Origin of the sequence: Pseudomonas sp. B21-035 (assembly GCF_024748945.1) — a bacterium.
Taxonomy (GTDB): domain Bacteria; phylum Pseudomonadota; class Gammaproteobacteria; order Pseudomonadales; family Pseudomonadaceae; genus Aquipseudomonas.
On the sequence record NZ_CP087179.1, the window covers coordinates 1,477,698 to 1,532,951 of the forward strand.

Below are 55,254 nucleotides of genomic sequence, written 5' to 3' on the forward strand. Positions count from 1 at the left end.
GTTGGGGGTGAGGTTGATGTCGGCACCGACCCGCAAAAACGCCTTGGACTGTTCGAAAACCGTGACCTGGTGACCGGCCTGGCGCAGGGCGATGGCGGCGGTAAGGCCGCCGATGCCGGCACCGTTGATGGCGATGTTCAACGAAGACATGGACAACTCCTGCTCAGGGTTTGGGTTTGTCGGTAAGGAACTTGCCTTGCGGCGCCTCGACATGCTGCTGGCGCCGGGTATTGCCATCGATGCCGCCGGCAATCGCCCATTCGGCAAACACCGTCGGGCCCGGCTCGAACTCGCGCGGCTGCCATTCGCCGGTCAGCTGGTCTTCGTCGGCGTAGTACTCGACCAGGGCGCCGGCCGGGTTCTTGAAGTACCAGAAGAACGCCGACGACACCGGGTGGCGGCCCGGGCCGATCTCGGTGGCCCAGCCACTGCGCGAGATGTGCATGCCGCCGCCGAACACTTCGTGCAGGTCGCGCACGGTGAAGGCGACGTGGTTCAGACCGGCGCGGGGGGCCGGCAGCTGGAGCATGAACAAATCGTGGTGGCCGCCTTCCTCGGCGGTGCGCAGGAACGCGCCGCGGTTGGGGTAGCGGTCCGAGGCCTGGAAGCCGAAGCGCTCGTGGTAGAAGGCTTCGCAGGCATTCACATCCTTGACGAAGAACACCACGTGGCCGACTTCGATCGGCGTGGCGCGCTCATACACCGGCGCCGGCTTGTTGATCCGGCCCTTGGTCTGCCAGGTGTTGTGGCCGCTGCACTCGATGTCCAGTGCGCGCTTGCGGGTCACCTGCAGGCGGATCGCCAGGCCGTTGGGGTCGGTGCAGCCGATGCGCCCGTTGCCTTCGACAAAGCCCGGGTCGTTGGCGATGCGCTGGCTGTACAGGGCGAGGTCCGCTTCGCTTTCCACGCCCCAGACCACTTCACGCACGGTCGAGCCCGGCTCGATCGCCGCTGGCAGGCCGGGCTTGTTGATGTCGGCCAGTACCACCCGGCAGCCGTTGAGGGTTTCGAAGACCACCTCGTCGGCCTGTTCGCTGACCTTGTCCAGGCCCCAGTCGCTGAAGAAGCGCACGCAGGTGTCGAGGTCTTCGACGCCGTAGGTGACTTCATCGATGCCCAATACGCTCATGGCCTTGCCTCCACACCGGCCCAGGCCAGTGGTTGTTCGTTCATGCCCCAGTAGAGGCTTTTCTGTTCCATGTACTGCAGGATCCCCAGGCGGCCTTTTTCACGACCCAGGCCGCTGTCACGCCAGCCGCCGAACGGGGTGGCGATGGAGAACTGCTTGTAGGTGTTGATCCACACCGTGCCGGCCTGGATCTTGCGGCCCAGGGCCCAGGCGCGCTTGTAGTCGCGGCTCCAGATGCCGGCGGCGAGGGCGTAGAGGCTGTCGTTGGCCTGCTCGATCAGCTCTGCCTCGCTGTCGAACGGCAGCGCCACCAGCACCGGGCCGAAGATTTCTTCCTGGCAGGTCTGCTGGCTGTTGCGCAGGCCTTCGAGGATGGTTGGCGGGTAGAAGTAGCCCTGATCAAACAGGCCGCCAGTCGGGCGTTGGCCGCCGAGCAGCAGGCGGCCACCTTCGGCCAGGCCCAGGGCCACGTAGCGCTCCACCGACTCGCGGTGCGCGGCGCTGATCAGCGGGCCCATTTGCGTGGTTTCGTCCGCCGGGTCGCCCAGGCGCAAACGCGCAGCGCCTGCGACCAGGCGCTGCATGAACGGCTCGTACAGGGCGCGGGCAACGAACAGCCGCGAACCGGCAATGCAGGCCTCCCCCGAGGAGCTGAAAATGCCATACAGCACCCCGGCCACGGCGTGATCGAGGTCGGCGTCATCGAGGACGATGGTCGGCGACTTGCCGCCCAGTTCCAGCGACACCGGCATCATCTTGTCGGCGGCGATGTGGGCGATGTGCTTGCCGGTCTTGGTCCCGCCGGTGAACGACACACGCTTGATCAGCGGGTGCTGCGTCAGCGCATCACCGAGCAATGAGCCCTTGCCCGGCAACACGCTGACCAGGCCCTTGGGCAAGCCTGCGTCCTCGCAGATCTGCGCCAGTTGCAGGGCCAGCAGCGGGGTGATTTCTGCCGGCTTGATTACCACCGCATTGCCGGCGGCCAGGGCCGGGGCGACCTTTTGCGCTTCGCTGGCAATCGGCGAGTTCCACGGGGTGATAGCCGCGACCACGCCCATGGGTTCGTAGACGCTCATGCTGACGAAGTCGCCGCGCGACGGGGTGATGGTCTCTTCCAGGGTTTCGCAGGCGGCGGCGAAAAACTGGAAAGTACCGGCGGCGCTGGCCACCAGGGCGCGGGTTTCGTTGATCGGCTTGCCGTTGTCCTGGCGTTGCAATTGCGCCAGTTCTTCGCTGCGCTGGCGGATCAGTTCGCCGATGCGGTACAGCACGGCGGCGCGTTCGTGCGGCTTGCGCTGGGCCCAGCCGCTGTTGAGGAAGGCCTGGTGGGCGCCTTGCACGGCGTCTTCGACATCCTCGAGGCTGGCGGCGTTGAGCCAGGCCACCGGCTCGCCGGTGGCCGGGTAGCGCGTGGCGTAGCGCTCACCGCCGCCCAGGCGCCAGGTGCCGGCAATGCAGATAGGTAGAGTCTGTTCCAGCGTCATCGACGTTCCCCTAGATGGAAATGGCATGGGCGTGGTTGCCCAGGGCACGGACCACGCTGTAGACGGTCAGCGCCGAGGTTTTCGGGTTGGCCTGCAGCGGCTTGCCGCGCAGGCTCATCTCGAAACCGCCGAAGGCACCACGGGCTTCGAAGTGGTGGACGTTCTCTTCGCTGAGCGGGTCGGCAATCAGTGTCACTCGCGTGCGGTCCAGGCCCAGCCCTGCCAGCGACAAGGTGGCGGCGACGTTGGCGTTCTTCGGGTACAGGCGCGCAGCTTCGCGGGCGCTGCCTTCGAAGATCACCGTGGCCTGGTCGATGGCGTCCAGGTTGCAAACCTCTTCGGCCGGGGTGTTCTTCCAGGCCCTGGCCGGTTTGCGCCCGGTGTAGTCGACCGAATCCAGGCCGCCGACCTTGGCCGCCGACAGCGCATCGATGCCGCCGATGGCGCCGGGCAGCAGCTCGATGCGGGTGTTGCCACGGGCGGCGGCGGCCTCCAGGCGCTCGACCAGGCCCAGCTCCGACAGCGCACCGACCGAGACGATCAGGCAGGCGATGCCGCGCTCCAGTGCCGGCAGCACGTGCTCCTCGATTGCCTTGTGCCCGGCGCATTCCACCAGCAAATCCGGGCGGGCGTCGGCGGGCAGGGCGGTGAGCACCTGCGGCGGGCGCTTGAAGCTGGCCAGGCGCTGTTGCACCAGGGCTTCGGAGCCGGCCGAGGCGATCACATGCTCGACGCGCAGCTGCGCATCGTTCTCCAGCAGTTCCAGCACCGCGACGCCAATGGCGCCGCAGCCGATCATGGTGATATTGAGCATGCGCAAGTCCTCAGGCCGTGGCTTTCTGGGCTTTGGTTTCGCTGTTGGGCGGCCCTGCGAACTGGGTGGCAAAGCCGCCAACGCTGAGCATGTCGACTTCCAGCAAAAACGGCCCGCCCTGGCTCAGGGCGTTGTTCAGCACCGCGCCGAAGTCCTTCAGGTCGCTGACCAGGCCATGGCGCAGGCCGATCGATTCGGCCAGCTTGGTGTAGTCCGGGGTGTGCAGTTCGACATAGGCGTGGCGGGCGCCGTAGATGGCGTCCTGGATGTTGCGGATCACCCCGTAGCGCTGGTCGTTCATCAGCAGGATCACCACATTGGCTTTCTCTTGCACCAGGGTCGCCAGCTCACCGAGGTTGAGGATGAAACCGCCGTCGCCAGCCAGGGCGAAGACCTTGCGCTGCGGGTCGGTTTCCGCCGCTGCCACCGCCGCGCCAATGCCCATGGCCAACCCTTGGCCGATGCCGCCACCGAGGGCATGCACGCCGGCCAGCGGGTGGTAGAGGTTGAGCAGGCGGTTGCCCCAGATGCTGTTGGACAGGGTCACGTCGCGCACCCAGGAGAAATTGCGCCCGGTCAGCCCCTGCAGTTGTTCGACCATCGCCGAGTACGGGCCGAGGTCGGCCACCAGCTGCGCGCGCGATTGCGTGCGGACGGCCTTGAGCTCGCCGATGAAGTTCGGGTCGATGTTCAGGCGGCCTTCAAGGCGGTCGGCCAGGCCGTCGAGGGCCAGGGCCGAGTCGCCGCAGATGAACAGCTCGCTGGAGTAGCTGCGCCCTTCGATGGCCGGGTTGGCATCGATGCGCAGGGTGGTGCGCGGCAGCTTCAGGGCGTACTTGAAGGTCTCGTTGCTGCGCAGGCGCGAACCGGCCACCACCAGCGCATCGCAGCTTTGCAGGAAACCTTCGACCAGCTTGTTCTGCGAGAAGGCGCCGAGGCAACGCTCGTCGTCTTCGTTGACTACGCCGCGACCCTGGGTCGAGGTGATCACGCCAACGCCCATGTCCAGCAGACGCTTGACCTGCGCGCCGGCGTGGCGGGCACCGCCGCCGAGCCACAGTAGCGGGCGGGTGGCGCTGGCCAGGCGTTCGGCGACCAGGTCGAGGGCTTCCGGCGCTGGCACCGCAACCGGGATCGGCAGCGGCGAGAGGTCGCTCGGCATGGGGATGAAGGTCGACTGGATATCGATCGGGATCTCGACGCTGACCGGGCCGGTGGGCGCGGTCAGGGCGGTCTGCACGGCGAGCTTGAGGGTGCTCAGCGCGGTCTCGACACTGCGCACGCGAAAGGCCGCCTTGGACACCGCCTTGAGCATGGTCAACTGGTCGCGGGCTTCGTGGATGTAGGCGAAGTCCTGATCCAGGTACGGCGTTTCGATCTGCCCGGTGATGTGCAGCAGCGGCGTGCCGGCGGTCAGTGCTTCGACCAGCGCCCCGGCGGCGTTGCCGGCAGCGGTGCCGGTGGACGTCAGGCACACGCCCAGGCCACCGGTGGTGCGGGCGTAGGCATCGGCCATGTTGGTCGCGCCGGCTTCGCCACGGGCCATGACGAAGCGGATGTTGCCGCGTACGGCGAAGGCATCGAGGATCGGCATGTTGTGGATCGAGATCACGCCGAAGGCGGCCTTGACCTCGCATTGTTCGAGGAACGCGGTGATGGCAGCGCCAACGGTGACAGTGTTTTCATTACGCATGGCGGGACAGGCCTCCAGAAACATCGATATGGCTGCCAGTGGTGTAGGCCGACAGGGGCGAAGCCAGGAACAGGATCGCTTGGGCTGCTTCTTTGGGCAGGCCCAGGCGCCCCAGGGGAATGTGTTTGCGTTGCGCCAGCTGCGCGGTCCATTGCGACCAGTCCAGATCGCGCGCTTCGCGGGCCTCGAAGCGCCGGCGCCACTGGCCGGATTCGACCAGGCCGATAAGGATGCCGTTGACCCGGATGCCCTGTTCGGCGAACTCGGTGGCCATCGAGCGCACCAGGTTCTTAAGGCCCGCACGTGCTGCCGAGGTGGCGACCATGTGCGGCTCCGGCTGGCTGGCCAGCAGCGAGTTGACGCAGACGATCGAAGCGCCGGCCTGGCCTTGCAGTTGGGGGAGGAAGGCGCGCACCGGGTAGATCACCGAGAAGAATTTCAGCTGCAGCTCTTCGCTCCAGGCTTCATCAGTGGTGTCGGCGAAGGTCGAGACCCGGCCTTGACCGGCGTTGTTGATCAGCACCTGGGCTGGGCCGAGGGCGGCCAGGCTGGCGGCAGCGAATGCGTTGACTGACGCGGCATCCAGCACATCACAGGCTTGAGCCAACAGACGCGCTTGGGGAAAACGTTCGCGCAGGCGGGCTTCGGCGCTGTTCAAGCGGTCCTGATCGCGACCACAAAAGGCCACTGCCGCACCGGCTTCAAGCAGTTGCTCGACACAGGCCAGGCCAATCCCGGAAGAGCCGCCAGTGACGATGGCGGTGCGCCCGTGCAGTTGATAGAGGTTGCTCATGTCAGTCCCTCATCAGCGCGGTGACGCGGCCGGAGCCAGCGTTTGGCGTGTAGTTGAGCAGGCGCGACAGCTCATCGGCGCTGCCCCGCACATGGCCAAGCAGGCCGTCGAAATTGATGTGCGCAACCTGCACGGTAGGGATGGTCACGCCCATGGCGGCAACCACCCGGCCACTGTGATCGCGCACCGGCGCAGCGATGGTCGAGATCGATGATTCGAAAAAACCTTCGCCGCTGACATAGCCGCGCTGACGGTCGCTCTGCACCAGGTCGAACAGCTCCAGTACGGTTTTCGGTGTGCACGGCGAGTGCTGTTCCAGGTGCTCCTCCGGGTACAGCTCACGCAGCTCGGCCAGGCTCAGGTCTTCAAGGAGGATGCGCCCCAGCACCGTGGCGTGGGCCGGCAGGCGGGTGCCGACGTTGACCGCGCTGGAGAACACCGACGGCGGCGAAACCTTGGCCACGTAGACGATCGAGCGACCGTCACGCACCACCAGGTTGCTCGGGTAATTAAGGTGATCGCACAGCCGCGCCAGCAGCGGTTGACCGAGCTCGGTCAGCTCCAGCGATGCCAGGTACTCGAAGCCCAGGCGCAGTACTGACATGCCCAGGCGGTACTCGTTGCCGCTGCGGGTGACGAAGCCCATGGTTTCCAGGGTGGTCAACAGGCGGAAGATGGTCGAGCGCGGCAGCTCCAGGCGCCGCGCCAGTTCCGGCGCGGTGAGGGTGCGGTTTTGCCGGCTGAATTCACAGAGCAGCAACAGGCCGCGCTCAAGGCCGGGGACGATGTACTTGTCCTGGTTGTCTTTCAACAGATCCGAATCATTCATAGCGCAGTACCTGTCAGGGATTCTTCGAGGGCCCGGGCAAGCAGCGTTGCCACGGCCTCGGGTTGTTCGATCGGGCTGGCGTGGCCGGCCTCGGCAATCAACGCGAACGCTGCCCCCAGGGCCTTGGCCAGGGCCTGGCAGTCCTCGGGGCGGGTGATGCTGTCAGCGGCGCCGCAATGCACTTCGCACGGCACGGCCAGGGCGGCGTAGCGCAGCAGGTCATCGCCACACAGCAACTCGATGGCCTGGCGATAGCCCTGGGGCAGCAGCCGCGCCATGTTCCATTGCACCCAGGCGCGGGCTTCGCTGCTGGCCGCTGGCGAGAGCATGTGTGCGCTGCGCTGGTTGGCCATCTGGGCGATGCCCAGTTGCTCAAGGTTGTGCAGGCGCTGGTTGCGCACCTGTTGCGCCTGCTCGGCACGGGCCGGGTCGCCATAGCCGCGAGCCGGGCTGATCAGCACCAGGCGCCGCACCCGTTGCGGCTGCTGCTGGGCCAGGGCCGCGGCGCTGAGGGCACCGAGGGAATGGCCGACCAGCAGGCAGTCGTCAATCTGCAGCGCATCGAGCAAATGCCGCAGGCGCCGGGCATAGTCCACCGCCTGCGGCGCAGGCTTGGCCAGCGGGCTTGAGTCGCCGTAGCCCGGTGCATCCCAGGCAATCACCCGGGCGTGCTGGCTCAGTTGCAGCGCCACCTGCAGCCAGGACGCGGCGCCCGAGCCAATGCCATGCAACAGCACGATGGCCGGCCCGTGCCCGGCTTCGCGGATCGCCTGGGCGCCGCTTGCCAGTTGCACCAGGCGCTGGGGGAAGCGCTGCTGCAACTGGGCCGCAAGGCCGGCGAGCGAGTGGTCGGTGGCGTGCAACATCGGCTTAACCGCGCTTGATCGAGGCCAGCGGGTGCGCTGGCGGGTAGGTCGGGGTCACCGGCTTTTTCGCGCCGAGCATCACGCACATCAGCGCGTCTTCATCGCCGATGTTGATCTCTTCGCGGTACACGCCCGGCGGTACCGAAATCAGGTCGCGGTCGGTGAGCACAGTTTCGAAGCGCTCGCCGTCTTTCTCGATGATCACCTTGAGCTTGCCGCGCAACACGAAGAACACTTCCTCGACGTCGGTATGGATATGCGGCGGGCCTTCATGACCGGCGGGGATGACCATGGTCGAGAAGGTGAAGTGCTCCGAGGGGATGGTGTTCATGTCGCTGTTGACCCCGGTGCCGCCGGTGCCGACGTAGCGCATTTGCGCGCGGCGGAACTTGGGGTCAAAGTCGGCCTGGAACTTCAGCGCGTCCCAGTCGTACTTGCGGGTTTGGTAGCGGGCGATGCGGGTCTGCATCCAGCCAGCGAGGTCCGAGCCTGCGGGTTGTTCCCAGGTTTTCGCGGTGGCGTTTTGTACGGATAGGTCGGTCATGGGTTTCTCCTTGCTCAAGGCATGACGAACCCGCCGTTGACCGGCAGGGTTTGTCCAGTGATGAAACGCGACAGGTCGGACAGGGCAAACAGCACGGCGCCACTGACGTCTTCTGGCAGTTGCGGGCGCTGAAGCGCCCGTTGTTCGGTGTACAGGCGGTGGCGCGCCTCGGGCACATAGGCGGTGGCCTCGACCAGCACCAGGCCGGGGGCGATGGCATTGACGGTGATGTTGTCAGTGCCAAGTTCACGGGCCAGGCTGCGGGTCATGGCGATGATCGCGCCCTTGCTGGCGACATACGCCAGCAGGTTCGGTGCGCCCCACAGCGGGGTGTCGGAGGCCAGGTTGATCACCGCGCCCTTGGCGCTGGCGCGCAGGGCCGGCAGGCAGGCGCGGGTCATCAGCCAGGTGCCGCGCACGTTTACCTGCATGACCTGGTCCCAGGTGTCGATGTCCAGTTGCTCGCAGGTCTTGCCGCCGGAGTTGGTGATCGAGGCGTTGTTGACCAGGCCGTCGAGGCCGCCGAGCTCGGCAACTGTCTCGGCGACGCAGGCAGTGATCGACTCCGGGTTGCCCAGGTCGAGGGTCACGCCGGTCACCTGCAAGCCTTGCTCGCGCAGCTCGCAGGCGGCCTGCAGCACGCGCTCCTGGAGAATATCGGCGATCACCACGCGGGCACCGGCCTGGCCGATGGCCTGGGCGAAGGCATAGCCCAGGCCACGGGCGCCACCGGTGACCAGCACGCGGCGGCCTTCAAGCATGGTTTTGAATGGGTTCATCATTGGGTACTCAGCATGGCTTTGGGCAGGTAGTGCAGGACGCGTTTCTCGGCCCAGACCACCGCGCCGTAGGCCAGCACGCCGATCAGGGTGAGCATGACGATGGCGACGAAGACCCCGGCGGTGTTGCCCTGGCCTTCAGCGTCGACCAACAGGAAGCCCAGGCCCTGGTTGCCGCCGACCAGTTCGCCGACGGTGACGCCGATCACCGCCAGGGTCGAGGCGATGCGCAGGCCCGAGAACAGCGCGGCCATGGCCGAGGGGAACTCCACCAGGCGGAAGATCTGCCAGCGGCTGGCGTTCATGGTGCGCACCAGGTTGATCATGTCCGGGTCAACGGTACGGATTGCCGAGAGCACGTTGATCATCACCGGGAAGAACACGATGAGGATGGCGATGAGGATCTTCGGGTAGATGGTGTAGCCCAGCCACATCACGAACAGCGGCGCGAAGGCGACTTTCGGGGCGATCTGCAGGGCCAGGATGTACGGCGAGAGCATGGCCTCGGCCGACGGCGACAGGCCCAGCGACACGCCGATGGCCACGCCCAGCAGGGCGCCGAGGCCAAAGCCGACGATGATCTCGAAGGCGGTGATCAGGGTGTGCTGCAGCAGGCCGCTGGACTGCCACATCACCAGGCTTTCCTGGGCCACGCGGCTCAGTTGCGGCATGACGAACTCGGGCATGCCGAGCAGGCCGGGGCCCCACTGCCAGAGCAGCAGGAACAGGATCAGCAGGGCGACGCTGCCGAGCACGGAGGTGTTGAGGTTTCTCATCGGGCTAATACCTTGTTATGCATCCAGGCTTATTGCGCGGCCGTGGTGGTTTCGATGAACTGGTTGCTGTAGAGCTCGTCGAGCTTGGGTTCCTTGGCGACGATGCCTTCGCTGACGTAGAACTTGCGCACTGCGTCCAGGCGCGCCGGGTCGATGCGCCCGAGCACGGTCTGGTTGGCGTAGACGTGCTCGACATACAGGCGCAAGGTTTTCTCCAGCGCCGCTTCCTTGCCGGCGTAGGCCGGCACGGCCTTGGCGAAGGTGGCGGCGGCGGCCTTCGGGTCCTGGATGATGTCGCGCATGCCCTGCAGGGTGGCCTGGACCACGCCGCCGACCACCTGCGGCTGGTTGTTGATGGCGTCGTCCGAGGCGAGGATCGCCTGGGCCATGCTCTCGAAGATTTCGCTCTGCGGAATCAGGCTGATCTTCAGCCCGGCCTCTTCGGCATTCACAACCCAGTCCGGCACCCCGGCCATGGCCTGGGCCTTGTTGGCCGAAAACAGCTGCCACACCCCCGAGGGGCCGGCGGCCTGGATATCGACGTCGGTCTTGTTCAGGCCGGCCTTGCGCAGCGAGGCGAGCAGGGCGTAGTAGGTGGTGTCGGAGTAGGACATCACGGTCAGGGTCTTGCCCTTGAGGTCCTTGATCGACTGGATGTTCTCGCCGGCGTTGGTGGCGATCATGGTCACCCCGCCGGCACCGAGCACCGCCACCGCACGCACCGGAATACCGTTGGCGCGGACCACGATCGGGGTGTCACCGATGGCGCCGCCGAGCATGGCGTTGCCGGCACCGATCTGCTTGGCGACATCGACTCCGCCCTTGGCGGCGATGAAGGTCAGGTCCAGGTCCCTGGCACGGTAGTAGCCCTTTTCCTTGGCGATGATCCACGGCGCAAAAGCCGGCGAGTTGGGCGGCGCGGGCAGCAGGTAGGTGACCTTGGTCGGCTCTGCCTGGGCGCTGAGCGCCAGGCCAAGGCCCAGGGCGATGACTGAAGCCTGTGCCAGGCGTTGCAGGGACTTGAACATGCGTACTCCTGAATCGGTTGATGGGCCGGTGGCCGTTGATCAATGCAGTTCGGTGTCTTCGCCGACTTTCAGCAGTTCCATCAGGCGCCCGGCCAGCGGGCCGATTTCCGGCAGCTTGCGGCGCTCCAGCGGGTTGTCGCGAAACGGCAGGTCGACAGTGATTTCTTCGATGATGGTGCCGGGGCGGGCGCTCATCACCAGCAGGCGGTCGGACATGGCAATCGCCTCGACCAGGTCATGGGTGATGAACAGCGCGGTTTTCTTTTCTTCGAACAGCATCCGCGCCAGGTCCTGTTGCAGGATCATCTTGGTCTGCGCATCGAGGGCCGAGAACGGCTCGTCGAGGAACAGCACCTGCGGGTCGATGGCCAGGGTCCGGGCCAGGGCGGCGCGCTGGCGCATGCCGCCCGACAGCTGGAACGGGTAGTGGTCGGCAAAGCCTTGCAGGTGGCAGCGATTGAGCAGATCTTCGGCAATCGGCTGGCGCTTGGCGGCGGGCATGCCCTGGATTTCCAGGCCCAGCTCGACGTTGCGGCGGATGCTGCGCCAGGGCATCAAAAGATCCTTCTGCAGCATGAAGGCGACCTTGCGCACCGGCCCGACCACCGCTTCGCCACCGACGAAAACTTCGCCTTCGCTGGGGCGGTAGAGGCCCGAGCCCATGTTGAGGATGGTGCTTTTGCCGCAACCGGACGGGCCGATGATCGACACCACCTCGCCGCGGCGGATCTTGAAGTTCACCTCGCGAATGGCAAAGGGCGCCTCGGCCTTGCCCTTGGCCGGGAAGCATTTACCGACATTGCGAAATTCGATTTCGGTCGGCTCCAGGTCTTCCTTGGAGTGCGGCGTATTCCATTGAGAGGGGATTGCGTACATCTCTTTCACAGCCATTGGGGAAGCTCTCTGGTCTGTTTTATAGGTGATACGCGGTTTAGTGCATGAACAATGCCAAATGTGTATTGGCCCTGTTTTATTTGAAAAGTGCTTATTTATTAGTGAGTTATTGGATTAACAGGAAAACTTGTTTGTTTTATATATGAAACAAGGTTTTCTATATGGCACGAAATTGCACAACAACTGCGCGTGGCAATGGCGGGTGCAATGAAAAGAGGCTTTTTTCGGTAACGCGAGTGAAGGGCTGGTTTCAGGGGTGAAACCAGAAACTGTGGAAGCTGGCTTGGCAGCTCCCACAGGAACAAGCATTAACCTGTCAGGCGCGAGCTGGCTTGAGCACCAGCCACAACGCCACGGCAATCAACAACCCGCCGTACAGGTGCGCCATCGACAGCGGCTCGTCCAGCAGCCAGGCGCCCCACAGCACACCGAAGGCCGGGATCATGAAGGTCACGGTGCTGGATTTGACCGGGCCGATCTCGCTGATCAGGCGGAAATACAGGATGTAGGCAAAGGCGGTGCACACCAGCCCCAGGCCCAGCAACGACGCCCACACCTGCCAGCCACCCCAGCTTGCCGGCGGCTGGGTGAGCACGCTGTAGCCAAACAGTGGTAACAGCAGCAAGGTTGCGCCCATCATGCTGCCCAGCGCCGACAGGCGGCTGTCGAGGCCGCCTTGCTGGTCGAGCCAGCGCCGGGCGAGAAAGCCGGCCAGGCCGTAGCACGCGGTCGCCGCCAGGCACGAGAGGGCGCCTTGCAACAGCTTGGCGTCGAACGCCACCGGCCCCGCGCCACTGAGAATGCCAACCCCGAACAGGCCGAGGAAGATGCCGCTGAGCTTGGCCAGGGTCATCGGTTCACGGAACAACAACGCGCCAATCAGCACGCCCATCAGCGGCGTGGTGGCATTGAAGATCGCCGAGTAGCCGGCCGGCAGCACCTGGGCGGCCACTGAATAAAGGGTGGCGGGTATCCCCGAGTTGATCATGCCCAGCACCAGGCAGGCCTTGAGCTTGCCATTGAAGTCCCAGCGCACCCGCAGCAGGGCGAGAATCACCAGCAGGCCGAGGCAGGCGATGGAGACGCGGAAAAACGCCGTCGGCAGGGTGCCGAGCACCGGCGCGATGATGCGCATGAACAGAAAGCTCGCCCCCCAGACAGCAGCAAGAATCAACAGGCGGGATATGGCGATGGGGCTCATGGGGCTCTCCGGGTCCTTTGGGGCAGGGCGCGAGTTTACGTTACATCGCAGCCTGCGCTCTCTCCCTTTCTTGCGCTTGAATTCAGCACCCGGCGAGTTTGGCCGATACAGCCGCGCCAACAGGCTTTCCCTGCCCGTGGCGACTGGCTAAGCTCAGGCTTTTACATTCCCGCAGAGGTCTGACGTATGCCCCAGCAATGGCCGGCCGCCGATATCGCCCGGATGATCCTCGATGGCTTCGACGATTACCGCGAGCATTTCCGCCAGATCACCGACGGCGCCCGCGAGCGATTCGAGCAGGCCCAGTGGCAACAGACCCAGAGCGCCTCGGCGGCGCGCATCAATCTGTATGAGGAAAAAGTCAGCGAGGTCAGCGGCTGGCTGCGCCAGGGCTTCGAGGGCGAGGTGCTGCTCGACGTCGCGCTGTGGCCGCTGGTCAAAAGTGCTTATATAGGCCTGATCGACCCGCGCCTGGACGATGAACTGTCCGAGACCTGGTACAACTCGATCTTCTGCAGCCTGTTCAGCCATGACCTGATCAGCGATGGCTGCATGTTCATCCACACCACCCGGCCCTCGCTGCGCAGCCACGAGCGGGCAGCGCAAACCCGCACCTATCGGCCACAAAGCGGCTTGAGCGCATTGCTGGCGCAGGTGTTTGCCGACTACCGCTTCGATGTGCCGTATGCGGACCTTGCCGGCGACTTGGCACGCCTCGAGGGGCAACTGCGCGAGAACCTGCCGGACTGGGTCTGCAAAGACCCGGCCCTGGCAGTCGAGCTGTTTTCCTCGGTGTTGTACCGCAACAAGGGCGCCTACCTGGTCGGGCGCCTGTACACCCAGGACGAGCAATGGCCGCTGGTGATCCCGCTGCTGCACCGCGAGGGCCACGGCATCGAGGTCGACGCGCTGATCACCGATGAAGCCGAGGTGTCGATCATCTTCTCCTTCACCCGTTCCTACTTCATGGTCGATGTACCGGTGCCGGCCGAGTTCGTCGGCTTTCTCAAGCGCATCCTGCCGGGCAAGCACATCGCCGAGCTGTACACCTCGATCGGCTTCTACAAACACGGCAAGTCGGAGTTCTACCGGGCGCTGATCAACCACCTGGCCGGCACCGATGACCGCTTCATCATGGCCCCGGGCGTGCGTGGCATGGTCATGAGCGTGTTTACCCTGCCGGGCTTCAACACCGTATTCAAGATCATCAAGGACCGCTTCTCGCCGTCGAAGAACGTCGACCGCGCCACGGTGATCGAAAAGTACCGGCTGGTAAAAAGCGTCGACCGCGTCGGGCGCATGGCCGATACCCAGGAGTTCTCCGATTTTCGTTTCCCCTTGAGCAAGTTCGAGCCCGAGTGCCTGGCCGAACTGCTGGAAGTGGCGCCGTCTACCGTTGAAGTGCACGGCGACACCGTGCTGATCCGCCACTGCTGGACCGAGCGGCGCATGACCCCGCTCAACCTCTACCTGGAAAACGCCAACGACGCCCAGGTACGCGAGGCCCTGGAAGACTACGGCCTGGCCATCAAGCAACTGGCGGCGGCGAACATCTTCCCCGGTGACATGCTGCTGAAGAACTTTGGCGTTACCCGGCACGGGCGGGTGGTGTTCTACGACTACGACGAAATCTGCTTTCTGACCGAGGTCAACTTCCGCTATATCCCGCCGCCGCGCACGCCGGAGGATGAAATGGCCTCAGAGCCCTGGTACTCGATCGGCCCGCTGGACGTGTTCCCCGAGGAGTTTCCACCGTTTCTGTTCGCCGATAGCGGCCAGCGCCGGTTGTTCAACCAGCTGCACGGCGAGTTGTACGACGCCGACTACTGGAAGAGCCTGCAGGCGGCGATCCGCGGCGGCAAAGTGATCGATGTGTTCCCGTACCGGCGCAAGTGCCGGGAAGGCTGAACAACATCGCGGGTCAAGCCCGCTCCCACAGGAATGAGGGTGAATCTGTGGGAGCGGGCTTGCCCCGCGATCGAGCGCGTAGCGGTCGTATGCCAGGCAACTCCTGGTTTGCTGGCTGTACTGGCCTCATCGCGGGTCAAGCCCGCTCCTACCGTTGAATGCGGCCGCTACCCCTTCAAGCACTTCAACTCACTGAAACTCTGGCGCACCTGCGCAAGCTTCTGCTCCAGGTGCTGGCGCTGTTGTTCGCTGCTCTGCGCCATCACATCCACCAACAAGCGCCGCGCCTCCTGCTCGGTGCGCTGGAAGGCGATCCGGTACTCCGGGGTCCACAGGCTTTCGCGCTTTTTCAGGAGGATCTCCAGGCGTGGCTCGAAGCTGTCGCTGTGGCGCTGGTCCATGGCTGCGCTGAACTGTGCCTGCCAATGGGCGCGGTTGGCGATCCACTGGCGGTTCTGCTCGCCCAGGCCCTGGGACCAGGTCATGACTCGAAGTTTTTGCTGCGGGCTGAGCTCGCCCAGCCAGGTGCTCAAGCGTTTTTCCATACGCTCGGCACGGCGTTCGATCTGCCGCGCCAGTGGGGTATTGACGTATTTGGCCTGGCGTTCGCGAATGTCGTCAGCAAAGGCTTCGCGCATTTCCCGCACTTGCTCGTCATCCATGCTGCGCAACAGTTCGGCGGCCGACGGAGTGATCTGGTCGGCGACCTTGGCAATCGCCTGCCGGGCTTCTTCAGTGCGTACCTGCAACTGCTGGTCGGTTATCGCATTGCGGGCGACCATCGCCTGAATTTCGTCGATCCAGGTCAGGTAGCCGGGCAGTTGCGTGCGGCAATGCCAGGCCAGTTGCTGTTTGAGCCGTTCATTGAGCCAGGTTTTTTGCTGGCGATTCATGCTCAGGTAGTCGTTGAGCGACCAGGGCACCAGCATGTCGAGGTTGCGGTAGGCCAGGTCGATACGGTTGCAGGCGACCACCAGCAAGGCCGATATCACCAGCAACAGAACGGTGCGCAGGTACTTGGACAGGCAGGCGTACATGAGCGAATCCTTGCGAAGGCTTGCTTGTCTTTATAGAACAGGGCTGGCCTGTGCGGTTCATTTTGCTGACAGGCCGTCATCGGCGACCGGGCGCAATCGCCGCGTGAGGTGTAGAATGCCCCGCTCGCAACGAGGATTTCCGGAAATGGCTTTAGTTGGGCGTTACAACACTTTGCAAGTGGTCAAGCACACAGACTTCGGTCTGTACCTGGACGGCGGGGCGGACGGCGAAATCCTGCTGCCCAACCGTTATATCCCCAAGGACACGCCCACCGAGGTCGAGGACTGGCTGAACGTCTTCATCTACCTCGACAGCGAAGACAAGCTGATCGCCACCACGGAAAAGACCAAGTTGCAGGTCGGCGACTTCGCCAGCCTCAAGGTCAAGGAAATCAACAGCATCGGTATCTTCCTCGATTGGGGCCTGCCCAAAGACCTGCTGATGCCGTACTCCGAAGAAAAGCGCCAGATGAAGGCCGGCGAGTACTGCGTGGTGCATGCCTACCTCGACAAGCGCACCCGCCGTATCACCGCCACCGCGCGCCTGGACCGCTACCTGGACAAGGTGCCGGCCAACTATAAGGTCGGCCAGGAGGTTGATTTGCTGGTGGTCGAAGAAACCCCGATGGGCTTCAAGGCGATCATCAACAACAAGCACTGGGGCCTGATTCACAAGAACGAGGTGTTCAAGTTCCTGCGTTCGGGCAAGCAGGAGAAGGGCTACATCAAAGAGCTGCGCAGCGACGGCAAGATTGCCCTGAGCCTGCAGCCCATCGGCCAGGACCTGGCCAACAGCCTGCACGACAAGATCCTCGCCAAGCTCAAGGACGCCAATGGCGTGCTGCCGGTCAGCGACAAGAGCGACCCGCAGTTGATCAGCGATCTGTTCGGGGTCAGCAAGGGCAATTTCAAGAAGGCCATCGGTGCCTTGTACAAGGATGGCCGCATCGTCATCCACGCCGACCGCATCGAACTGGCTTGATCAGACCTGCTTGAAGCCTGCAAAGCTCAGGTTCTCACCGCCTGGGCGCAGGTCTTTGAGCAGCGAGTCGCGATCGGCGCTCAGCGCCAGGCTGATGGTCGAGCGACGCTTGCCCGGGTGGCGCACTTCCATTTTTTCCTGATGGGCCTGCAGGTAGTTCACCGGCACCTTCAAATGCTGCAGCTCGTCGGTTTCGGGGGTGTGCAGCAGCAGGTTGACCCAGTCGGGCTGGCCCTTGCGCAGCAGTTTCACCGGCACATCGAACCACCACAGGCTGCGCTTGGTGTCGAGCACGGCAAACAGGGTGTTGTCGCTGTTGAGCACGGGGCGTTCCAGTTCCTGGTTGCGGCGGGCGATGGCGGTGGGTTTGTCGAGTTTCATGCAGGTTCCTACGGGTGACGCTTGAAAGGTCGCTTATTGTGCTGGCAACGCGATGAAACATAAAGCGACGTTGCTCGCTGGCCTCTCTATTGCCCCTGCGCGCTCGACAGGCGGCCGCCGAAAATAATTGAAACTCTCGCAAGCGGCCACGGGTCCACAGACTGTCGACTCTGACAGCGTGTTATTTCCCCTTCAGGAGAACTCCCATGAGTGGCACTAAAGATAAAGTCAAAGGCATGGCCAATGAGGCTGTTGGCAACATCAAGCAAGGTGTCGGCAAAGTGACCGACAATGATCGTCTGCGCGCCGAAGGCGAACTGCAGGAGCGCAAAGGCGAAGCCCAGCAAGTGGTCGGCAAGGTCAAGGATGCCGTGAAGAAGCCTTGAACCCTGTGAGCAGGGCGGTACGACGGCCATCCTCGGGTGGCCGTTGTGCTATCTGCAGCAATCAATCGCAACTTTGAGGCGATCGTCGATTAGACTTCAGGACGTACCTGTCAGATGAGTGTGTGAGGAGCCCGCCCATGAACCTCGAGCGGCGAAAGGAGACGCTATGATTTTTCCCGACCTGCGCGGCTTGCCGTTGCACCGTGTGCTGGTGCGCACGGTCAAGGAATTTCTCGATGACGAGATGTCCACCTATGCCTCGGCGCTGGCCTACCAGATGCTGTTCTCGCTGTTCCCCTTCCTGCTGTTTTTGATCGCCCTGATCGGTTTCCTGCATTTGCCCGACTTCTTCTCCTGGCTGCGCCTGCAGTCGGAACTGGTGTTGCCGCCCCAGGCGCTGGAGCAGGTCAACCCGGTGATCGACCAGTTGCAGCAGTCCAAGGGCGGCTTGCTCTCGGTGGGTATCGTCATTGCCCTGTGGACCGCTTCAGCCGGCGTGCGGCTGATGATGAGCGCCATGAACGCCGCATATGATGTGGTCGAAGGGCGCCCGGTGTGGAAGCGCATTCCGCTGTCGGTGATCTACACCGTCGGTATCGCCGGCATGCTTCTGGCGGCCGCCGCGCTGATGGTGCTGGGGCCGCAGGTGATGGAATGGATTGCCGCGCAGATCGGCATGCAGGAGTTCATCGTCACCTTGTGGACGGTGCTGCGCTGGCCGGCGATCATCATTCTGATGATGGTCGCGGTGGCGCTGATCTATTACGTGATGCCCGATGTGAAGCAGAAGTTTCGCTTCATTACCCCGGGTTCGGTGCTGGCGGTGGTGGTGTGGATCATCGCCTCGTTGGGCTTTGGTTATTACGTCAAGACCTTCGCCGACTACAACGCCATGTACGGCAGTATCGGTGCGATCATTGTCCTGCTGTTGTACTTCTACATTTCTGCTGCCGTACTGCTACTGGGCGCGGAGATGAACGCGGTGATCGAGCATATGTCCGAGGAAGGCAAGGACCCTGGCGAAAAAGACTTTGATGGCGTGGCCCCTGAGCATGATAAAAAGCATGTATCCGGGCTGGGCCGTGATCACTCCCTCGATCATGAAACCACGCCTGCCAGCGAACCCCTGAGTCGAAGCCAGCATGATTCATGACATCCTGAAAATGGGCGATGAGCGCTTGTTGCGCATCGCCCCGCCGGTGCCGGCGCACATGATCGGCAGCGCCGAGCTTGAGCGGCTGATCGCCGACATGTTCGAAACCATGGAGCATGTCGGCGGCGTTGGCCTGGCCGCGCCGCAGATCGGCATCGACCTGCAACTGGTGATCTTCGGCTTCGAGCGCAGCGAGCGCTACCCGGATGCCGAGGCGGTGCCGCGAACCATTTTGCTCAACCCGCTGATCACGCCCTTGGGCACCGAGGTCGAGGATGGCTGGGAAGGCTGCCTGTCGGTGCCGGGCCTGCGTGGCGTGGTGCCACGCTACCAGCGGATTCGCTACGAAGGCGTCGACCCCCAGGGCCAGCCCATCGTGCGCAACGCCGAAGGCTTTCATGCGCGGGTGGTGCAGCATGAGTGCGATCACCTGATCGGCCGCCTGTACCCCTCGCGCATTCACGACTTCAGCCGCTTCGGCTATACCGAGGTGCTGTTCCCCGGGCTGGACCCGGCCAGCGACGACTGAACCCGCACCATCGCCAGCAGCGGCTTGCTTTGCTGGTAGCGCTGCAGGCGCTCGGCCAGTGGCGCAGGCAGGGCGTCGGTGCTGGTGAAGGCCTGGTGGGCGTAGAAGCTTGCCAGGTCCGGGTGACAGAACAGCCAGATATTGCCTTGCAACTCAGCCAGCGCCGCGTCGATCAAGCGCCCGGCGAGCTGTTGGCCGCGCCAGGCGGGGGCAACGAACAAGCCGGTCAGCCAATGGCCGCCGGGCACTTCACTCAGGCACAAGGCGGCGACGATTTCCTCGGCTCGGGCCACCCAAAGTCGACCCTGGGCCGCTGCGCGCATGGGCGAGCCGTGGTTTCGATAGAATTTATTCAGCAAGGGCCGCTCGGGCGCAAGCAATGGGCAGTAGCGTAAACGGGTCACAGGTTTGATCTGGCAATGGCTCTACCCCGGGCTTTTACACCGCAAGTCAATCAATGTCGAGGGGCGTGCCTCGGGGTTATTGTTGCACAAGTGGTAACAGTGATTGTCCGGCTTCGTGATTTAACGGCCTGAAGTACCTTGTAAACTAACCACATCCCACAGAATAAGTTGTAGTGGGGTCGGGTCTTCGTGTTATGTCCCATCGCTTGATATAACAACTTCTCCGCGCCCTTATTGGCAAATGAAGTCAATCGATTAGTTTGATTGCTTTGCAGGCCTATTATCATGAAACGTTTAATTGCAGTTGCCCTGGTTGCTGTTTCTTCGTTCGCCCTGGCGGATGAAATCAATACCGCCGCGGCGCAACCGGTTGTCGAGCAGTACGACTACAGCACCAACCTGGATATCGCCAAGGTCATCAGCCTGTCGACCATTCCCAATGTCTGTGAAGTGGTACCGGCAACCATGACCTACGAAGACCACCAAGGTCAGCGCCACATCATCGAATACCGCGCCATGGGCGACGGCTGCAGCAACGGCTGATACCGTTCGGCGCCTCTGGGTTGCGCATTGCAGGGCTTGAGCTAGGGTCAAACGGGTCCAGGGTGGACAGGTTTTCTTATCTCACATGGAGTGATTGCAATGAACAGCCCTGAAAAGATTCTGCGTCACGGTCGAGTGATTACCCCTGCCAGTCGCGGTTCCACGGCGATTGAGCTGAAGTTGTTGGGGGTGTCCGAGGTCAATGAAATGGAAGGCGGCAAGAACTTTCCAGACACGGTCGCCGGCCCCGTACCTGCGCCTTATCAAGACGATGTACAAAGTACAGTACCCCCGGCAGACGGCTATATCCTCAGTGGCGGTCGGCAGGATAAGCGTGATTGTGTCAACTTTACCAATGCTGAAATGAGCGCCAAGCTCGGCCATGAATTTAAATGGCCATTGCTGAACGTGACACCAGGGCAAAACTTCAAGGTCGAGTGGACTTACACGGCGCCACACCTCACCCGCGGTTATCGCTGGTTTATTACCAAGGATGGCTGGGACGAGAGTAAACGCATCACCCGCGCGCAACTTGAAACCACGCCCTTTGCCGATGACATTTATCCCTATGTGCCGCGCTGGGCCCATACGGACAAACTCGTGGCCAAGGTCGAGCACGAGGTCAAGCTACCGGCCAACAAAAAAGGCCATCACGTAATCGTGCTGCTGTGGCTGGTCGCTGACACCGGCAACGCCTTTTACCAGGCTTTCGACGTCAACTTCCAGTAACCCGCCTCACTGGCTCTCGCGCGCCAGCAGCTCACGCTTGCGCTCCACGCCCCAGCGGTAACCCGAGAGGTTGCCGTCGCTGCGCACCACCCGGTGACACGGGATGGCCACAGCCAGGGCATTGGCCGCGCATGCCTGGGCCACCGCGCGCACCGCCCTGGGAGAGCCGATGCGCTGAGCGATCTCGGCATAACTGGCTGTACTGCCAACCGGGATCGCCCGCAGCGCCTGCCAGACTCGCTCCTGGAACGCCGTGCCGCGCAGGTCCAGCGGCAGGTCCAGGCCGATGCCCGGCGCTTCGATAAAGCCCACGACCCTCGCCACCAGGGTTTCGAACCCGGCGTCGCCGCCGATCAGGTTGGCCTTGGGGAATTTGTCCTGCAGGTCATTGAGCAGCGCCTGCGGATCGTCACCGAGCAGTATTGCGCAAATCCCCCGTTCACTCTGCGCCACCAGAATTGCCCCCAAGGAGCACTGGCCGATGGCAAAGCGGATTTCAGTGTTGGCACCGCCGTCGCGATAGGCCCCCGGGGTCATGCCCAGGCGCGCGTTGCTCGATTCGTAGAAGCGGCTGTTGGAATTGAACCCGGCCTCGTAGAGGGCGTCGGTGACCGTTGCCGATTGCTGCAACTGCGTGCGGACCTTGCACGCGCGGTGGGCCGAGGCATAGGCCTTGGGCGTCAGCCCGGTCACGGCCTTGAACACCCGGTGAAAGTGGAAAGGGCTCAGGTTCAATTGCTCGGCCAGCTGGTTCAGGCTCGGCGCCGGGTCGGCGTTTTCGATCAAAGCGCAGGCGCGGGTGACCTGGGCCCGGTGCTGTTCGGCAACGTGGGTCTGGTCGGCGCCGCGGCGCTTGCTTGGCCGGTACCCGGCGGCTTCGGCCTGTTCGGCGCTGTCGAAAAATTCGACGTTGTCGATGCGCGGCAGGCGCGAGCTACTGCTCGCCCGGCAGTACACGCCGGTGGTGCGCACGGCATAGACGAAGGCCTGGTCAGCGGCCGGGTCGCGGGCCAGGATGGCCTGCCAGCGTGGGTCGGATTCGCTGATCCGTGGTTTGCCTGTACTCATGACGGGGTGCTCCTGGCGTTGATCGATGGGTTCAGGCTACGGCTTTGGCGCTGCGGAAAAACTCCGGGTCTTGCGTTCAAACTCGAGTGGCCGGCACTCGCCACAGGTACCAGGCGGCCACGGTCCGGTAGGGGCTCCAGTGCTTGCCCAGGTCGATCATCTGCCGGCGTGTCGGTTGCCCTTGCAGGCCCTGCAAGCGGCGGTAGCCCTCGCGCACGCCGAAGTCGTCGGCCGGCAGGATGTCCATGCGCTCCAGGGTGTAGATCAGCAACATCTCGACGGTCCAGCGGCCCACGCCACGCAGGCTCACCAGGCGTTCGATCAGTGCCTCGTCTTCAAGCATCAGAGCCTGCTGATAGTCCGGCACCAGGCCGTCGAGGCGCGCCCGGGCGATGCCCTGGATGGTTGCCAGTTTGCTCGCTGAAAAGCCGCAGGCGCGCAACTGCTCCGGGGTGGTCGCCAGCACCTGCTCGGGGCTTGGAAAAGCGCTGCCCGGGTAGAGCGCCAGAAAGCGCGCGAGGATCGCATCGCCGGCCTTGGCATGCAGTTGCTGGTAGGCGATAGCCCGCACCAGTGCCTGATACGGGTCACGGGTGGGTTTGGGCTGGTGCAGGCACGGGCCAATCGCCTCGATGTGCGCAGCCCACTGTGGGTCGAGTGCGGCGAGGCAGGTTTGTGCCTCGGTATAGAATGCGTGCGTGCTCATCAGGCCTCCAGTGCCTTGGCCACTTGTTCCAGTGCCTGCTTGAGTTCGGCGCGGCTGCCTGCGGCCGACAGGCTGATACGGATTGCCGCCAGCTCATGCTGTTTTACCGCGAACACCTCGCCTGGCACCACCGCCACGCCATGGGCCCGGCAGGCCTCGGCCAAGCGCGCGGCGCTGAGCCCGGCCTTGACCCAGATGTGCGGCGACGGCTGGCGGGTGTTAAGCAGGTGGCCACCGAGCACCTTGCACGCCAGGCGCCAGCGCTGGGTGATTTCCTCGCGCTGCCAGGCCAGGCGCCTTTGTGCGGTGCCATCGGCGATCCAGCGGCAGGCGATCTGCAGGTTCAGCGGCGACACCTGCCAGTGAGTGGCCTGGGCATGCGGGTCGATCTGTTCCAACACTTGCGGCTCAGCCACAATCCAGCCCAGGCGCAGGCCGGCGCCCACAGTTTTCGACAGGCTGCTGATCAACAGGCCGCGCTCACCGAGCATTCGCCATAGCGGTGGTTGGTCGGTGAGTGCGCCGTAGACATCATCTTCGATCACCAGCAGGTCATGGCGCTCGACCACCTCGGCAATCGCCTGCTGGCGGGCGCTGCTCATGCACGCACCCGTTGGGTTGTGCAGGCTCGGGGTCAGGACCATGACCCGTGCACCGGTGGCCCTGGCGACCCGGTCGAGGTCGTCGGCAACAATGCCCTGATCGTCCAGGGCGATGCCATGCAACGGCAGGCGCAATTGCCGGCAGGCGGCCTTGATCCCGGGGGCGGTAAGGGCCTCGACCAGCACTGTTTCACCCGGCTGGCACAGCGACAGCAACACCGTGAACAAACCCTGCTGGGCGCCGCCGCACAGCAGCAATTGCCGCTCGTTCAGTTGCAAACCGCGGTTGGCCAGCCAGGCGGCGCCGTGCACGCGAGCGCGCAGCAACTCTTCGGCGCTCAGGTAGTGATCCAGGCAAGCCGCCAGCCCCTGCTCAAGCAGCGCCTGCAAAGTGTTTTCGCTGTCGCGGTTGGCCGGCTCGATCACCGGCACGTTGGTCGACAGGTCGATCAGGCTCGATTGCACGTCGCGCTGCTTGAGGCGAAACAGCGTGGCCTCCTTGCTGCCAGCCAGCACATAGGTGCCACGGCCGACTTCACCGGAAACCAAATGGCGTGCCGCCGCCTCACGGTAGGCCTGCTGGGTGGTGCTCGGGTTGAGCCCCAGGTTCCAGGCCAGGCGCCGTTGTGGCGGCAGGCGTTCGCCGACTTTCAGCTCGCCGCGTTCGATGGCAATGGCTATTGCATCGACCAGGGCCAGGTAGCGCGGTTGGGCATCGTCGCAGAGGGTAGGGGTCCACATTTATTGTTGGCCATGCAATATAGGAATTTACCCATACAATGCGCGGCGACTAGGATCAGGTCAAATCCGATCCTGCCGAGGTGTTCCATGTTCGACCTGCCAGCCCTGCGCGAAGCTGCCCGCCTGGTTCATGCCAGCGTACCCGCCACCCCTCAGTACGCCTGGCCGCGCCTGGCCGAGCGGCTGGGCTGCGAAGTCTGGGTCAAGCATGAAAACCATGCCCCGACCGGCGCCTTCAAGGTGCGCGGCGGGTTGATGTATGTGCAGTGGCTGCGGGCACAAAAGCCGGCGGTGCGCGGCCTGGTCACCGCCACCCGTGGCAACCACGGCCAGAGCATGGCCCTGGCTGCGGGCAATGCCGGGCTGCCGATCATCATCGTTGTGCCCGAGGGCAACTCGCTGGAAAAGAACGCGGCGATGCGCGCTTTGGGCGCCCAATTGATCGAGCACGGCGCCGACTTTGACCAGGCCCGCGAAGAGGCCGCACGCCTGGCCCAGTTGCATGGTTACGAAAGCGTTCCACCGTTTCACCCCGAGTTGATCCGTGGCGTCGCCACCTACGCGCTGGAGCTGCTGGAAGCCGTGCGCGAGCTGGATTGCATCTACGTGCCGATCGGCATGGGCTCGGGCATCTGCGGGTTGATCCAGGTGCGCAACCTGCTGGGCCTGCGCACCGAGATCGTCGGCGTGGTGTCCAGCGCCGCCGACGCCTTCGCCCAGAGCCTGGAGCAGGGCCGCATCGTCACCACCGCCACGGCCAACACCTTCGCCGATGGCATGGCCTGCCGCATGCCGTTGCCCGAAGCCTTTGAAATCATCCGCCAGCACGCCGCACGCATCGTGCGCGTCAGCGACGAAGAAGTGGCCCGGGCCATGCGCATCTACCACGAAGACACCCACAACACCGCCGAAGGCGCAGGCGCCGCCGGGCTTGCCGCACTGATCCAGGAGCGCGAGCGCCAGCAGGGGCGCAGGGTGGCGGTGATCCTCAGCGGGGCGAACATTGACCGGCAGCGGTATGCGCAGGTGCTGGCGGGCGATTGAAAAATCCTGAATTGAAGCATTGGAAAAAGTGCTATCTTATTTTGATAGCATTTTCCGATGAACAATCGATATCGAAAGATCCTCGACAGCGTCTTCCGCACCCCGACCAGCGCCAGCCTGGTGTTTACCGACATCGAGGCGCTGGTGCTGTACCTGGGCGGGCAAGTGCAGGAACGTGAGGGTTCCAGGGTCAAGTTGATCCTGGGTGGTCAGCTCTGGCGCTGTCACCGGCCGCACCCGGGCAAAGAGGCCATGCGATATCAGGTGGAAGAAGCCCGCGAGTTTCTTCTACGGGCAGGAGTTCAACCATGAACACTATGAACTACAAGGGCTACACCGCCCGAGTCGAATACGACCCACGGGACGATATTTTCGTCGGACGTGTCCTGGGGGTGCGTGACATCATCAGCTTTCACGCCAGCGCCGTCAGGCAGTTGCACGAGGCGTTTCACTTGGCCCTGGATGACTACCTGGCCGATTGCGCCGAGCGTGGGGTCAAGCCGGAAAAACCCGCTTCCGGCAAGGTCATGCTGCGTATCAGGCCAGAAGTCCATGCTGCGGCGACCATCGCCGCTCAATCGGCAGGCAAGAGCCTCAACCAATGGGCCGATGAAGTTTTCGAGCGCGCAGCACAGGCCTGAATAAAGGCAATTTCTTCCAATACAGTTCAGCAGAAAACCGTTTTAATAGCGCCTGCCATCAACCGCGGTTACGGAACGTCGATGCCTTTTTCAAACGGATTTCTGCTGAGTTTGTCGCTGTGCCTGGATATCGGCATTGCCAATATCGCCATGATCACCCTGGCCATGCAACGGGGTTTTTTGCAGGGTTTCTGGCTGGGGCTGGGTACCTGTGTCGGTGACCTGTTGTATGCCATTGCGGCGCTGGCCGGGATGACCGTGCTGCTGCAATTTGAAACGGTGCGCTGGGTGCTGTGGCTGGGCGGCTCGGTGTTGCTGGTATGGTTTGCCATCAAGATGCTGCTGGCGGCGCTGCGCGGCAACACCCATCTGCAGACCCCCGGCGCAATGGTGATCGAATCGGGCTGGCGCGAGTTCCTGCGCGGGATCTTCCTGGCCATGTCCTCGCCCAGCGCCATTCTCTGGTTTGCTGCGGTCGGCGGGGTGCTGATTTCCCGTTCAGGGGGCGGCAGCCTGCTTGAGGCCGGGCTGTTTCTTAGCGGTTTTTTTGCCGCCGGGCTGATCTGGTGCCTGTCGTTGTGCGGTATTGCCAGTCATGGCGGACGCCTGCTGGGTGACCGCCTGCTGACCTGGTCGTACCTGCTGTCGGCGGGCATCTTCTGTTACTTTGCTGGCTACGTGATCCTTTCCGGTTACCGCGAGTTCATCCTTGCCGTGCCTGCGGCTACCCCGGGTCTATAATGATTCGGGACACCGGTGCGCAGGTGCCGTCAGGCAGGAGGATCTTCGATGAAAGGTCTGGATGCAAAAAAGATGACGAAGAAAAAGCCACTGAAAACCGCCAAGGAAAAACACGCCGCCAAACGCGCCAAGCGCTCTGGCGACAGTTTTCTTGCACAGTAACGCCAAGAGCTCCGCAAGGGGCTCTTTTTTTAGTCCCGAAATTGAGGTTGCTGGGTTATCCATTTCCCTAGCCTGTCGATTTCAACCACTGCCATTCGACCATCTGTGAACGCGCCGAGCATCCGGCGCCCCTTCGCGCAGAGGACACGACCATGAACAGTGCCGCCGAGAACGAAATCCGCCAACTCATCGAGCAGTGGCTTCCCGCCGTACGCGCGCGCGATGTCGAGGCCATTACCGCGCCTTACGCCGAGAACATTCGCGCCTTCGATGCCATCCAGCAATTGCAGTTCCAGGGCAAGGCCGCCTATCGCGCCCACTGGCAGGCCTGCATGGATCACTGCCCCGGCGAGATGATCTTCGAAATCGAGCAACTGCAGATCCACGCCACGCCGGAACTGGCCCTGGCCCATTGGCTCAACCGCTGTGGTCCGGCCAGCAGCGAAGGCGGTGAGGATCAAGGCTGCTATATGCGCGCGACCGTTGGCTACCAGCGCATCGACGGGCAGTGGAAGGTGATTCATGAGCATTGGTCGGCACCGTTCGACATGGAATCCGGTGCCGCGCTGTTCTCGCTCAAGCCTTGAGCTGAAAACCCCGAAAGTTATGCCGAATCGCGCTTTTCAAGGCGGTGCGAACTGCCGCCATAGTATCCCCAGCGGTGGAGACGACGATGAAATACCTGTGCCTGGTCTACTGTGATGAAAGTCTGCTGCACAGCCTGCCTGAAAGCCCGGCCGACGCCGAGTGCATGGCCTATGCCGAGTCGGTCCAGGGCAGCGGCCGGATGCTCGCCGCCGAGGCGCTCAAGCCGGTGCAGACCGCGACCACCGTGCGTATGCGCGGCGGGCAGATGAGCCTGACCGACGGCCCGTTCGCCGAAACCAAGGAGCAACTGGCCGGCTTCTATCTGGTCGATGCCCGCGACCTCAATGAGGCGTTGAACATTGCCAAGGGCATTCCCGCAGCGCGAGTCGGCAGTGTCGAGGTGCGGCCGGTGCGCGACTTGCAACCCTGAACCCGAGGAGCACAACACGATGAGCCTTTTACACCCCGAGCCGCCCAAGGCGCAGCATGAGTTGTCGTTGACGCGCCTGATCGATGCGCCGCGGCGCAAGGTGTTTCGCGCCTGGACCGAGCCACAACTGCTGGCCCAGTGGTGGGGGCCCAACGGCATGACCACGCCGGAATGCGAAATGCAGCTGTGGGTGGGCGGCTTGTTTCGTACGGTGATGCGTGCCCCGGACGGCAGCGAATACCCGAACCAGGGCGTGTTTCTGGAGATCGTGCCGCCGGCGCGGATCGTCTTCACCGATGCCTTCGGCCCAGGCTGGGTGCCGTCGAACAAGGCGTTCATGACCGCCGTGGTGACCTTTGACGACGTCCACGGCAAGACCCAGTACACCGCCCGCGCCTGGCACTGGAGTGCCGCCGATTGCCAGGCCCATGAAGAGATGGGCTTTCACCGGGGCTGGGGTGAGAGCCTGGATCGCCTGGTGGCGCTGGTGACCACGCAGATGCCCGACTGATGGCAGCGCTGGCACAGGTACGGGCGCAACTGGAGGCCGTCTACCGTCAGGAGTCGCGGCGCATCCTGGCGACGCTGATTCGCTTGTTGGGCGACTTCGATCTGGCCGAAGAGGCCATGCACGAGGCGTTTTTCATTGCCGTGGAGCGCTGGCAACGCGACGGCATTCCGGCAAGCCCGCGAGCCTGGCTGGTGTCTACCGGGCGTTTCAAGGCCATCGACAGCCTGCGCCGACGTGCGCGCTTCGACCGTTCCCAGGTGCAGTTGATGCAGGCACTGGAGGCGCAAGAGGAGGTTCAGGTGAATGACGAAGAACTGGAGGACGACCGCCTGCGCCTGATCTTCACCTGTTGTCACCCGGCGCTGGCCGCCGATGCCCAGGTGCCGCTGACCTTGCGCGAAGTCTGTGACCTGACCACCGAAGAAATCGCCCGCGCCTTTTTGCAGAGCCCGGCGACCATCGCCCAGCGCATCGTGCGGGCCAAGGCCAAGATCCGCGATGCGCGCATACCGTACCAGGTGCCGTCGCTGGCCGAGCTGCCGGAGCGCCTTGATAGCGTATTGCGGGTGATCTACCTGGTGTTCAACGAAGGCTATTCGGCGTCGTCGGGGGAGAGCCTGATGCGTCATGACCTGAGCGATGAAGCGATCCGCCTGGGGCGCTTGCTCCAGCAGCTGCTGCCTGACCCGGAGGTGCTCGGGCTGTTGGCCTTGATGCTTTTGCAGGCCTCGCGGCAACAGGCGCGCAGCGACGCCGAGGGGGAGTTGGTACTGCTTGATGAGCAAGACCGCAGCCTGTGGAACCGTGCATTTATTGCTGAAGGTTGCCAGTTGGTGCAGCAAGCTCTGCGCAGTCAGCAGTTCGGTGTGTATAGCCTGCAGGCAGCGATAGCGGCCGTGCACGCTGAAGCTGCCAGTGCCGAGGCAACGGACTGGGATGAAATCGTCGGTTTGTACAATGTGCTGCTGCAGCGCTGGCCGTCACCGGTGATCGAGCTCAACCGCGCAGCGGCTCTGGCCCGGCGCGATGGCGCCGAGGCGGGGCTGGCGGCAGTGGAGGCAATTCTGGCCCGTGGCCAGTTGCAGGATTATCACCTGGCCCATTCGGCCCGCGCCGAACTGTGCCGCCAGTTGGGCCGCCTGGATCACGCCCGCGAGGCCTATCGCAGTGCCCTCGAGCTGACCCGTCAGGGCCCCGAGCGGCGCTTTATCGAGCGCCGCCTGGCCGAGTTGTAGGCATCAGCCGATGGTGATAGGCGGCGGGCTGACCAGCTCGACGGTCTGCTGTTTGCGCGGGGCGAGGATCTCGGCCTCGCCATCGACCACCAGTTCGTCGTTCTGGTTGAACACACGGGTGGCGATGCGCACCTTGAACTTCGGCAGTTTCTCGAGGATTTCCAGGCGCACGGTCAGGGTGTCGCCGAACTTGACCGGCTTCTGGAAGCTCATGGTCTGGCCCAGGTAAATGGTGCCCGGGCCGGGCAGCTCGCAGGCCACTGCGGCGCTGATCAGCGCACCGCTGAACATGCCGTGGGCGATGCGCTCCTTGAACATGCTCTTGGCGGCGAACTCGGCATCCAGGTGCACCGGGTTGTGGTCACCGGACATCGCCGCGAACAGCTGGATGTCACGTTCTTCGACGGTTTTGCTGAAGCTGGCGGTCTGGCCGACTTCAAGGGCTTCGTACGGGGTGTTGGTGACCTGGGTCATGCTTGGCTTTCCTTCTGACGTGCGGGTCGGCCGATCATTCGCTGCGGGCGGGGCGGCCAATGGCCAGGGCCTGCTCCAGCCAGTCGATGATCGCGGCCGTGACCTCGTCACGGTTGGTTTCGTTGAGCAGCTCATGCCGCGCCTGGGGGTAGAGCTGCAACTGCACATGCTGATTGCCGGCCAGGCGCAAGGCACCGGCCAGATCCTTGAGACGCTTGCCGGCACTGACCGGATCACATTCGCCGCCCATCACCAGGATCGGCAGGTTCGGATCGATCTGCGTCAGGTTGCGTGGCTGGCTGATTTGCTCAAGGCCCATCAGCAAGTCGATCCACAAACGGTTGCTGCAGCGAAAGCCGCACAACGGGTCGGCAGCATACTTGTCGACTTCGTCGTTGTCGCGGCTGAGCCAGTCGAACGCCGTGCGGTTGGGCTTGAAGGCCTTGTTGAACGAGCCGAACGACAGCCACTCGATCAGCGCGCTATGGCCCAGCGGGCCCTGGCGCCAGGCTTCGAAGCGGGCGATCAGGCAGGCGGTGCGGTACAGCGCGGGCGGTTGGAAGTTCGAGCCGCTGAGAATCGCGCCCTGCAGGCTGGCGCCGTGGTGCATCAGGTAGGCCTGGGCAATGTAGCTGCCCATGCTGTGGCCAAACAGGAACACCGGGGTGCCCGGAAACTGCTGGCCGATGTGCTGGCTGAGCAGGGCCAGGTCGTTGACCACGCTGTTCCAGCCATTGTGTCGGGCGAACAGGCCTAAAGTGCCAAGTTCGGCGGTGCGTCCATGGCCGCGCTGGTCGTGGGCGAGCAGGGCATAGCCGGCATTGCTCAGGGCCTCGCCCAGGCGTTGGTAGCGCCCGGCGTGCTCGGCCATGCCGTGGGCCAGCAGCACCACCGCCTTGATCGGCGAGGCCGGCAGCCATTGATAAACGTAGAGGCTGCAGTGATCGCTGGCCGGGAGCCAGAACGCGTCGTGGTGCATGGCGGGTCCTTGTGCGCGCAACTCGGTAAGTCAGCACAGTGTATAACCCAGGGACAGGATCGCAGGGTCATCAGCAATAAGATTCACAATGTTAATGACAGCGCTTGGCGTATTTGCCACCTGCGACATACCTGCTAACGTCGGCAGAGCACCTTCTTCGCCAAGCAGGCAAGGGGGCCGGATCGGCTCAGGTATGAGGACAATAATAGATGCAAGCTGATTTCTGGAATGACAAGCGCCCGGCAGGGGTTCCTTCGCAAATTGACATAAATGCTTACAAGTCAGTGGTCGAAGTATTCGAACGCTCCTGCAAGAAGTTTGCTGACCGCCCGGCGTTCAGCAACCTCGGGGTCACCCTGAGCTACGCCGAACTCGAACGCTATTCTGCGGCCTTTGCCGCTTACCTGCAGCAGCACACCGACCTGGTGCCGGGCGACCGCATCGCGGTACAGATGCCCAACGTGCTGCAGTACCCCATCGCGGTGTTCGGCGCCTTGCGCGCCGGCCTGATCGTGGTCAACACCAACCCGCTGTACACCGCCCGCGAAATGCGCCACCAGTTCAAGGACTCCGGCGCCCGGGCGCTGGTGTACCTGAACATGTTCGGCAAGCTGGTGCAGGAGGTGCTGCCCGACACCGGCATCGAGTTCCTCATCGAGGCGAAGATGGGCGACATGCTGCCGACGGCCAAGGGCTGGCTGGTCAACACCATCGTCAGCAAGGTCAAGAAGATGGTCCCGGACTACCGCCTGCCGCAGGCGGTGCCATTCAAGAGCGCCCTGGCCCAGGGCCGCGGCCAGGCGCTCAAGCCGGTTGCGCTGGGCCTCGATGACATCGCCGTGCTGCAATACACCGGCGGCACCACGGGCCTGGCCAAGGGCGCGATGCTGACCCACGGCAACCTGGTGGCGAACATGCTCCAGGTGCTGGCGTGTTTCTCCCAGCACGGTGCCGATGGCCAGCGCCTGATCAAGGACGGGCAGGAGGTGATGATCGCGCCGCTGCCGCTCTACCATATCTATGCCTTTACCGCGAACTGCATGTGCATGATGGTTACCGGCAACCACAACGTGCTGATCACCAACCCGCGCGACATCGCCGGCTTTGTCAAAGAGCTGAAGAAGTGGAAGTTCTCCGGGCTGCTCGGGCTCAACACCCTGTTCGTCGCGCTGATGAACCACCCAGAGTTCAAGAACCTCGACTTCTCGGCGCTGAAGGTCACCAACTCCGGCGGTACCGCATTGGTCAGCGCCACCGCCGAGCGCTGGGAGAGCATCACCGGTTGCCGCATTGTCGAAGGCTACGGCCTGACCGAGACCTCGCCGGTAGCCAGCACCAACCCTTACGGCCAGCTGGCACGCCTGGGCACCGTGGGCATTCCGGTGCCGGGCACGGCGTTCAAGGTGATTGACGATGCGGGTGTCGAGCAGCCCTTCGGCGAGCGCGGCGAGTTGTGCATCAAGGGCCCGCAAGTGATGAAGGGTTACTGGCAGCACCCCGAGGCGACGGCCGAGGCGCTGGACAGCGAAGGCTGGTTCAAGACCGGCGACATTGCCGTGATCGATCCGGACGGCTTTACCCGCATCGTCGACCGCAAGAAGGACATGATCATCGTCTCGGGCTTCAACGTGTACCCCAACGAGATCGAGGAAGTGGTGATGAGCCATCCGCAAGTGGCCAGTTGCGCGGTGATCGGCATCCCCGACGAGCGTTCGGGCGAGGCGGTGAAGCTGTTCGTGGTGCCGCGCGAGGGCGGGGTAAGCCTTGAAGAGCTGAAGGCTTACTGCAAGGCCAACTTCACCGGCTACAAGGTGCCCAAGCATATTGTCTTGCGCGAGTCGCTGCCGATGACGGCAGTGGGCAAGATTCTGCGCAGGGAGCTTCGGGATATAGCCTGAGGGAACTGGAAGCTGCAAGCCCGGCCAGCTTGTAGCTTGAAGCTTTAGAATCTTTACTCTAAAAATGACTACGTGATTATCAAGAGTCATTTCCGTGACTGTCTGGGCTACTTTAGCTCTAGGCGGCCCTTGGCAAAGCTGCTACTCTCGGCCCGCTTCTGATTATCAGGTTTGCAATAAACCGTAATCTTATATCAATAATAATCGCATCGACTGCGGTGAAGAATTCGCTGTTGCTGGAGGAGTGGGCTTCCATGATCGAAAACTTTTGGAAGGATAAGTACCCAGCCGGGATTGCCTCGCAAATCAATCCTGATGAGTATCCGAATATTCAGGCGGTATTGAAGCAGTCTTGCCAGCGCTTTGCCGATAAACCGGCCTTTAGCAACCTGGGCAAAACCATTACATACGGCGAGTTGTATGAGTTGTCGGGGGCGTTTGCCGCTTACCTGCAACAGCATACCGACCTGCAGCCGGGTGATCGTATTGCCGTGCAGCTGCCCAACGTTCTGCAATACCCCGTTGCCGTGTTCGGTGCCCTGCGTGCGGGCCTGATCGTGGTCAACACCAACCCGTTGTATACCGCGCGGGAATTGGAACACCAGTTCAATGATTCCGGCGCCAAGGCGCTGGTCTGCCTGGCAAACATGGCGCACCTGGCCGAAAAGGTAGTGCCCAAGACCCAGGTCAAACACGTTATTGTCACCGAAGTGGCCGACCTCTTGCCACCGGTTAAACGCCTGTTGATCAACAGCGTGATCAAGTACGTGAAGAAAATGGTCCCGGCGTACAACCTGCCCAAGGCGGTCAAGTTCAACGACGCCTTGAGCAAAGGCCGTGGCCAAACCTTTCAGGAAGCCAATCCAGACCGCCATGACGTCGCCGTATTGCAGTACACCGGTGGCACTACCGGGGTGGCCAAGGGCGCGATGCTGACCCACCGCAACCTGGTGGCCAACATGCTGCAATGCCGGGCGCTGATGGGCTCGGACCTCAATGAAGGTTGCGAGATCCTGATCACGCCGTTGCCGCTGTATCACATCTATGCCTTCACCTTTCATTGCATGGCAATGATGCTGATCGGCAGCCACAACATCCTGATCAGCAACCCGCGCGACTTGCCGGCGATGGTCAAGGAACTGGGCAAGTGGAAGTTCAGCGGCTTTGTCGGCCTCAATACCTTGTTCGTGGCCCTGTGCAACAACGAGAATTTCCGCAAGCTGGACTTCTCTGGCCTGAAGATCACCCTGTCGGGCGGCATGGCCCTGCAGATGAGCGTCGCCGAGCGCTGGAAGGCAATCACCGGCTGCGCCATCTGCGAAGGTTACGGCATGACCGAGACCAGCCCGGTGGCGGCGGTCAACCCGGCCGAGCAGAACCAGATCGGCACCATCGGCATTCCGGTGCCCTCGACCCTGTGCAAGATCATCGACGACGCCGGTGTTGAACTGGCCCTGGGCGAAGTCGGCGAGCTGTGCGTGAAAGGGCCGCAGGTAATGAAGGGCTACTGGCAGCGCGAAGACGCCACCAACGAGATCCTCGACAGTGACGGCTGGCTGAAGACCGGTGACATCGCCCTGATCCAGACCGACGGCTACATGCGCATTGTCGATCGCAAGAAAGACATGATCCTGGTCTCCGGTTTCAACGTCTATCCGAATGAGCTTGAGGACGTGCTGGCGGCGTTGCCAGGCGTGCTGCAGTGCGCGGCCATCGGTGTGCCGGATGAAAAATCCGGTGAAGTGATCAAGATCTTCATCGTGGTCAAGCCGGGCATGACCGTGACCAAGGAGCAGGTGATGGAGCACATGCGTGCAAACGTCACCGGCTACAAGGTGCCGCGTTTCATCGAGTTCCGCGATGCGCTGCCGACCACCAACGTCGGCAAGATCCTGCGCCGTGAACTGCGTGATGAAGAACTGAAGAAGCTGGGCCTGAAGAAGATCGCCTGAGTCAAGGCGAGCGCTTCGCGCTCGATCGCTGGCAAGCCAGCTCCCACCATCGATCCTGTGGGAGCTGGCTTGCCAGCGATGCTTTCAGCGCAGTTTTTCAAGCATCTGGTAATACCACATCCCCGCCGCCAGCAACGGATTGCCCAGCACATCGCCCATCGGCACCTTGATGTGTTTACAGCCGGCAAAGGTATCGAATTTCTCCAGCGTCCCGGTCAGTGCTTCGGCCATGATCTCGCCCATGATATGGCTGGTGGCGATGCCGTGCCCGGAATAGCCCTGGCAGTACCAGACGTTGTCCGAGAGCTTGCCCAGCTGCGGAATGCGGTTGACCACGATGCCCATTGCGCAACTCCACTGGAACTCGATCGGCACACCCTTGAGCGCCGGAAAGGTGCGCTCGATGCACGGCCGCAGTTCGCCGGCGATATCCCGTGAATCGCGCCCGGAATAGTTGGCGCCACCGCCGAACAGCAGGCGGCCATCGGCGGTCAGCCGGTAGTAGTCGAGGACGAAGCGGCAGTCGTACACCGCAAGATCCTGCGGGTTGATCTGCGCGGCCAGTTCACCGAGCGGCGCGGTGGTGACGATACCGCCCATGGCCGGGAAAATCTTGCCCTTGAGCTGGCGTTTTTCCAGTTTGTGATAGACGTCGCCGGCCAACAGAATCTGCTTGGCCTCGACCCGGCCGTGGGCCGTCACCACTGCCGGCTGCTCGCTATGGATGATGTCCAGCACTTCGGAGTTCTCGAAGATCAGTGCGCCCAGGCTGTGTGCGGCGCGGGCTTCGCCCAGGCACAGGTTGAGCGGGTGCAGGTGCAGGTTGCGCCGGTTCTTCAAGGCGCCGAGGTACAGCGGGCTTTGCAGGTGTTCGCGCATGGCGTTCTGGCCCAGCAGCTCGACCTGGTCGCCCATGCCGCGGCGCTCGGCCTCGGCAGCGAAGGCGCGCAGCTCGCCCATGTGCGAGTCTTTCATCGCCGCGTGCAGGTGGCCGCGCTTGAGGTCGCAGTCGATGCCGTAGCGCTCGACCCTTTGCTCGATGATCTGGTGGCCGCGCCAGCGCAGGTGCCAGATAAAATCATCGACGTCATCGCCGAGCTTGTCGCGCATCTGTTTGCGCATCGCTTCATCGCCCGAGAGGCTGCCGGTGACCTGGCCGCCGTTACGCCCGCTGGCGCCCCAGCCGATGCGGTTGGTTTCAACGATGGCGACTTTCAGGCCGCGCTCGGCCAGTTCCACGGCGCTGGCGACACCGGTAAAGCCGCCGCCAATGATTGCCACGTCGACTTTCACCGTGCCCTTGAGGGTCGGGTACTGGGTGGTGTCGTTGAGGCTGGCGGTGTAGTACGAGGCGCTGCGTTGGGCAGGGCCGGCGTTTACGGCTGCATTCATAACAAAATCCTTGGTGCAAAAATAAAGGGTCAGGCCTGGCTCAGGTACCAGCGCCAGTCCTGTTCGCCGACTTCGGCCATGAACTGGCGGTACTCGGCGCGCTTGACCGCCAGGTACACGCCGAGGAACTCGGCGCCCAGGGCTTCGCGAGCCCAGTTCGAGCGCTCAAGCGCAGTCAGCGAGGTCAGCCAGTCGGTGGGCAGCAGTTCGCTGGCCTGGGCGTAGCCATTGCCCTCGACCGGCGCGCCCGGGTCGAGTTGCTGGCGGATGCCGTGATGCAGGCTGGCGAGAATCGCTGCTGCGGCCAGGTAAGGGTTGGCATCGGCGCCGCAGATGCGGTGCTCGATGTGCCGGCTGTTGGCCGGGCCGCCGGGCACGCGCAGGCTGACGGTACGGTTGTCGACGCCCCAGGTCGGCGCCAGCGGCGCATAGCTGTTGGCCTGGAAGCGGCGGTAGGAGTTGGCGTTGGGGCAGAACAGCAGCAGCGAATCGAGCAGCAGCGTGAGCATGCCGGCCACCGACTGGCGCAGCAGCGGCGTACCGGCTTTGTCTTCGCTGGCGTAGAGGTTGTTGCCCTGGGCATCGGCCAGGCTCACGTGCATGTGCATGCCAGTGCCGGCCAGGTGATCGAACGGCTTGGCCATGAAGCAGGCCTGCATCCCGTGCTTGTGCGCCACGCCCTTGACCAGGCGCTTGTAGCGCACCGCCTGGTCCATGGCCAGCAGCGCATCGCCATGCTCGAGGGTGATTTCCACCTGGCCCGGGGCGTATTCGGAAATCGCCGTGCGCGCTGGAATGCCCTGGGTCTTGCAGGCCGCGTAGAGGTCGGCGAGAAACGGCTCGATCTGCTCCAGCTCACGCAGGCCGTAGACCTGAGTGCCACGCGGGCGCCCGCCGTCGCGGTCCAGGGCCGGTTGCGGGCGGCCGTGGCTGTCACGTTGCTGGTCGAGCAGATAGAACTCCAGCTCGCAGGCCATCACCGGGTAGTAACCGTCGGCCTTGAGCGCATCGATGACCTTGACCAGCAGGTGGCGCGGGTCGGCGACAGTCGCCGGCAGGCCTTCGCTGGGGTGCATGCTGACTTGTACTGCAGCGGTGGGAATCTGCCGCCACGGCAGGCGCACCAGGCTGTTTTCCAGCGGGTAGGCGCGGCAATCGATATCGCCGACATCCCAGACCAGGCCTGAGTTTTCCACATCGTCGCCGTTGAGGGTCAAACCGAGGATGGTGCTGGGCAATGGCCGCCCGCTTTCGTACACCGCCAGCAGCTCTTCGCGGTGCAGCAGCTTGCCGCGTGGTACGCCGTTGGCGTCGAGGATGAACAGCTCGATCATCTCGATATCGGGGTTGGCGGCCAGGAACGTTCGGGCCTGCTCGATAGGGGCAAAGTGCATGGTGTGCTCGCTCGCGCCCTCAGGCGCACAGGACTGTCTAGCCGGTCAGGCGGCAGTCTTCGACAAGGAAGGTCGGCCAGAAGCTGGCCGCACGGTTCACTGCAGAGCGAGGCGGGCGTCCGGTGGGCGGGCATGGCGGCAGTGCCACAAAGCCCAGAAGGCGAGAATGATGTGTACCAGCGGATTTTCCCCGCAGCGCGCCCGCACCTTCGGGAACGAAGGGCGCAGCAGCAGGCGGGGCAAACCGGTAGACGAAGTCATGCCTGGATACTCCCATGCCGGGGAAGGTTCATTAAATCAGCCTTTGGGTAACTTCAGATAAGCCGCGGCTAAACAATCGTCCGCCCGCCCGCAACCGTGCCGAGCGTCGGCAAATCTGCGACAATCGCAGCCCTTGAAAAGCCGATCATGCAAAAGCAGGCTCACCTGCACGACTAAAAAGCCCCCATGACTGACCACGCGATTGATCAACTGCTGAAAAACCTCGACCACGCCATGATTGCCGAGCGCCACCGTCTGCGCCGGCAGTTGCACGAGCTGCGCAAGCGCCCGGATGAGGCCAGGCTTGCGCAATGGGTCGACAAGGTCCAGGCCTCCTGCGCCCAGGTCACCGCGCGCAAGGCCAGTGTGCCGAGCATCCGTTACGACGACAGCCTGCCGATTGCAGCCAAGCGTGACGAGATCAAGAAGGTTCTGGCCGAGCATCAGGTGCTGATCATCGCCGGCGAAACCGGCTCGGGCAAAACCACCCAGCTGCCGAAGATCTGCCTGGAACTGGGCCGCGGCCAGCACGGCCTGATCGCCCATACCCAGCCCCGGCGGATTGCCGCGCGCAGCGTTGCCACCCGGGTCGCCGAAGAACTCGGTACGCCGCTGGGGGCGCTGGTCGGCTACCAGGTGCGCTTCGAAGACCAGAGCGACGCCAATACCCTGGTCAAGCTGATGACCGACGGTATCCTGCTGGCCGAAACCCAGCACGACCGCTTTCTCGAGCGCTACGACACCATCATTGTCGACGAAGCCCACGAGCGCAGCCTTAACATCGATTTTCTGCTCGGTTACCTCAAGACCCTGCTGCCGCGTCGCCCCGATCTCAAGGTCATCATCACCTCGGCGACCATTGACCTTGAGCGCTTCTCCAAGCATTTCAACGATGCGCCGATCATCGAGGTGTCGGGCCGCACCTACCCGGTGGAAACCTGGTACCGGCCGGTAACCCGCGAGCAGGACGAGGAGGGCAACCGCGTCGAGGACGACCTCACCGTCGACCAGGCGATCCTCGCCACCCTCGACGAGATTGCCGCCTTTGAGCGCAGCCAGGGCAAGGGCCCGGGCGATGTGCTGGTGTTTCTGCCCGGCGAGCGCGAGATTCGCGACGCTGCCGAGATGCTGCGCAAGGCGCAGTTGCGCCACACCGAAATCCTGCCGCTGTACGCACGCCTGTCGCCGGCCGAGCAGCAGAAGATTTTCCAGTCCCATCCGGGGCGGCGTGTGGTGCTGGCCACCAACGTTGCCGAAACCTCGCTGACGGTGCCGGGCATCCGCTATGTGATCGATAGCGGCACCGCGCGCATCAGCCGCTACAGCTACCGGGCCAAAGTTCAGCGCCTGCCGATCGAAGCGGTGTCCCAGGCCAGCGCCAACCAGCGCAAGGGCCGCTGCGGGCGGGTCGAGCCGGGCATCTGCGTGCGCCTGTACAGCGAAGAAGACTTCAATGCGCGGCCGGCCTTTACCGACCCTGAGATCCTGCGTACCAACCTGGCGGCAGTCATCCTGCAGATGCTGCACCTGCGCCTGGGCGATATTGACGCCTTCCCGTTCATCGAGCCGCCGGACGGCAAGGCCATCAGCGACGGCTTCAACCTGTTGCAGGAGCTCTCGGCGGTCAACCGCGAGAACCAGCTCACGCCCCTGGGCCGCCAGTTGGCGCGCCTGCCGGTGGACCCGCGGCTGGGCCGCATGCTGCTCGAAGGCGCCAAGCAGGGCAGCCTCAATGAGCTGTTGATCGTCGCCAGTGCGCTGTCGGTGCAAGACCCGCGCGAGCGGCCGCCGGAGCGCCAGCAAGCGGCGGACCAGGCCCATGCACAATGGAAAGACGCCGACTCCGACTTCGCCGCGCTGGTCAACCTGTGGCGTGGCTTTGAAGAGCAACGCCAGGCCCTGACCGCCAGCCCGCTGCGCAACTGGTGCCGGAAGAATTTCCTCAACTACTTGCGCCTGCGCGAATGGCGCGATGCTCACCGTCAGCTCAGCCTGATCTGCCGCGACCTGCAGTTGAGCATCAATAAAGAGCCCGCCGACTACCCGCGCCTGCACAAGGCGATCCTCTGCGGTCTGCTCAGCCAGATCGGCCAGAAGAGCGAAGACGGTGACTACCTCGGCGCCCGCCAACGGCGCTTCTGGGTGCACCCCTCGTCCGGCCTAGGCAAGAAGCGTCCGCAATGGTTGATGACCGCCGAGCTGGTGGAAACCACCAAGCTCTATGCGCGCATGGTGGCCAAGATCGATTCGGACTGGATCGAGCCGCTGGCCGGGCACCTGATCAAGAAAAACCACTTCGAACCGCACTGGGAGAAGAAGCGCGGCCAGGTGGTGGCCTTCGAGCAGGTCACCCTCTATGGCCTGATCGTGGTTGGCCGGCGGCCGGTGCATTACGGCCCGGTCGACCCGGTAATGTCGCGCGAGCTGTTTATCCGCGAGGCCCTGGTCGGCGGCGAGATCCAGTCCAAGGCCAGGTGCCTGACCGCCAACCGGCGCTTGCTTGAGCAACTCGACGAGCTGGAAGCCAAGGCCCGCCGGCGCGACATCCTCGCCGATGAAGAAACCCTGTACGGCTTCTATGAGGCGCGGCTGCCGGCCGAGATCCACCAGACCGCAACCTTCGACAGCTGGTACCGGGTCAACAGCCAGAAAGACCCGCAGTTGCTGATCATGCGCGAGGAAGACGTGCTGGCCCGCGAGGCCAGTGAGGTCACCGCCGCGCAGTACCCGGACACCCTGCGCCTGGGCGACCTGAGCCTGGCCCTGAGTTACCACTTCGAGCCAAACCATCCGCGCGACGGCGTTACCGTGCGGGTGCCGGCGCCGCTGTTGCCGAGCCTGCCGGGCGAACGCCTGGAGTGGCTGGTGCCGGGCCTGCTGGAAGCCAAGTGCATCGCCCTGGTGCGCAACCTGCCCAAGGCCTTGCGCAAGAATTTCGTGCCGGTGCCGGACTTCGTCAAGGCCGCCCTGCAGCGCATGAGCTTCGCTGAAGGTTCGTTGCCCCAGGCGCTTGGCCGCGAGTTGCTGCGCATGACCGGTGCGCGGGTCAGCGACGAAGCCTGGGCCGAAGCTGCGGCCCAGGTCGACAGCCACCTGAAGATGAACCTGGAAGTGGTCGATGGCCAGGGCAAGTTCCTCGGTGAAGGCCGTGACCTGGCCGAGCTGACCGCGCGCTTTGCCGCGGCCAGCCAGGCCGCGCTGGCGGTCCCGCAAACCGCGCAAAGCCAGCAGCCGGTGCAGGCCAAGGCCTTCACCCAGGTGGCCGAGACTGCGCAACAAAAGTTTGCCGGGCTGTCGATGACGGTCTATCCGGCGCTGGTGGAAGAAAACGGCACGGTCAAGGAAGGGCGCTTCTCGACCCAGGCTGAAGCCGAGTTCCAGCACCGCCGAGCCTTGCAGCGCCTGCTGCTGCAACAACTGGCGGAGCCGGCCAAGTTTTTGCGCGGCAAGCTGCCGGGGCTGACCGAGCTGGGCTTGCTGTACCGCGAGCTGGGTCGGGTCGAGGCGCTGGTCGAGGACATTCTGCTGGCCAGCCTAGACAGTTGCATCCTTGAAGGCGAGGCTACCCTGCCACGCGATGGCGCCGGCCTGGCCTCGCTGGCCGAGCGCAAGCGCGGCAGCTGGGCCGAGCACGCCGAGCGTCTGGCTCGCCTGACCCTGGAAGTCCTCAAGCTCTGGCATGGCCTGCAAAAGCGCTTCAAGGGCAAGATCGACCTGGCCCAGGCCGTGGCCCTCAACGACATCAAGCAGCAACTGGGCAACCTGGTCTACCCCGGCTTTGTCCGCGAAACCCCGGGGCTGTGGCTCAAGGAGCTGCCGCGCTACCTCAAGGCGATCGAGTTGCGTCTTGAGAAGCTTGGCGCCCAGGTGCAGAAGGACCGGGTCTGGAGCGGCGAGCTGGGCAACCTCTGGAGCCAGTACCAGACCCGCCTGGACAAGCACCTGCAGGAAGGAAAGCGCGACGAGCAGCTGCAGCTGTACCGCTGGTGGCTGGAGGAATACCGGGTGTCGTTGTTCGCCCAGCAGTTGGGCACCAAGGTCCCGGTTTCCGACAAACGACTGAGCAAGCAGTGGAGTCAGGTGGAAGCCTAAACCCCTGCAGTTGTGGCACACTTGACCGATATACGCCGCGCATCCCGGAATAACCTGCCGGGCCTGCGCGGCTCACGCATGCAGCACTGCGCAGTGGCCCGCAAGCTGGGGGCATTGCCAGTCAAAGTTGGTACTTTGGTGCCAACTCAAACCGACCGAACAGGCCGTTGCCGGGCTGGCAATGGCCCCGAACAGAGGAACGACCGTGCATAACGTCGTCATCAGCGGCACCGGCCTGTACACCCCGGCCAACAGCATTTCCAACGAAGAGCTGGTGGAGTCCTTCAATACCTACGTGCAGCAGTTCAACCGTGACAACGCCGCCGCCATCGAGCGCGGTGAAGTCCAGGCCCTGGCCGAGTCCAGCGCCGCCTTCATCGAAAAAGCCTCGGGCATCAAGAGCCGCTTCGTCATGGACAAGGACGGCATTCTCGATCCGCAGCGCATGAAGCCGCGCCTGCCCGAGCGCTCCAACGACGAGCCGTCGATCCTCTGCCAGATGGCCGTGGCCGCCGCCGAGCAGGCCCTGCAACGCGCCGGGCGTACTGCCGCCGACGTCGATGCGGTGATCGTTGCCTGTTCCAACCTGCAGCGCCCGTACCCGGCGATTGCCATCGAAGTGCAGCAGGCGCTGGGCATCAACGGCTTTGGTTTCGACATGAACGTAGCCTGCTCGTCGGCCACCTTCGGCATTCAGACTGCCTGCAACAGCGTACAGTTGGGCCAGGCCCGCGCAGTGCTGGTGATCAGCCCGGAAATCTGCACCGGCCACCTGAACTTCCGTGACCGCGACAGCCATTTCATCTTTGGTGATGCCGCCACTGCCGTGTTGGTGGAGCGCGCCGACCTGGCCACCTCCACGCACCAGTTCGACATCGTCAGCACCAAACTGCTGACCCAGTTCTCGAACAACATCCGCAACAACTTCGGCTTCCTCAACCGCGCGGCCGAAGAGGGCATTGGCGCCCCCGACAAGCTGTTCGTCCAGGAAGGCCGCAAGGTGTTCCGCGAGGTCTGCCCGATGGTCGCCGAGCTGATCGGCCAGCACCTGACCGAGAACAACCTCAATGTCAGCGACGTCAAGCGCTTCTGGCTGCACCAGGCCAACCTGAGCATGAACCACCTGATCGTGAAGAAACTGCTTGGTCGTGACGCCCTCGAAGAAGAGGCACCGGTAATCCTCGACAGCTACGCCAACACCAGCTCGGCAGGCTCGGTAATCGCCCTGCACAAGCATCAGGACGACCTGCCACAGGGCGCCCTGGGCGTGCTCAGCTCGTTCGGGGCCGGCTATTCGATCGGTAGCGTGATCCTGCGCAAGCGTTGAGCTGCAACTACCGGTGAAGTGTCCCACGTTGTTGCGACACTTCACTGATAGCGTTGGCTGTAACAAATCCGCCTAATCGGACTCTACCCGCAGAACGATGGATGGATGGCGATGACTGCTGAACAACAAACCCGCTTGCTGGAGCGGCTGCTCAAGGGTGAGCAACAGGCGTTCAAGGAACTGGTCGACAGCTATCAGGGCGCCATGCGCGCAGTGGCCTATGCGATTGTCGGCAGCCGGCATGCCGACGAAGCGGTACAGGACGCCTGGCTGGCGGTGGTGCGCAACCTCAAGGGGTTCGAGCAGCGCTCGAGCCTGAAAACCTGGCTGCTGACCATTACCGCCAACGCGGCCAAGACCCGCTACAAGCAAAATCGCCGCGAAGTGCTTCTCGATGACCTGCCAGGCCCGCATGGCACCATTGGCGATGAGCGCTTTGCTACCGACGGCCACTGGCTGCAAGGGCCTTCGGCCTGGCATGAGGACACCCCTGAAGCCCTGCTCAGCCGCGAGCAGATGCGTGAGTGCCTGGAGCACACCTTGCTCAGCCTGTCGGAACTGCAATGCAGTGTGCTGGTGCTACGCGAGCGTCAGGGCCTGGAGCTCGAGCAGATCTGTAATCTTCTCGAGATTTCCCTCTCCAATGTCCGCGTATTGCTGCACCGCGCGCGCCTGAAGGTCTTCGCCACCCTGGAACATTTCGAGGAAACCGGTCAATGCTGAGCTGCAAGGAACTCGTCGCCCGCTCCAGCGACTACCTGGATGGACAACTGACCCTGGGCGAGCGCCTGATGGTCCGTCAGCACCTGTTGTTCTGTCGCCATTGTCGGCGCTTTCTCAAGCAGATGCGCGTGGCCCAGGCCACGGTACGGGCTTTGCCGGAACAACCGGCGGGCGACAGCGAGGCACTGGCCGAGCGTCTGGCGCGGGAGCTGAAAAACTCCTGAATCCGGCTCGGGAGGCTCTGCAACGGAGCTTTCCGGCTTATTTCATTTCGAAGTAAAAAAGTTCCCCTGTCACAAAACATTTATCTAAAAGCCACTGATCTGACATACACCCCCGCCAAGATTCCTCCCCAGCACAAGTGGCCTGAGCCGCGTGTTTTTCCAACATTATCAAGACCATAAAGTAGGGGAGCTTCTTCGATGATCCGTAAGCACTTCGCAGGTTTCGTAGCCAGCGCCTTGGCCATGGCCGTTACCGCCCAGGCTTTCGCGGGTACCGTGACCACCGACGGCGCCGATATCGTAGTCAAGACCAAGGGTGGCCTCGAGGTCGCTACCACCGACAAGGAATTCAGCTTCAAGCTGGGCGGTCGGATCCAGGCTGACTACAGCCGTTTCGACGGTTTCTACACCAACAACGGCAATACCGCCGACGCCGGTTACTTCCGCCGCGCCTACCTGGAACTGGGCGGCGTGATGTACAAGGACTGGGCCTACCAGATCGCCTACGACTTCTCGCACAACTCCGGCGGTGACAACCGTTCCGAAGACGGCTACTTCGATGAAGCGTCCCTGGCCTACAACGGCTTCAGCCCGGTATCGATCAAGGTTGGTCGTTTCGACCCCGAGTTCGGCCTGGAAAAAGCCACCAGCTCCAAGTGGGTGACCGCGCAGGAACGTACTGCCGCCTATGACCTGGTCGACTGGACCAACGCCCACAACGGCGGCCTGGGTATCCAGGCTTCGGGTACCGTCGGTGACTCGCTGTACGGCTCGGTCGGTGCCTTCGCCAAGGACGCCACCAACCAGGACAAGGACGGCGACAGCACCAAGCAGTTCAACCTGCGCGGCGTCTTCGCGCCGATGCACGAAGCCGGCAATGTCCTGCACTTCGGTATCAACTACGCCCAGCGTGACCTCTCCGACACCGCCTTCGATGGTCGTATCCGCAGCCGCCTGGGCATGCGCGGCGTCAGCACCGACGGTGGCCAGGATGCCGGCAGCAACGGCAACCGCCTGACCCTGGGCGGCGCCAACAACACCCCGGCCGGTGCCTACGACACCGACAAGGCCTGGGGCCTGGAAGCGGCATGGGCCATGGGCCCGTTTTCGGTACAGGGCGAATACGTCAAGCGTGACGTCCAGGCCGACAGCGCCTCGTTCTCCGACATCAAGGCAGACGGCTACTACGGCCAGCTGGCCTACACCATCACCGGTGAAGCCCGTGGCTACAAGCTCGGCAAGTTCGACAGCATCAAGCCTTCGAACAAGCAGATCGGTGCCTGGGAAGTGTTCTACCGCTATGACCACCTGAGCGTCGATGACGACAACGGCGCCTTTGCCAACATCGATGATGTCGAAGGCAAGGTCCACAACGTCGGCCTGAACTGGTATGCCAACGAGTCGATCAAACTCAGCGGCGTGTACGTCAAGGCCAAGGTCGACAACGCCCAGAACGCTGCCGGCGACGACAGCGGCGACGGTTTCGTAATGCGCGCGCAGTACGTGTTCTAAGCAACACCGCTCCTCATCCGTTAGATCTTCAGCCCCGCTTGCGCGGGGCTTTTTTTCGTCTGCGCGACGAGGCAGACTGCGCCAATGCCCAAGCTCATCCTGCAACACCTAGCCGAACTCACGCCTGCCACCTGGGACGCCCTGGTGCCGGGGGACCAGCCGTTCCTGAGCCATGCATTCCTGTGCAGCCTGGAGGACAGCGGCAGTGTCAGCCGCCACACCGGCTGGAGCCCCGCGCACCAGTTGCTGACCGACAGCGCCGGGCAACTGCGAGCGGCCTTGCCGGCCTACGTGAAAACCCATTCATTCGGCGAGTACGTGTTCGACCACGGCTGGGCCGATGCCTGTGAGCGGGCGGGTATTGCCTACTATCCCAAGCTGCTGTGTGCCGTGCCGTTCTCGCCGGTGAGCGGCCCACGGCTGCTGGGCGACCCGCAGGCGGCGGCCGAGTTGGTGGATCAACTGACCGATGAACTGTTCGAGCAGGGGATGTCCGGCGCCCATATCAACTTCACCGATGCTCAGGCGGATGCGCTGATGCGCGAGCGTGACGGCTGGATGGAGCGCCTGGGATGCCAGTTTCACTGGCGCAACCAGGGCTACCGCGACTTCCAGGATTTTCTCGATACCTTGAGTTCACGCAAGCGCAAGCAAATGCGCAAGGAGCGCGAGCAGGTGGCGGGGCAGGGTATCGAGTTTCGCTGGTTTCGCGGCGAAGCGCTGAGTGAGGCGCAGTGGGATTTCGTCTTCGCCTGTTATGCCAATACCTATGCCGTACGCCGTCGTGCGCCGTATCTGACCCGGGAATTCTTCAGCCTGCTGGCCGAGCGCATGCCTGAGTCAATACGCGTGGTGATGGCGCGTCAGGGTGGGCGTGATGTGGCCATGGCCTTCAGCCTGGTCGGTGGCGACAGCCTGTATGGCCGTTATTGGGGCTGCCTGGACGAATTCGACCGGCTGCACTTCGAGACTTGTTTCTACCAGGGCATGGATTGGGCGATTGCCGAGGGTTTGCAGCGCTTTGATGCCGGTGCGCAGGGCGAGCACAAGTTGATTCGCGGCTTTGAGCCGGTGATCACCCGCTCCTGGCACTATCTGCTGCACCCGGGCTTGCGCCGGGCAGTGGAGGAGTTCCTCGAGCAGGAGCGGGCAGGGGTGTTGGCTTATGCCCAGGAAGCGCGTTTGGCGTTGCCTTATCGGCAAGGTTGAGGGCCTCATCGCGGGGCAAGTCGAGGTTACTGTCAGTCGATCCCGACAAACCCCCCGGTCTGGTGATGCCACAACCGCGCATACAGGCCCTGATGCGCCAGCAACTCCGAGTGGCTGCCCATCTCGGCAATCCGGCCTTTTTCCAGCACCACCAGGCGGTCCATGCGGGCAATGGTCGACAGTCGGTGGGCAATGGCAATCACGGTCTTGCCTTGCATCAGGGTTTCCAGGCTTTCCTGGATTGCCGCTTCGACTTCCGAGTCCAGCGCTGAGGTGGCCTCGTCCATGATCAGGATCGGCGCATTCTTGAGCAGCACCCGGGCTATGGCGATGCGCTGGCGCTGGCCGCCGGAAAGCTTGACCCCGCGCTCACCGACATGGGCATCGAAGCCGGTCCGGCCCTGAGCGTCGGACAGTTGCGGGATGAACTCGTCAGCCCGTGCCCGGCGCACCGCTTCCCATAGCTCATCTTCAGTGGCATCGGGCCGGCCATAGAGCAGGTTTTCGCGGATCGAGCGGTGCAGCAGTGAGGTGTCCTGGGTGATCATGCCGATTTGTGCGCGCAGGCTGGCCTGGGTCACCTGGGCGATGTCCTGGCCATCGATGAGGATGCGCCCGCTTTCCAGGTCGTAAAGGCGCAGCAGCAGGTTGACCAGGGTCGACTTGCCGGCGCCGGACGGGCCGATCAGGCCGATCTTCTCGCCGGGGCGGATGTCCAGGTTGAGGCCATCGATGATGCGGCTGCCCTTGCCATAGTGAAAGCTGACGTTGTCGAACTTGACCCCGCCGCGTTCGACCTTGAGCTTGGGCGCGCTAGGCGAGTCGTTGACGCTGACCGGCTGGGCGATGGTCTGCAGGCCGTCCTGGACCATGCCGATGTTCTCGAAGATGCCGTTGACCACCCACATGATCCAGCCCGACATGTTGACGATGCGGATCACCAGGCCGGTGGCCAGGGCGATGGCGCCGACGGTGATCAGCGACTGGGTCCACAGCCACAGGGCCAGGCCCGTGGTGCTGACGATCAGCAGGCCGTTGAGGCTGGTGATGACCACGTCCATGCTGGTGACCACGCGGGCGGCCAGCTGGGTTTTTTCGGTTTGTTCGCTGATCGCTTCGCGGGCGTACTGCTGCTCGAAGTCGGTATGGGCGAAGAGTTTCAGGGTGGCGATGTTGGTGTAGCCATCGACGATGCGGCCCATGAGCTTGGAGCGGGCATCGGAGGAGATCACCGCACGGGCCTTGACCCGTGGCACGAAGTAGTAGAGCGCGCCGATGTAGCAGGCGATCCAGGTGATCAGCGGCAACATCAGCCGCCAGTCGGCCTCGGCAAACAGCACCAGCGAGCTGATCGCGTAGATCAGCACGTGCCATAGCGCATCCACCGCCTGCACCGCCGAGTCGCGCAACGAGTTGCCGGTCTGCATGATGCGCTGGGCGATGCGCCCGGCAAAATCGCTCTGGAAGAAGTTCAGGCTCTGCTTGAGCACGTAGGTGTGGTTTTGCCAGCGGATCATGCTGGTCATGCCCGGGCTGATGGTCTGGTGCACCAGCAGGTCGTGCAGGCCGACGAACACCGGGCGCAGCAACAGCGCCACCACCAGCATCCACATCAGCTCGCCGCCGTGCTCGCTGAAAAAGTTGACGTTCGGCGTGCCCTGGGCCAGGTCGATGATCCGGCTCAGGTAGCTGAACAGCGCCACTTCGATCAGCGCACCGATCAGGCCGACCACCAGCAGGGCGGCAAAACTCGGCCAGACCTGGCGCAGGTAGTACACGTAGAACGGCCATACCGTGGTCGGCGGCGCCGCGGTGGGCGCCTCACGGAAGATGTCGATCAGCTTTTCGAAGCGGCGAAACAGCATGAAAACGGTAACTCCTGTTCAGTTCGACCCGCGGGCCTGGTTCACGTCCCTGTGAAGCCCAAGGTCAGTCGATGCGTTTGGCCGACTTGATGAATACCGGGTCGACCGGCACATCGCGCATGCCTTTTTTCACTGTGGTGGGCGAGTTGACGATCTGGTCGACCACTTCCATGCCTTTGACGACCTTGCCGAACACCGCGTATCCGCGGTCGCGGCCCGGGTCGAGGAAGGCATTGTCGGCGACGTTGATGAAGAACTGGCTGGTGGCCGAGTTCGGGTCGGAGGTGCGCGCCATCGACAGCGTGCCACGGACGTTCTGCAGGCCATTGCTGGCTTCGTTGCGGATCGGGTCCTTGGTGGGCTTTTGCACCATCTGCTCGGTGAAGCCACCGCCCTGGACCATGAAGCCCGGGATCACCCGGTGGAACACGGTGTTGTTGTAGAAGCCGCTGTCCACGTACTGCAGGAAATTCTTGGTGCTGATCGGCGCCTTTTCCGCGTTCAGTTCCACTTCGACCTGGCCGAAGCTGGTGTCGAGTAATACGTGGGGCGTCTTGTCGGAAGCCATCAGGCTGGTGGCGAAAACGACCGAGCAGGTGGCGAGCAGGAATTTTTTCAGCATGGGCTCAATGATCCTTGAGAGGTGGTGGACGCCGCCAGGAACTGCAGCAGCGTCTGATTGAAGACGTGAGGTTGATCCAGGGGTGTAGCGTGCCGGGAATCTTCGATAACCGCCAGCCGTGCCTGTGGAATCAGCGCAACGTAGCGCTCTTTAAGTTGTACCGGGGTGTAATCCTGGTCGGCGCTGATGACCAGGGTAGGACAGCGAATCTGCCCCAGGCGTTGCGCCACGCCCCAGCCGACTATGGCGTCGAAACTGGCCAGGTAGGCGCGTTTGTCGTTCTTTGCCCAGCGCTCGGCCATCTTGCGGCGTAAATCGGCCTGCTGCGGCTTGGGGAACAACCGCTCGGCCAGGCCCTTGCCGATGGTTTCAAGGCTCAGCACGCGGGCCAGGGCCCAGCGCTTGGCCCACCAGATCCAGTCGCTGCGGCTGCGGCGCTTGACCTCCGGGGCGCTGTTGACGATGCACAGGCTGCGCAGCCACTGGGGATGATCGACGGCAAACTGAAAGCCGACCATGCCGCCCATGGACAGCCCGACCAGGTGTACGGGGCCGGTCTGCAACCGCTCGAGCAGGGCCAGCAGGTCGGCGCTGAAGCTGGCGATGCTATAACGCTCGCGTGGCTTGTCGGAGCGGCCATGGCCACGGATGTCCATGAGGATCACGCGGTAGTGGCGAGCCAGCTCCGGCACCTGCATTTCCCAGTCCTGGCAACTGGAGCCCAGGCCATGCAACAGCACCAGCGGCTCGCCTTGGCCGTATTCCTCGTAGTGTAGCGAGCAACCTTCATGTTCGAAGTAGGCCATCGGCGTGATTCCTGTCAGGCTTGGGCGGGCGCGGCGAAGGGCACATCCAGCGGTGCGGTGTCGAAATTGCGCAGCAATTCGACGAGGATCTGCGTTGCCGGGCCCAGAGGTTTGTCCTTGTTCGAGTAAAGGTAGAACAGTGGGTGGCGACTGCCACCCTGATCCAGTGGTAAAGGCTTGAGCAGGCCTTCACGCAGCTCGCGTTCGATCAGATGCCGCGGCAGCCAGGCAAAGCCCAGGCCGCTGCTGACGAAAGTGGCGGCGGTGGCCAGGCTGCCGACCGTCCAGCGCTGTTCGGCGCCCAGCCAGCCGACATCGCGTGGCTGGGCGCGGCCTGAATCGCGAATCACCACCTGCAGCTGGCTTTCCAGGTCCTGGAAGCTCAGTTCCCGGTTCAAGCGGTGCAGGCTGTGTTCGGGGTGGGCGACGGCGACGAATTCGACCGAACTCAGTTCGGTGCCCAGGTAGCCGGAAATGTTGAAGCCGCTGATGGCAAGGTCCGCAATGCCTTCATGCAGCACCTCTTCGACCCCGGACAGCACCTCTTCGCGCAGGCGCACCCGGCAGCCACGGCTTTGCGGCATGAACGCGCTCAAGGCGCGGACCAGGCGGGCATTGGGGTAGGCGGCATCGACCACCAGGCGCACTTCGGCTTCCCAGCCCTGTTCCATGTGATGGGCCAGGTCTTCAAGCTGGCTGGCCTGCTTGACCAGTTGCCGCGAGCGGCGCAGCAGCACGTTGCCGGCCTCGGTCAGCACCGCCTTGCGCCCGTCGATACGCAGCAGCGGTACGCCGAGCTGGTCCTGCATGCGCGCCACGGTATAGCTCACCGAGGATTGCGAACGGTGCAGGGCCTCGGCGGCCTGGGCAAAACCGCCGTGATCGACCACCGCCTGCAGGGTCCGCCACTGATCCAGGGTTACGCGCGGCGCTTTCATCTTCGGCTCCTGTTGTCCTAAGCTGGCGCTCTTTCATGGAGAGCGTCGTATGAAGAAATGTTGTGCTGTATTGCTGGCCCTGCTTCCGCTCACGGCCCTGGCCTATCCCATCGACGTGAAAAAAGACATCGACGGCGTCAAGGTCGACTACACCACCTACGACACCGACCGTGACATCGGTTCGATCAGCGTCAACAACTATGGCGACGTCGATGCCCAGTGCAAGGTGACTTTCCGCAATGGCCCGGAAGCGCCACGGGTACGCCGGGTGAATGTGCCGGCGAAAAAAAGCGTCGATGCCACTGCCAAGTTCAACCGGGAAATCATCAAGCTGCGCATCGCCTTGGAATGTAAGCCGAAATAAAACAATTTAACTGATAGGTTGGACCCAGTTTTTACGCTTTTTTATCGATAGGTCAATCATTAATCTTGCCTCCATCGACTTACCGAACTCGCCGATGGAGGCAAGCCCCATGTCCCGTGTACTCGTCATCGAAAGCAGCGCCCGCCAGCAGGACTCGATCTCCCGGCAACTGACCCGCGACTTCGTCAGCCAGTGGCAAGCCGCCCACCCGGCCGACCAGGTGACCCTGCGCGACCTGGCCGCCAACCCGGTGCCGCACCTGGATGGCAACCTGCTCGGCGGCTGGATGAAGCCCGAAACCCAGCGCAATGCCGAAGAGCTAAAGGCCCTGGCTCGCTCCAACGAGCTGACCAATGAAGTGCTGGCCGCCGATGTACTGGTGCTGGCCGCGCCGATGTACAACTTCACCATCCCCAGCACCCTCAAGGCCTGGCTGGACCACGTACTGCGCGCCGGCATCACCTTCAAGTACACCGAAACCGGGCCCCAGGGCCTGCTGACCGGCAAGCGCGCCTACATCCTTACCGCTCGCGGCGGCATTCATGCCGGCGCCAGCAGCGATCACCAGGAACCTTACCTGCGCCAGGTCATGGCCTTCATCGGTATCCATGACGTGACCTTCATCCACGCCGAAGGCCTGAACATGGGCGGCGATTTCCACGAGAAGGGCCTGAACCAGGCCAAGGCGCAGCTTGCCGCCGTGGCATAAGCCGGCAATGATTTTTCCCGCCTGACACCTGTTGCTCCTTTGGGTGTACCTGCCCGGTCTGCCTTGCGCGTGACCGGGCTTTTTTATGCTGCTTGGCGTGCTAGCCGGCCTTGCCAGCGACTATTGCCGGGCTAGCCGCTAACCGTTAAGGTCGCCGCCTCCACAGCAAGGGGCCAACATGGGCTATTTATTGATCGTCGCGCTGATCCAGGCGTTTTCCTTCAGCCTGATCGGCGAGTACCTGGCCGGGCATGTCGACAGCTATTTCGCCGTGCTGGCGCGGGTGTTGCTGGCCGGCCTGGTGTTCCTGCCGCTGACCCGCTGGCGCCAGGTCGAAGCGCGCTTCATGCGTTCGATGCTGCTGATCGGTGCGCTGCAGTACGGCATCACCTATGTCTGCCTGTACCTGAGCTTCCGCGTGCTGACGGTGCCGGAGGTGCTGCTGTTCACCATTCTCACGCCCTTGCACGTGACCCTGATCGAAGATGCCCTGAACCGGCGCTTCAACCCCTGGGCGTTGGTGGCGGCGCTGGTGGCGGTTGCCGGCGCGGCGGTGATTCGCTTCGACAGCATCAGCCCGGACTTTTTCATCGGCTTCTTGCTGCTGCAACTGGCCAACTTCACCTATGCCGCCGGGCAGGTGCTGTACCGTCACCTGATCGCACGCAACCCCAGCGACCTGCCGCATTACCGGCGTTTCGGTTACTTCTACCTGGGCGCCTTGCTGGTGGTGCTACCGGCCTTTTTGCTATTCGGCAACAGCCAGCACCTGCCGAGCACCGAGGTGCAATGGCTGGTGCTGCTGTTTTTGGGGCTGTGCCCGACGGCACTGGGCTTGTACTGGTGGAACAAGGGTGCCTGCCTGGTTTCCGGCGGCACCCTGGCGGTGATGAACAACCTGCACGTGCCGGTCGGTTTGCTGCTCAATTTGCTGATCTGGAACCAGCACGAGCCGCTGGGCCGGTTGTTCATCGGCGGGGCGGTGATCCTCGCGTCGCTATGGCTCAGTCGTCTCGGCACTCAGCGCCCGCTGCTGGCTGGGCAGGGTCGAGGGTAACAGGCCGGCGCGCAGGTCATTGCCGCTGGGTTGCTGGTACAGGCTCAGGCCGAACTCCGGCATCACCGCCAGCAGGTAGTCGAAGATGTCGCCCTGGATCCGCTCGTAGTCGGCCCACGCCGTGGTGCGCGTGAAGCAGTAGATTTCCAGCGGCACGCCCTGGGCGGTGGTCTGCATCTGGCGGACCATGCAGGTCATGTTCGGCTGGATCTCCGGGTGGCTCTTCAGGTAGGCCAGGGCATAGGCACGGAAGGTGCCGATGTTGGTCATCCGGCGACGGTTGGCGGACAGTTCGGCGACATTGCCCTGGGCCTCGTTCCAGGCTCTGAGCTCACTGCGCTTGCGGGCAATGTAGTCGGTCAGCAGGCGTACTTCGCTCAGGCGCTGCTCCTCATCGGAGCGCAGGAAGCGCACGCCGCCGGCATCGATGAACAGGCTGCGCTTGATCCGTCGCCCGCCCGACTGCTGCATGCCGCGCCAGTTCTTGAACGACTCGGACATCAAGCGCCAGGTGGGGATGGAGACGATGGTCTTGTCGAAGTTCTGCACCTTGACCGTGTGCAGGGTGATGTCGACCACGTCGCCGTCGGCGCCGACCTGGGGCATCTCGATCCAGTCGCCGACCCGCAGCATGTCGTTGCTGGTCAACTGCACGCTGGCGACGAACGACAGCAGGGTGTCCTTGTAGACCAGCAAGATGACCGCCGACATGGCGCCCAGACCCGAGAGCAGCAATAGCGGCGAGCGGTCGATCAGGGTGGCGACGATAACGATGGCGCCGAACACGAACAGGACCATCTTCGCCAGTTGCACGTAACCCTTGATCGAGCGGGTGCGGGCGTGCTCGGTGCGCGCGTAGATGTCCAGCAGGGCGTCGAGCAGGGCGCTCAGGGCCAGGGTCAGGAACAGGATGGTGAAGGCCAGGGCGAGGTTGCCGAGAAAGTGCTGGCTGGTGGCGCTCAGCTCCGGCACCAGTTTGAGGCCAAACTGCACCACCAGTGACGGGGTGGTCTGGGCCAGGCGCTGGAACACTTTGTTCTCGCGCAGGTCATTGACCCAGTGCAGGGCTGGCTGGCGGCCTAGCAGACGGGCGGCGTGCAGCACCAGAAAGCGCGCCACGCGGCCGAGCAGCAGGGCGATCACCAGCAATACGCCCAGGCCGATACCGGCGTGCAGTAGCGGGTGTTGATCAAGGGTGCCCCAGAGGTCCAGGGTGTTTTGCCACAGCTGTTGAATGTCCATAACGGTGTCGTAAAGGGTCCGCAAGTCGAAAACAAGGCCATTAGAGCGCGGATCGGCAAGAAGTTGCCAAAAGAAATTCGGCTCCGACGCCGGAAAACGTTACCCTATGCAACTGAATTTTTTGCACATGCCCGAGGTACACCCGTGTTTTCCCAATTCGCCCTGCACGAACGCCTGCTCAAAGCCGTGGCCGAGCTGAAATTTGTCGAGCCGACGCCGGTGCAGGCAGCGGCCATCCCTTTGGCGTTGCAAGGGCGTGACCTGCGGGTGACGGCGCAAACCGGTAGCGGCAAGACCGCAGCCTTCGTCCTGCCGATGCTCAACCGCCTGGTTGACCTCAAGCAGAAACGCGTCGAGATTCGTGCCCTGGTGCTGTTGCCGACCCGCGAGCTGGCGCAGCAGACCCTCAAGGAAGTCGAGCGCTTCTCCCAGTTCACTTTCATCAAGGCCGGGCTGATCACCGGTGGCGAAGACTTCAAGGAGCAGGCCGCGATGCTGCGCAAGGTGCCGGACGTGCTGATCGGCACCCCGGGCCGCCTGCTCGAGCAGCTCAATGCCGGCAACCTGCACCTGGAGCATGTCCAGGTGATCGTGCTCGATGAAGCCGACCGCATGCTCGACATGGGCTTTGCCGAAGACGTCGAGCGCCTGTGCAACGAGTGCCCGAATCGTGAACAGACCATGCTGTTCTCCGCCACCACCGGCGGTGCCGGCCTGCGCGACATGATCGGCAAGGTGCTGAAAACCCCTGAGCACCTGATGCTCAACAGCGTCAGCCAGCTGGCCGAAGGCACCCGCCAGCAGATCATCACCGCTGACCACAACCAGCACAAAGAACAGATCGTGCAGTGGCTGCTGGA

The 55,254-nt window shown here is 63.3% G+C and carries 57 protein-coding genes (2 of these 57 running past the window's edge); 27 read left to right on the forward strand and 30 right to left on the reverse strand.

Annotated features, from left to right (window positions below):
- The 14 genes from LOY22_RS06800 to LOY22_RS06865 form a co-directional block, all read right to left on the reverse strand.
- A protein-coding gene (locus LOY22_RS06800) for an FAD-dependent monooxygenase (RefSeq protein WP_258596938.1) crosses the window boundary here: on the reverse strand, positions 1-150 show its 5' end (the start). Its footprint begins 993 nt before the window's first position; the window shows 150 of its 1,143 coding nt (coding positions 1-150); it begins with the start codon at positions 148-150; its stop codon lies off the left edge, out of view.
- A 13-nt stretch (positions 151-163) separates the two neighbouring features.
- Positions 164-1,129 carry a VOC family protein gene (locus LOY22_RS06805; RefSeq protein WP_045193452.1) on the reverse strand — a complete coding sequence of 322 codons (966 nt, stop codon included), beginning with the start codon at positions 1,127-1,129 and terminating at the stop codon, positions 164-166.
- The gene (locus LOY22_RS06810; protein WP_258596940.1) at positions 1,126-2,616 is read right to left on the reverse strand and encodes an aldehyde dehydrogenase; all 1,491 of its coding nucleotides are present in this window, start codon (positions 2,614-2,616) and stop codon (positions 1,126-1,128) included. Before LOY22_RS06810 ends, LOY22_RS06805 begins: the two co-directional genes overlap by 4 nt.
- A gap of 10 nt (positions 2,617-2,626) precedes the next feature.
- Positions 2,627-3,430 (reverse strand): aspartate dehydrogenase, encoded by an 804-nt coding sequence (locus tag LOY22_RS06815; protein WP_045193450.1) that lies wholly within the window; start codon positions 3,428-3,430, stop codon positions 2,627-2,629.
- Between the two features lie 10 nt (positions 3,431-3,440).
- Complete coding sequence (locus LOY22_RS06820) at positions 3,441-5,123, reverse strand: thiamine pyrophosphate-binding protein (protein WP_093386131.1); 1,683 nt, start codon at positions 5,121-5,123, stop codon at positions 3,441-3,443.
- The gene (locus LOY22_RS06825) at positions 5,116-5,916 is read right to left on the reverse strand and encodes an SDR family oxidoreductase (RefSeq protein WP_258596944.1); all 801 of its coding nucleotides are present in this window, start codon (positions 5,914-5,916) and stop codon (positions 5,116-5,118) included. Before LOY22_RS06825 ends, LOY22_RS06820 begins: the two co-directional genes overlap by 8 nt.
- 1 nt (position 5,917) lies before the next feature.
- Positions 5,918-6,745, reverse strand: coding sequence for an IclR family transcriptional regulator (locus tag LOY22_RS06830; RefSeq protein WP_045193445.1), 828 nt, complete (start codon positions 6,743-6,745; stop codon positions 5,918-5,920).
- Complete coding sequence (locus LOY22_RS06835) at positions 6,742-7,611, reverse strand: alpha/beta fold hydrolase (RefSeq protein ID WP_045193444.1); 870 nt, start codon at positions 7,609-7,611, stop codon at positions 6,742-6,744. Before LOY22_RS06835 ends, LOY22_RS06830 begins: the two co-directional genes overlap by 4 nt.
- Before the next feature lie 4 nt (positions 7,612-7,615).
- Entirely contained in the window at positions 7,616-8,155 is a 540-nt protein-coding gene (locus LOY22_RS06840) for a cupin domain-containing protein (protein WP_093386119.1), read from the reverse strand.
- A 14-nt stretch (positions 8,156-8,169) separates the two neighbouring features.
- Positions 8,170-8,934: an SDR family oxidoreductase gene (locus tag LOY22_RS06845; protein ID WP_093387658.1), complete on the reverse strand. Its 765-nt coding sequence runs from the start codon at positions 8,932-8,934 to the stop codon at positions 8,170-8,172.
- On the reverse strand, positions 8,934-9,710 hold the full coding sequence (locus LOY22_RS06850) for an ABC transporter permease (RefSeq protein ID WP_045193442.1): 777 nt from the start codon (positions 9,708-9,710) through the stop codon (positions 8,934-8,936). The genes LOY22_RS06845 and LOY22_RS06850 overlap by 1 nt, the downstream gene beginning before the upstream one ends.
- 29 nt (positions 9,711-9,739) lie before the next feature.
- Positions 9,740-10,738 carry an ABC transporter substrate-binding protein gene (locus LOY22_RS06855; RefSeq protein WP_213602118.1) on the reverse strand — a complete coding sequence of 333 codons (999 nt, stop codon included), beginning with the start codon at positions 10,736-10,738 and terminating at the stop codon, positions 9,740-9,742.
- 39 nt (positions 10,739-10,777) lie between these two features.
- Positions 10,778-11,614: an ABC transporter ATP-binding protein gene (locus LOY22_RS06860; RefSeq protein ID WP_045193440.1), complete on the reverse strand. Its 837-nt coding sequence runs from the start codon at positions 11,612-11,614 to the stop codon at positions 10,778-10,780.
- A gap of 334 nt (positions 11,615-11,948) precedes the next feature.
- Positions 11,949-12,833, reverse strand: coding sequence for a DMT family transporter (locus LOY22_RS06865; protein WP_123565889.1), 885 nt, complete (start codon positions 12,831-12,833; stop codon positions 11,949-11,951).
- 186 nt (positions 12,834-13,019) lie between these two features.
- On the opposite strand from LOY22_RS06865, the gene aceK reads away from it, so the two are divergent.
- Positions 13,020-14,741, forward strand: a complete 1,722-nt coding sequence (aceK, locus tag LOY22_RS06870) for a bifunctional isocitrate dehydrogenase kinase/phosphatase (RefSeq protein ID WP_045193438.1) — start codon at positions 13,020-13,022, stop codon at positions 14,739-14,741.
- A gap of 167 nt (positions 14,742-14,908) precedes the next feature.
- Here the strand turns inward: aceK and LOY22_RS06875 are convergent, their stop codons facing one another.
- The gene (locus tag LOY22_RS06875) at positions 14,909-15,778 is read right to left on the reverse strand and encodes a DUF6279 family lipoprotein (protein ID WP_093386102.1); all 870 of its coding nucleotides are present in this window, start codon (positions 15,776-15,778) and stop codon (positions 14,909-14,911) included.
- Between the two features lie 145 nt (positions 15,779-15,923).
- On the opposite strand from LOY22_RS06875, the gene LOY22_RS06880 reads away from it, so the two are divergent.
- The gene (locus tag LOY22_RS06880; RefSeq protein WP_045193436.1) at positions 15,924-16,760 is read left to right on the forward strand and encodes a S1 RNA-binding domain-containing protein; all 837 of its coding nucleotides are present in this window, start codon (positions 15,924-15,926) and stop codon (positions 16,758-16,760) included.
- Here the strand turns inward: LOY22_RS06880 and LOY22_RS06885 are convergent, their stop codons facing one another.
- Positions 16,761-17,141, reverse strand: a complete 381-nt coding sequence (locus LOY22_RS06885) for a hypothetical protein (protein WP_038996550.1) — start codon at positions 17,139-17,141, stop codon at positions 16,761-16,763.
- A gap of 206 nt (positions 17,142-17,347) precedes the next feature.
- Between LOY22_RS06885 and LOY22_RS06890 the strand changes: the two genes are divergently transcribed.
- The 3 genes from LOY22_RS06890 (at position 17,348) to def (ending at position 19,209) form a co-directional block, all read left to right on the forward strand.
- A complete protein-coding gene (locus LOY22_RS06890; RefSeq protein WP_045193435.1) occupies positions 17,348-17,527 on the forward strand; it encodes a CsbD family protein in 180 nt (59 codons plus the stop codon).
- A 166-nt stretch (positions 17,528-17,693) separates the two neighbouring features.
- Positions 17,694-18,680, forward strand: a complete 987-nt coding sequence (locus LOY22_RS06895; RefSeq protein ID WP_093386097.1) for a YihY/virulence factor BrkB family protein — start codon at positions 17,694-17,696, stop codon at positions 18,678-18,680.
- Positions 18,670-19,209 carry a peptide deformylase gene (gene def / locus LOY22_RS06900; RefSeq protein ID WP_093386093.1) on the forward strand — a complete coding sequence of 180 codons (540 nt, stop codon included), beginning with the start codon at positions 18,670-18,672 and terminating at the stop codon, positions 19,207-19,209. Before LOY22_RS06895 ends, def begins: the two co-directional genes overlap by 11 nt.
- Here the strand turns inward: def and LOY22_RS06905 are convergent.
- Positions 19,161-19,532 carry a GNAT family N-acetyltransferase gene (locus LOY22_RS06905; RefSeq protein ID WP_093386089.1) on the reverse strand — a complete coding sequence of 124 codons (372 nt, stop codon included), beginning with the start codon at positions 19,530-19,532 and terminating at the stop codon, positions 19,161-19,163. The two genes, def and LOY22_RS06905, sit on opposite strands and share 49 nt — an antisense overlap.
- A gap of 366 nt (positions 19,533-19,898) precedes the next feature.
- Between LOY22_RS06905 and LOY22_RS06910 the strand changes: the two genes are divergently transcribed.
- The gene (locus LOY22_RS06910; RefSeq protein WP_045193430.1) at positions 19,899-20,156 is read left to right on the forward strand and encodes a DUF2790 domain-containing protein; all 258 of its coding nucleotides are present in this window, start codon (positions 19,899-19,901) and stop codon (positions 20,154-20,156) included.
- 99 nt (positions 20,157-20,255) lie between these two features.
- A complete protein-coding gene (locus tag LOY22_RS06915) occupies positions 20,256-20,885 on the forward strand; it encodes a lytic polysaccharide monooxygenase auxiliary activity family 9 protein (protein ID WP_093386084.1) in 630 nt (209 codons plus the stop codon).
- A gap of 6 nt (positions 20,886-20,891) precedes the next feature.
- Here the strand turns inward: LOY22_RS06915 and ada are convergent, their stop codons facing one another.
- The 3 genes from ada to LOY22_RS06930 all read right to left on the reverse strand — a co-directional run bounded on the left by ada (position 20,892) and on the right by LOY22_RS06930 (position 24,002).
- Positions 20,892-21,953: a bifunctional DNA-binding transcriptional regulator/O6-methylguanine-DNA methyltransferase Ada gene (ada, locus tag LOY22_RS06920; RefSeq protein WP_258596953.1), complete on the reverse strand. Its 1,062-nt coding sequence runs from the start codon at positions 21,951-21,953 to the stop codon at positions 20,892-20,894.
- Between the two features lie 76 nt (positions 21,954-22,029).
- Entirely contained in the window at positions 22,030-22,659 is a 630-nt protein-coding gene (locus LOY22_RS06925; protein ID WP_093386074.1) for a DNA-3-methyladenine glycosylase, read from the reverse strand.
- On the reverse strand, positions 22,659-24,002 hold the full coding sequence (locus LOY22_RS06930) for a PLP-dependent aminotransferase family protein (protein WP_093386069.1): 1,344 nt from the start codon (positions 24,000-24,002) through the stop codon (positions 22,659-22,661). The genes LOY22_RS06925 and LOY22_RS06930 overlap by 1 nt, the downstream gene beginning before the upstream one ends.
- An 87-nt stretch (positions 24,003-24,089) precedes the next feature.
- Here LOY22_RS06930 and LOY22_RS06935 point away from each other — a divergent pair, with 87 nt between their 5' ends.
- The 8 genes from LOY22_RS06935 (at position 24,090) to LOY22_RS06970 (ending at position 29,354) form a co-directional block, all read left to right on the forward strand.
- Entirely contained in the window at positions 24,090-25,046 is a 957-nt protein-coding gene (locus tag LOY22_RS06935) for a threonine dehydratase (protein WP_258596955.1), read from the forward strand.
- Between the two features lie 57 nt (positions 25,047-25,103).
- Complete coding sequence (locus tag LOY22_RS06940) at positions 25,104-25,358, forward strand: type II toxin-antitoxin system HicA family toxin (RefSeq protein ID WP_258596957.1); 255 nt, start codon at positions 25,104-25,106, stop codon at positions 25,356-25,358.
- Positions 25,355-25,687: a type II toxin-antitoxin system HicB family antitoxin gene (locus LOY22_RS06945; RefSeq protein WP_195885914.1), complete on the forward strand. Its 333-nt coding sequence runs from the start codon at positions 25,355-25,357 to the stop codon at positions 25,685-25,687. The genes LOY22_RS06940 and LOY22_RS06945 overlap by 4 nt, the downstream gene beginning before the upstream one ends.
- A gap of 81 nt (positions 25,688-25,768) precedes the next feature.
- Entirely contained in the window at positions 25,769-26,428 is a 660-nt protein-coding gene (locus LOY22_RS06950) for a LysE family translocator (RefSeq protein WP_045193424.1), read from the forward strand.
- Between the two features lie 314 nt (positions 26,429-26,742).
- Positions 26,743-27,177 (forward strand): nuclear transport factor 2 family protein, encoded by a 435-nt coding sequence (locus tag LOY22_RS06955; RefSeq protein ID WP_045193423.1) that lies wholly within the window; start codon positions 26,743-26,745, stop codon positions 27,175-27,177.
- Between the two features lie 86 nt (positions 27,178-27,263).
- A complete protein-coding gene (locus tag LOY22_RS06960) occupies positions 27,264-27,608 on the forward strand; it encodes a YciI family protein (RefSeq protein ID WP_093386056.1) in 345 nt (114 codons plus the stop codon).
- A 19-nt stretch (positions 27,609-27,627) separates the two neighbouring features.
- A complete protein-coding gene (locus tag LOY22_RS06965) occupies positions 27,628-28,119 on the forward strand; it encodes an SRPBCC family protein (RefSeq protein WP_045193421.1) in 492 nt (163 codons plus the stop codon).
- A complete protein-coding gene (locus LOY22_RS06970) occupies positions 28,119-29,354 on the forward strand; it encodes an RNA polymerase sigma factor (protein WP_093386051.1) in 1,236 nt (411 codons plus the stop codon). The genes LOY22_RS06965 and LOY22_RS06970 overlap by 1 nt, the downstream gene beginning before the upstream one ends.
- A gap of 3 nt (positions 29,355-29,357) precedes the next feature.
- Here LOY22_RS06970 and LOY22_RS06975 read toward each other — a convergent pair whose 3' ends face one another.
- Positions 29,358-29,828 (reverse strand): MaoC family dehydratase, encoded by a 471-nt coding sequence (locus tag LOY22_RS06975; RefSeq protein WP_045187560.1) that lies wholly within the window; start codon positions 29,826-29,828, stop codon positions 29,358-29,360.
- Positions 29,829-29,862: 34 nt separating this feature from the next.
- A complete protein-coding gene (locus LOY22_RS06980; RefSeq protein WP_045193418.1) occupies positions 29,863-30,807 on the reverse strand; it encodes an alpha/beta hydrolase in 945 nt (314 codons plus the stop codon).
- Between the two features lie 209 nt (positions 30,808-31,016).
- Between LOY22_RS06980 and fadD2 the strand changes: the two genes are divergently transcribed.
- Both fadD2 and fadD1 read left to right on the forward strand, forming a co-directional pair.
- Entirely contained in the window at positions 31,017-32,705 is a 1,689-nt protein-coding gene (fadD2, locus tag LOY22_RS06985; RefSeq protein WP_045193417.1) for a long-chain-fatty-acid--CoA ligase FadD2, read from the forward strand.
- Positions 32,706-32,959: 254 nt separating this feature from the next.
- The gene (gene fadD1 / locus LOY22_RS06990; RefSeq protein ID WP_093386044.1) at positions 32,960-34,657 is read left to right on the forward strand and encodes a long-chain-fatty-acid--CoA ligase FadD1; all 1,698 of its coding nucleotides are present in this window, start codon (positions 32,960-32,962) and stop codon (positions 34,655-34,657) included.
- 84 nt (positions 34,658-34,741) lie between these two features.
- On the opposite strand, the gene LOY22_RS06995 is transcribed toward fadD1, so the two are convergent.
- The 3 genes from LOY22_RS06995 to LOY22_RS07005 form a co-directional block, all read right to left on the reverse strand.
- Positions 34,742-36,049, reverse strand: coding sequence for an FAD-binding oxidoreductase (locus tag LOY22_RS06995; RefSeq protein ID WP_258596962.1), 1,308 nt, complete (start codon positions 36,047-36,049; stop codon positions 34,742-34,744).
- Positions 36,050-36,078: 29 nt separating this feature from the next.
- The gene (locus LOY22_RS07000; protein WP_258596964.1) at positions 36,079-37,443 is read right to left on the reverse strand and encodes a glutamine synthetase family protein; all 1,365 of its coding nucleotides are present in this window, start codon (positions 37,441-37,443) and stop codon (positions 36,079-36,081) included.
- A gap of 96 nt (positions 37,444-37,539) precedes the next feature.
- On the reverse strand, positions 37,540-37,704 hold the full coding sequence (locus LOY22_RS07005) for a hypothetical protein (protein WP_195883322.1): 165 nt from the start codon (positions 37,702-37,704) through the stop codon (positions 37,540-37,542).
- A gap of 186 nt (positions 37,705-37,890) precedes the next feature.
- Here LOY22_RS07005 and hrpA point away from each other — a divergent pair, with 186 nt between their 5' ends.
- From hrpA to LOY22_RS07035, 6 genes are all read left to right on the forward strand, one after another.
- Entirely contained in the window at positions 37,891-41,796 is a 3,906-nt protein-coding gene (hrpA, locus tag LOY22_RS07010) for an ATP-dependent RNA helicase HrpA (RefSeq protein ID WP_195883323.1), read from the forward strand.
- Between the two features lie 205 nt (positions 41,797-42,001).
- Positions 42,002-43,123, forward strand: coding sequence for a beta-ketoacyl-ACP synthase III (locus tag LOY22_RS07015; protein WP_093386029.1), 1,122 nt, complete (start codon positions 42,002-42,004; stop codon positions 43,121-43,123).
- 111 nt (positions 43,124-43,234) lie between these two features.
- Positions 43,235-43,846, forward strand: coding sequence for an RNA polymerase sigma factor (locus LOY22_RS07020; RefSeq protein ID WP_045193411.1), 612 nt, complete (start codon positions 43,235-43,237; stop codon positions 43,844-43,846).
- Complete coding sequence (locus LOY22_RS07025) at positions 43,840-44,070, forward strand: anti-sigma factor (RefSeq protein WP_093386024.1); 231 nt, start codon at positions 43,840-43,842, stop codon at positions 44,068-44,070. The genes LOY22_RS07020 and LOY22_RS07025 overlap by 7 nt, the downstream gene beginning before the upstream one ends.
- A gap of 198 nt (positions 44,071-44,268) precedes the next feature.
- The gene (locus tag LOY22_RS07030) at positions 44,269-45,582 is read left to right on the forward strand and encodes an OprO/OprP family phosphate-selective porin (protein ID WP_045193409.1); all 1,314 of its coding nucleotides are present in this window, start codon (positions 44,269-44,271) and stop codon (positions 45,580-45,582) included.
- Positions 45,583-45,666: 84 nt separating this feature from the next.
- A complete protein-coding gene (locus tag LOY22_RS07035) occupies positions 45,667-46,791 on the forward strand; it encodes a GNAT family N-acetyltransferase (RefSeq protein WP_258596967.1) in 1,125 nt (374 codons plus the stop codon).
- Positions 46,792-46,823: 32 nt separating this feature from the next.
- On the opposite strand, the gene LOY22_RS07040 is transcribed toward LOY22_RS07035, so the two are convergent.
- The 4 genes from LOY22_RS07040 to LOY22_RS07055 all read right to left on the reverse strand — a co-directional run bounded on the left by LOY22_RS07040 (position 46,824) and on the right by LOY22_RS07055 (position 51,022).
- Positions 46,824-48,656 (reverse strand): ABC transporter ATP-binding protein, encoded by a 1,833-nt coding sequence (locus LOY22_RS07040; protein WP_195883326.1) that lies wholly within the window; start codon positions 48,654-48,656, stop codon positions 46,824-46,826.
- Between the two features lie 64 nt (positions 48,657-48,720).
- Positions 48,721-49,278: a peptidylprolyl isomerase gene (locus LOY22_RS07045; RefSeq protein WP_258596970.1), complete on the reverse strand. Its 558-nt coding sequence runs from the start codon at positions 49,276-49,278 to the stop codon at positions 48,721-48,723.
- On the reverse strand, positions 49,272-50,084 hold the full coding sequence (locus tag LOY22_RS07050; protein WP_093386004.1) for an alpha/beta fold hydrolase: 813 nt from the start codon (positions 50,082-50,084) through the stop codon (positions 49,272-49,274). Before LOY22_RS07050 ends, LOY22_RS07045 begins: the two co-directional genes overlap by 7 nt.
- A gap of 14 nt (positions 50,085-50,098) precedes the next feature.
- Positions 50,099-51,022 (reverse strand): LysR family transcriptional regulator, encoded by a 924-nt coding sequence (locus LOY22_RS07055; protein WP_045193404.1) that lies wholly within the window; start codon positions 51,020-51,022, stop codon positions 50,099-50,101.
- Between the two features lie 49 nt (positions 51,023-51,071).
- On the opposite strand from LOY22_RS07055, the gene LOY22_RS07060 reads away from it, so the two are divergent.
- From LOY22_RS07060 to LOY22_RS07070, 3 genes are all read left to right on the forward strand, one after another.
- On the forward strand, positions 51,072-51,386 hold the full coding sequence (locus LOY22_RS07060; RefSeq protein ID WP_093385999.1) for a 3-phosphoglycerate kinase: 315 nt from the start codon (positions 51,072-51,074) through the stop codon (positions 51,384-51,386).
- A gap of 109 nt (positions 51,387-51,495) precedes the next feature.
- A complete protein-coding gene (locus tag LOY22_RS07065; protein WP_093385994.1) occupies positions 51,496-52,095 on the forward strand; it encodes an FMN-dependent NADH-azoreductase in 600 nt (199 codons plus the stop codon).
- A 178-nt stretch (positions 52,096-52,273) separates the two neighbouring features.
- The gene (locus tag LOY22_RS07070; RefSeq protein WP_045193401.1) at positions 52,274-53,152 is read left to right on the forward strand and encodes a carboxylate/amino acid/amine transporter; all 879 of its coding nucleotides are present in this window, start codon (positions 52,274-52,276) and stop codon (positions 53,150-53,152) included.
- Here the strand turns inward: LOY22_RS07070 and LOY22_RS07075 are convergent.
- On the reverse strand, positions 53,093-54,394 hold the full coding sequence (locus LOY22_RS07075; protein ID WP_045193400.1) for a mechanosensitive ion channel family protein: 1,302 nt from the start codon (positions 54,392-54,394) through the stop codon (positions 53,093-53,095). The genes LOY22_RS07070 and LOY22_RS07075 overlap by 60 nt on opposite strands.
- A 144-nt stretch (positions 54,395-54,538) precedes the next feature.
- On the opposite strand from LOY22_RS07075, the gene LOY22_RS07080 reads away from it, so the two are divergent.
- Positions 54,539-55,254 carry the 5' portion of a DEAD/DEAH box helicase gene (locus tag LOY22_RS07080; protein ID WP_258596973.1) on the forward strand. 610 nt of this gene lie beyond the right edge of the window, so the window shows 716 of its 1,326 coding nt (coding positions 1-716); its start codon is at positions 54,539-54,541; its stop codon lies beyond the right edge, outside the window.

Coding starts and splice junctions, on each gene's coding strand:
- LOY22_RS06915 (WP_093386084.1), top strand. CDS start 20,256: ATGAACAGCCCTGAAAAGATTCTGCGTCACGGTCGAGTGATTACCCCT.
- LOY22_RS06890 (WP_045193435.1), top strand. CDS start 17,348: ATGAGTGGCACTAAAGATAAAGTCAAAGGCATGGCCAATGAGGCTGTT.
- LOY22_RS07020 (WP_045193411.1), top strand. CDS start 43,235: ATGACTGCTGAACAACAAACCCGCTTGCTGGAGCGGCTGCTCAAGGGT.
- LOY22_RS06865 (WP_123565889.1), bottom strand. CDS start 12,833: ATGAGCCCCATCGCCATATCCCGCCTGTTGATTCTTGCTGCTGTCTGG.
- LOY22_RS07045 (WP_258596970.1), bottom strand. CDS start 49,278: ATGCTGAAAAAATTCCTGCTCGCCACCTGCTCGGTCGTTTTCGCCACC.
- LOY22_RS06950 (WP_045193424.1), top strand. CDS start 25,769: ATGCCTTTTTCAAACGGATTTCTGCTGAGTTTGTCGCTGTGCCTGGAT.
- LOY22_RS06845 (WP_093387658.1), bottom strand. CDS start 8,934: ATGAACCCATTCAAAACCATGCTTGAAGGCCGCCGCGTGCTGGTCACC.
- LOY22_RS07025 (WP_093386024.1), top strand. CDS start 43,840: ATGCTGAGCTGCAAGGAACTCGTCGCCCGCTCCAGCGACTACCTGGAT.
- LOY22_RS06975 (WP_045187560.1), bottom strand. CDS start 29,828: ATGACCCAGGTCACCAACACCCCGTACGAAGCCCTTGAAGTCGGCCAG.
- LOY22_RS07035 (WP_258596967.1), top strand. CDS start 45,667: ATGCCCAAGCTCATCCTGCAACACCTAGCCGAACTCACGCCTGCCACC.
- LOY22_RS06820 (WP_093386131.1), bottom strand. CDS start 5,123: ATGCGTAATGAAAACACTGTCACCGTTGGCGCTGCCATCACCGCGTTC.
- LOY22_RS06955 (WP_045193423.1), top strand. CDS start 26,743: ATGAACAGTGCCGCCGAGAACGAAATCCGCCAACTCATCGAGCAGTGG.
- LOY22_RS06855 (WP_213602118.1), bottom strand. CDS start 10,738: ATGTTCAAGTCCCTGCAACGCCTGGCACAGGCTTCAGTCATCGCCCTG.
- LOY22_RS06850 (WP_045193442.1), bottom strand. CDS start 9,710: ATGAGAAACCTCAACACCTCCGTGCTCGGCAGCGTCGCCCTGCTGATC.
- LOY22_RS06805 (WP_045193452.1), bottom strand. CDS start 1,129: ATGAGCGTATTGGGCATCGATGAAGTCACCTACGGCGTCGAAGACCTC.
- LOY22_RS06860 (WP_045193440.1), bottom strand. CDS start 11,614: ATGTACGCAATCCCCTCTCAATGGAATACGCCGCACTCCAAGGAAGAC.
- LOY22_RS06815 (WP_045193450.1), bottom strand. CDS start 3,430: ATGCTCAATATCACCATGATCGGCTGCGGCGCCATTGGCGTCGCGGTG.
- LOY22_RS06940 (WP_258596957.1), top strand. CDS start 25,104: ATGAACAATCGATATCGAAAGATCCTCGACAGCGTCTTCCGCACCCCG.
- LOY22_RS06930 (WP_093386069.1), bottom strand. CDS start 24,002: ATGTGGACCCCTACCCTCTGCGACGATGCCCAACCGCGCTACCTGGCC.
- ada (WP_258596953.1), bottom strand. CDS start 21,953: ATGAGTACAGGCAAACCACGGATCAGCGAATCCGACCCACGCTGGCAG.
- LOY22_RS06980 (WP_045193418.1), bottom strand. CDS start 30,807: ATGCACCACGACGCGTTCTGGCTCCCGGCCAGCGATCACTGCAGCCTC.
- fadD2 (WP_045193417.1), top strand. CDS start 31,017: ATGCAAGCTGATTTCTGGAATGACAAGCGCCCGGCAGGGGTTCCTTCG.
- LOY22_RS07050 (WP_093386004.1), bottom strand. CDS start 50,084: ATGGCCTACTTCGAACATGAAGGTTGCTCGCTACACTACGAGGAATAC.
- LOY22_RS06970 (WP_093386051.1), top strand. CDS start 28,119: ATGGCAGCGCTGGCACAGGTACGGGCGCAACTGGAGGCCGTCTACCGT.
- LOY22_RS07005 (WP_195883322.1), bottom strand. CDS start 37,704: ATGACTTCGTCTACCGGTTTGCCCCGCCTGCTGCTGCGCCCTTCGTTC.
- LOY22_RS06995 (WP_258596962.1), bottom strand. CDS start 36,049: ATGAATGCAGCCGTAAACGCCGGCCCTGCCCAACGCAGCGCCTCGTAC.
- LOY22_RS06965 (WP_045193421.1), top strand. CDS start 27,628: ATGAGCCTTTTACACCCCGAGCCGCCCAAGGCGCAGCATGAGTTGTCG.
- LOY22_RS06960 (WP_093386056.1), top strand. CDS start 27,264: ATGAAATACCTGTGCCTGGTCTACTGTGATGAAAGTCTGCTGCACAGC.
- LOY22_RS06910 (WP_045193430.1), top strand. CDS start 19,899: ATGAAACGTTTAATTGCAGTTGCCCTGGTTGCTGTTTCTTCGTTCGCC.
- LOY22_RS06835 (WP_045193444.1), bottom strand. CDS start 7,611: ATGTTGCACGCCACCGACCACTCGCTCGCCGGCCTTGCGGCCCAGTTG.
- aceK (WP_045193438.1), top strand. CDS start 13,020: ATGCCCCAGCAATGGCCGGCCGCCGATATCGCCCGGATGATCCTCGAT.
- LOY22_RS06875 (WP_093386102.1), bottom strand. CDS start 15,778: ATGTACGCCTGCCTGTCCAAGTACCTGCGCACCGTTCTGTTGCTGGTG.
- LOY22_RS06830 (WP_045193445.1), bottom strand. CDS start 6,745: ATGAATGATTCGGATCTGTTGAAAGACAACCAGGACAAGTACATCGTC.
- LOY22_RS06840 (WP_093386119.1), bottom strand. CDS start 8,155: ATGACCGACCTATCCGTACAAAACGCCACCGCGAAAACCTGGGAACAA.
- hrpA (WP_195883323.1), top strand. CDS start 37,891: ATGACTGACCACGCGATTGATCAACTGCTGAAAAACCTCGACCACGCC.
- LOY22_RS07000 (WP_258596964.1), bottom strand. CDS start 37,443: ATGCACTTTGCCCCTATCGAGCAGGCCCGAACGTTCCTGGCCGCCAAC.
- LOY22_RS06935 (WP_258596955.1), top strand. CDS start 24,090: ATGTTCGACCTGCCAGCCCTGCGCGAAGCTGCCCGCCTGGTTCATGCC.
- LOY22_RS07030 (WP_045193409.1), top strand. CDS start 44,269: ATGATCCGTAAGCACTTCGCAGGTTTCGTAGCCAGCGCCTTGGCCATG.
- LOY22_RS06945 (WP_195885914.1), top strand. CDS start 25,355: ATGAACACTATGAACTACAAGGGCTACACCGCCCGAGTCGAATACGAC.
- LOY22_RS06810 (WP_258596940.1), bottom strand. CDS start 2,616: ATGACGCTGGAACAGACTCTACCTATCTGCATTGCCGGCACCTGGCGC.
- LOY22_RS07065 (WP_093385994.1), top strand. CDS start 51,496: ATGTCCCGTGTACTCGTCATCGAAAGCAGCGCCCGCCAGCAGGACTCG.
- fadD1 (WP_093386044.1), top strand. CDS start 32,960: ATGATCGAAAACTTTTGGAAGGATAAGTACCCAGCCGGGATTGCCTCG.
- LOY22_RS06905 (WP_093386089.1), bottom strand. CDS start 19,532: ATGCGCGCAGCGGCCCAGGGTCGACTTTGGGTGGCCCGAGCCGAGGAA.
- LOY22_RS06825 (WP_258596944.1), bottom strand. CDS start 5,916: ATGAGCAACCTCTATCAACTGCACGGGCGCACCGCCATCGTCACTGGC.
- LOY22_RS07070 (WP_045193401.1), top strand. CDS start 52,274: ATGGGCTATTTATTGATCGTCGCGCTGATCCAGGCGTTTTCCTTCAGC.
- LOY22_RS07075 (WP_045193400.1), bottom strand. CDS start 54,394: ATGGACATTCAACAGCTGTGGCAAAACACCCTGGACCTCTGGGGCACC.
- LOY22_RS06880 (WP_045193436.1), top strand. CDS start 15,924: ATGGCTTTAGTTGGGCGTTACAACACTTTGCAAGTGGTCAAGCACACA.
- LOY22_RS06895 (WP_093386097.1), top strand. CDS start 17,694: ATGATTTTTCCCGACCTGCGCGGCTTGCCGTTGCACCGTGTGCTGGTG.
- LOY22_RS07040 (WP_195883326.1), bottom strand. CDS start 48,656: ATGCTGTTTCGCCGCTTCGAAAAGCTGATCGACATCTTCCGTGAGGCG.
- LOY22_RS07060 (WP_093385999.1), top strand. CDS start 51,072: ATGAAGAAATGTTGTGCTGTATTGCTGGCCCTGCTTCCGCTCACGGCC.
- LOY22_RS06885 (WP_038996550.1), bottom strand. CDS start 17,141: ATGAAACTCGACAAACCCACCGCCATCGCCCGCCGCAACCAGGAACTG.
- def (WP_093386093.1), top strand. CDS start 18,670: ATGATTCATGACATCCTGAAAATGGGCGATGAGCGCTTGTTGCGCATC.
- LOY22_RS06925 (WP_093386074.1), bottom strand. CDS start 22,659: ATGAGCACGCACGCATTCTATACCGAGGCACAAACCTGCCTCGCCGCA.
- LOY22_RS07055 (WP_045193404.1), bottom strand. CDS start 51,022: ATGAAAGCGCCGCGCGTAACCCTGGATCAGTGGCGGACCCTGCAGGCG.